This window comes from Acaryochloris sp. IP29b_bin.148 (assembly GCF_028285565.1).
Lineage (GTDB): Bacteria > Cyanobacteriota > Cyanobacteriia > Thermosynechococcales > Thermosynechococcaceae > Acaryochloris.
Map to the genome: position 1 here is coordinate 1 of NZ_JANQOY010000047.1, position 56289 is coordinate 56289.

Annotated in this window: 39 protein-coding genes and 1 tRNA gene; 16 read left to right on the plus strand and 24 right to left on the minus strand. The window is 49.3% G+C overall.

Going from position 1 to position 56289, the window contains the following annotated elements; genetic code table 11:
- Positions 1-524 precede the first annotated feature (524 nt).
- The 3 genes from Q0986_RS05050 to Q0986_RS05060 all read left to right on the plus strand — a co-directional run bounded on the left by Q0986_RS05050 (position 525) and on the right by Q0986_RS05060 (position 6529).
- Positions 525-2864 carry a substrate-binding domain-containing protein gene (locus tag Q0986_RS05050; protein ID WP_299405126.1) on the plus strand — a complete coding sequence of 780 codons (2340 nt, stop codon included), beginning with the start codon at positions 525-527 and terminating at the stop codon, positions 2862-2864.
- Between the two features lie 473 nt (positions 2865-3337).
- Positions 3338-4954 carry a DUF3747 domain-containing protein gene (locus Q0986_RS05055; RefSeq protein WP_299405129.1) on the plus strand — a complete coding sequence of 539 codons (1617 nt, stop codon included), beginning with the start codon at positions 3338-3340 and terminating at the stop codon, positions 4952-4954.
- Between the two features lie 21 nt (positions 4955-4975).
- Positions 4976-6529 carry a pitrilysin family protein gene (locus tag Q0986_RS05060; protein ID WP_366918519.1) on the plus strand — a complete coding sequence of 518 codons (1554 nt, stop codon included), beginning with the start codon at positions 4976-4978 and terminating at the stop codon, positions 6527-6529.
- A 24-nt stretch (positions 6530-6553) separates the two neighbouring features.
- Here the strand turns inward: Q0986_RS05060 and Q0986_RS05065 are convergent, their stop codons facing one another.
- The 4 genes from Q0986_RS05065 to Q0986_RS05080 all read right to left on the minus strand — a co-directional run bounded on the left by Q0986_RS05065 (position 6554) and on the right by Q0986_RS05080 (position 11045).
- Positions 6554-6952: a tetratricopeptide repeat protein gene (locus Q0986_RS05065; RefSeq protein ID WP_299405133.1), complete on the minus strand. Its 399-nt coding sequence runs from the start codon at positions 6950-6952 to the stop codon at positions 6554-6556.
- Positions 6945-8477 carry a site-2 protease family protein gene (locus tag Q0986_RS05070; protein ID WP_299405138.1) on the minus strand — a complete coding sequence of 511 codons (1533 nt, stop codon included), beginning with the start codon at positions 8475-8477 and terminating at the stop codon, positions 6945-6947. Before Q0986_RS05070 ends, Q0986_RS05065 begins: the two co-directional genes overlap by 8 nt.
- Positions 8478-8495: 18 nt before the next feature.
- Positions 8496-9752, minus strand: a complete 1257-nt coding sequence (locus Q0986_RS05075) for a VWA domain-containing protein (protein ID WP_299405142.1) — start codon at positions 9750-9752, stop codon at positions 8496-8498.
- 279 nt (positions 9753-10031) lie between these two features.
- A complete protein-coding gene (locus tag Q0986_RS05080) occupies positions 10032-11045 on the minus strand; it encodes a GntR family transcriptional regulator (protein WP_299405146.1) in 1014 nt (337 codons plus the stop codon).
- Positions 11046-11225: 180 nt separating this feature from the next.
- On the opposite strand from Q0986_RS05080, the gene Q0986_RS05085 reads away from it, so the two are divergent.
- The gene (locus tag Q0986_RS05085; protein ID WP_299405149.1) at positions 11226-11960 is read left to right on the plus strand and encodes a dienelactone hydrolase family protein; all 735 of its coding nucleotides are present in this window, start codon (positions 11226-11228) and stop codon (positions 11958-11960) included.
- Between the two features lie 15 nt (positions 11961-11975).
- Here the strand turns inward: Q0986_RS05085 and Q0986_RS05090 are convergent, their stop codons facing one another.
- Both Q0986_RS05090 and cobS read right to left on the minus strand, forming a co-directional pair.
- On the minus strand, positions 11976-14012 hold the full coding sequence (locus Q0986_RS05090) for an Rne/Rng family ribonuclease (RefSeq protein ID WP_299405153.1): 2037 nt from the start codon (positions 14010-14012) through the stop codon (positions 11976-11978).
- Between the two features lie 483 nt (positions 14013-14495).
- On the minus strand, positions 14496-15248 hold the full coding sequence (cobS, locus tag Q0986_RS05095) for an adenosylcobinamide-GDP ribazoletransferase (protein WP_299405156.1): 753 nt from the start codon (positions 15246-15248) through the stop codon (positions 14496-14498).
- A gap of 321 nt (positions 15249-15569) precedes the next feature.
- On the opposite strand from cobS, the gene Q0986_RS05100 reads away from it, so the two are divergent.
- The gene (locus tag Q0986_RS05100) at positions 15570-17819 is read left to right on the plus strand and encodes a transglycosylase domain-containing protein (RefSeq protein WP_299405161.1); all 2250 of its coding nucleotides are present in this window, start codon (positions 15570-15572) and stop codon (positions 17817-17819) included.
- A gap of 156 nt (positions 17820-17975) precedes the next feature.
- Here Q0986_RS05100 and Q0986_RS05105 read toward each other — a convergent pair whose 3' ends face one another.
- From Q0986_RS05105 to Q0986_RS05135, 7 genes are all read right to left on the minus strand, one after another.
- Positions 17976-19388 carry a DEAD/DEAH box helicase gene (locus Q0986_RS05105; protein ID WP_299405165.1) on the minus strand — a complete coding sequence of 471 codons (1413 nt, stop codon included), beginning with the start codon at positions 19386-19388 and terminating at the stop codon, positions 17976-17978.
- A 357-nt stretch (positions 19389-19745) separates the two neighbouring features.
- Positions 19746-21074, minus strand: coding sequence for a 30S ribosomal protein S12 methylthiotransferase RimO (rimO, locus tag Q0986_RS05110; protein ID WP_299405169.1), 1329 nt, complete (start codon positions 21072-21074; stop codon positions 19746-19748).
- 58 nt (positions 21075-21132) lie between these two features.
- A complete protein-coding gene (locus tag Q0986_RS05115) occupies positions 21133-21693 on the minus strand; it encodes a hypothetical protein (RefSeq protein ID WP_299405173.1) in 561 nt (186 codons plus the stop codon).
- Between the two features lie 193 nt (positions 21694-21886).
- A complete protein-coding gene (gene lipA, locus Q0986_RS05120) occupies positions 21887-22762 on the minus strand; it encodes a lipoyl synthase (RefSeq protein ID WP_299405177.1) in 876 nt (291 codons plus the stop codon).
- Between the two features lie 86 nt (positions 22763-22848).
- The gene (locus Q0986_RS05125) at positions 22849-23505 is read right to left on the minus strand and encodes a CDP-alcohol phosphatidyltransferase family protein (protein ID WP_299405182.1); all 657 of its coding nucleotides are present in this window, start codon (positions 23503-23505) and stop codon (positions 22849-22851) included.
- 96 nt (positions 23506-23601) lie between these two features.
- Positions 23602-25812, minus strand: coding sequence for a hypothetical protein (locus Q0986_RS05130; RefSeq protein ID WP_299405187.1), 2211 nt, complete (start codon positions 25810-25812; stop codon positions 23602-23604).
- Between the two features lie 111 nt (positions 25813-25923).
- The gene (locus tag Q0986_RS05135) at positions 25924-27306 is read right to left on the minus strand and encodes a diacylglycerol kinase family protein (RefSeq protein WP_299405190.1); all 1383 of its coding nucleotides are present in this window, start codon (positions 27304-27306) and stop codon (positions 25924-25926) included.
- Positions 27307-27326: 20 nt separating this feature from the next.
- Between Q0986_RS05135 and Q0986_RS05140 the strand changes: the two genes are divergently transcribed.
- The 3 genes from Q0986_RS05140 to stpA all read left to right on the plus strand — a co-directional run bounded on the left by Q0986_RS05140 (position 27327) and on the right by stpA (position 31200).
- Complete coding sequence (locus tag Q0986_RS05140) at positions 27327-27878, plus strand: CDP-archaeol synthase (RefSeq protein ID WP_299405258.1); 552 nt, start codon at positions 27327-27329, stop codon at positions 27876-27878.
- Positions 27879-28027: 149 nt separating this feature from the next.
- Positions 28028-29632 carry a B12-binding domain-containing radical SAM protein gene (locus tag Q0986_RS05145; protein ID WP_299405192.1) on the plus strand — a complete coding sequence of 535 codons (1605 nt, stop codon included), beginning with the start codon at positions 28028-28030 and terminating at the stop codon, positions 29630-29632.
- 299 nt (positions 29633-29931) lie between these two features.
- Entirely contained in the window at positions 29932-31200 is a 1269-nt protein-coding gene (gene stpA, locus Q0986_RS05150; protein WP_299405195.1) for a glucosylglycerol 3-phosphatase, read from the plus strand.
- 10 nt (positions 31201-31210) lie between these two features.
- Here stpA and Q0986_RS05155 read toward each other — a convergent pair whose 3' ends face one another.
- The 9 genes from Q0986_RS05155 to gghA form a co-directional block, all read right to left on the minus strand.
- Entirely contained in the window at positions 31211-31480 is a 270-nt protein-coding gene (locus Q0986_RS05155; protein ID WP_299405198.1) for a hypothetical protein, read from the minus strand.
- 302 nt (positions 31481-31782) lie between these two features.
- A complete protein-coding gene (locus tag Q0986_RS05160) occupies positions 31783-32568 on the minus strand; it encodes a hypothetical protein (protein WP_299405201.1) in 786 nt (261 codons plus the stop codon).
- Positions 32569-32617: 49 nt separating this feature from the next.
- Positions 32618-33685 (minus strand): hypothetical protein, encoded by a 1068-nt coding sequence (locus Q0986_RS05165; RefSeq protein ID WP_299405204.1) that lies wholly within the window; start codon positions 33683-33685, stop codon positions 32618-32620.
- Positions 33682-35094, minus strand: a complete 1413-nt coding sequence (locus Q0986_RS05170; RefSeq protein ID WP_299405206.1) for a hypothetical protein — start codon at positions 35092-35094, stop codon at positions 33682-33684. Before Q0986_RS05170 ends, Q0986_RS05165 begins: the two co-directional genes overlap by 4 nt.
- A 112-nt stretch (positions 35095-35206) precedes the next feature.
- Positions 35207-37624 (minus strand): glycosyltransferase family 2 protein, encoded by a 2418-nt coding sequence (locus Q0986_RS05175; protein WP_299405208.1) that lies wholly within the window; start codon positions 37622-37624, stop codon positions 35207-35209.
- A 64-nt stretch (positions 37625-37688) separates the two neighbouring features.
- On the minus strand, positions 37689-39734 hold the full coding sequence (locus Q0986_RS05180; RefSeq protein ID WP_299405211.1) for a cellulose biosynthesis cyclic di-GMP-binding regulatory protein BcsB: 2046 nt from the start codon (positions 39732-39734) through the stop codon (positions 37689-37691).
- A 706-nt stretch (positions 39735-40440) separates the two neighbouring features.
- Positions 40441-40758 (minus strand): STAS domain-containing protein, encoded by a 318-nt coding sequence (locus Q0986_RS05185; RefSeq protein ID WP_299405213.1) that lies wholly within the window; start codon positions 40756-40758, stop codon positions 40441-40443.
- A 453-nt stretch (positions 40759-41211) separates the two neighbouring features.
- Entirely contained in the window at positions 41212-42723 is a 1512-nt protein-coding gene (gene glpK / locus Q0986_RS05190; protein ID WP_299405216.1) for a glycerol kinase GlpK, read from the minus strand.
- A 17-nt stretch (positions 42724-42740) separates the two neighbouring features.
- The gene (gene gghA, locus Q0986_RS05195; RefSeq protein ID WP_299405220.1) at positions 42741-45260 is read right to left on the minus strand and encodes a glucosylglycerol hydrolase; all 2520 of its coding nucleotides are present in this window, start codon (positions 45258-45260) and stop codon (positions 42741-42743) included.
- Positions 45261-45535: 275 nt separating this feature from the next.
- On the opposite strand from gghA, the gene ggpS reads away from it, so the two are divergent.
- A complete protein-coding gene (gene ggpS / locus Q0986_RS05200; protein WP_299405225.1) occupies positions 45536-47038 on the plus strand; it encodes a glucosylglycerol-phosphate synthase in 1503 nt (500 codons plus the stop codon).
- Between the two features lie 15 nt (positions 47039-47053).
- Here the strand turns inward: ggpS and Q0986_RS05205 are convergent, their stop codons facing one another.
- A complete protein-coding gene (locus Q0986_RS05205; RefSeq protein WP_299405230.1) occupies positions 47054-48655 on the minus strand; it encodes an SGNH/GDSL hydrolase family protein in 1602 nt (533 codons plus the stop codon).
- 439 nt (positions 48656-49094) lie between these two features.
- Here Q0986_RS05205 and Q0986_RS05210 point away from each other — a divergent pair, with 439 nt between their 5' ends.
- Positions 49095-49871, plus strand: coding sequence for a class I SAM-dependent methyltransferase (locus Q0986_RS05210; protein ID WP_299405235.1), 777 nt, complete (start codon positions 49095-49097; stop codon positions 49869-49871).
- 3 nt (positions 49872-49874) lie between these two features.
- Here the strand turns inward: Q0986_RS05210 and Q0986_RS05215 are convergent, their stop codons facing one another.
- Positions 49875-50873: a vitamin K epoxide reductase family protein gene (locus tag Q0986_RS05215; RefSeq protein ID WP_299405238.1), complete on the minus strand. Its 999-nt coding sequence runs from the start codon at positions 50871-50873 to the stop codon at positions 49875-49877.
- A 132-nt stretch (positions 50874-51005) separates the two neighbouring features.
- On the opposite strand from Q0986_RS05215, the gene Q0986_RS05220 reads away from it, so the two are divergent.
- From Q0986_RS05220 to Q0986_RS05245, 6 genes are all read left to right on the plus strand, one after another.
- Positions 51006-51455: an ABA4-like family protein gene (locus Q0986_RS05220; protein WP_299405263.1), complete on the plus strand. Its 450-nt coding sequence runs from the start codon at positions 51006-51008 to the stop codon at positions 51453-51455.
- Positions 51456-51457: 2 nt separating this feature from the next.
- Entirely contained in the window at positions 51458-51940 is a 483-nt protein-coding gene (locus tag Q0986_RS05225; RefSeq protein ID WP_366918520.1) for a GNAT family N-acetyltransferase, read from the plus strand.
- A gap of 4 nt (positions 51941-51944) precedes the next feature.
- Positions 51945-52982: an anthranilate phosphoribosyltransferase gene (trpD, locus tag Q0986_RS05230; RefSeq protein WP_299405241.1), complete on the plus strand. Its 1038-nt coding sequence runs from the start codon at positions 51945-51947 to the stop codon at positions 52980-52982.
- Positions 52983-53047: 65 nt separating this feature from the next.
- The gene (locus tag Q0986_RS05235) at positions 53048-54595 is read left to right on the plus strand and encodes a helicase C-terminal domain-containing protein (RefSeq protein ID WP_366918521.1); all 1548 of its coding nucleotides are present in this window, start codon (positions 53048-53050) and stop codon (positions 54593-54595) included.
- A 114-nt stretch (positions 54596-54709) separates the two neighbouring features.
- The gene (locus Q0986_RS05240) at positions 54710-54937 is read left to right on the plus strand and encodes a DUF2839 domain-containing protein (RefSeq protein ID WP_299405249.1); all 228 of its coding nucleotides are present in this window, start codon (positions 54710-54712) and stop codon (positions 54935-54937) included.
- 168 nt (positions 54938-55105) lie between these two features.
- A tRNA-Cys gene (locus tag Q0986_RS05245) sits at positions 55106-55176 on the plus strand.
- Positions 55177-56289 lie beyond the last annotated feature (1113 nt).

A 56289-nucleotide genomic window follows, 5' to 3' on the forward strand; every position in this document is an offset into this window, starting at 1 on the left:
CGCACTGGGCGTTACCCAGCAAGTCTGGTCTTTCGAGAGCCCGGACTTTCCTCAGGCTTGCGATCGCAAGCCCGCAACCACCTACTCCTACTCTTCCCTTTCTACACAGTCTACACAGATTGATGCGTTTCATCAGCAACCCACTCGCTTCCTCTACCGAATTGAACCGTAACGGGGTGAATCTTAAATTCTTGACAAGCAACTGGCATTCACTTGAGAAAACCTTAAAAATAACGGTGATTTCACAAGACTATGCATAAAGTTGTGATTAGCGGCATACGCCCATATCAGTCAGCCCAAGCTTTCCTTAAACCCATGTTTCTCGCGGCAGCCGCCACTTGATTTCTAGGGAGCAGCTTCTAGCCCACACCACTCATATTGGACTGCTACATGGCATTTTCGAATGTCCGAGCCTAAAATGTGCCTGCTGGTTGTTGTGAGAATAAAGCGTTTGCCCACACAGAGTAAGCCACTCCAAAGCAACCTATCAAAACCGTCTACTCATCGTGCAGGAGGCCAAGTGCATGCAACTCGAACGATCTACTCCAGTGTCCACTGTCGCGATGGTCGTCACTTTAGGCGTTTCCTCATCCTTCCTTTTAGTTGAATCTCAGTTCACTGTAGGTTTGGCCCAACAGTCCCCAGCTACCCAAACCATCAAGATTGACAACTTAACGCGCATGGCTCCTATCAATCAGGCGCTCAAGCAGCAATATGAAACCCAATCCTCTGATACAACCATTGAGATTAAGCCCCAACAGTCTGATTCAGGCCTGCAATCTCTTCAGAACAAACAGGCTGATTTAGCTGCAATTAGCCGTCTTTTGACGGACGACGAAAAATCACAAGGGCTAGTCCAAATCCCTGTCACCCGGGAAAAAATTGCCATTGTTATCGGCACAGACAATGCCTTTGCGAAAGGATTGACGATTGACCAGGTCGTTAAAATCTTTCGGGGGGAAATTACAGATTGGTCACAACTAGGGGGCAAACCTGGTCCCATTCGAGTGATTCATCGTCCCATTGCTAACAATCTCCAAGGGACACTGCAAACTTATGACTTGTTTCGGCAGGCGACCTTTGAAGCAGGTGGTAATACCACTCAATTGGATGAAGACAGTGTGCCAGCACTCACCGCTGAATTAGGTTCAGACGGGATTAGTTATGCCCTAGCTAGTCAAATCTTGGATGCTAAGGGTGTCCGTCCGGTTTCTATGTACAATACTCTGCCGGACGATCCAAAGTATCCCTTCTCTCAGCCCTTCACCTATGTTTATCAAGGGCAGCCCAGTCCCTCTACTGAATCGTTTCTGAACTATGTGGCCTCAGATCAAGGCCAACAAGCAATTACTGAAGCCAAAACTCAACCGGCTACATTCCGCACGCCAGATGCAAACAGTTCAGCCAACTCCTCGGCTGGTAATTCAGGTACAACGACTTCGCCGAGTTCGCAGTCTACAGATAATCCTGAGAACGATACATCTGGGCAAACTAGCTCTTCTAGCAACACCTCTGACACCAATACTTCGGCCCCAGATGCCTCAACGGATACTTCAGGTGACGCGTCCGATACTTCAGGTGACGCGCAAGGCGACAATGGCTTGGGATGGTTACCAATTGGATTGATGATTTTAGTGGCTGGGGGAATTGCTGGAGGAATTCTCAAGACAATGCTCTCAAAGCGCAAGCCCAAAGCGCCACCTAGACCTGCACCCAATTATGCTGAGAAAATTCGGCCCACCAGGATACAGGGGTCCTCAACTCAATTACAAGACCCTCCAGACAGCCCATCTTCCCCTTCTCTGCCCACAGCAGAACCAGGCAGCTCCCTTTCCCCGGAGAATATCGCGTTGGGAGCAGCGGCTGGCGCTGCCGCTGCCGGGGCAGCAGAAACTGCCTCTCAATTAGCGTCAGAAGAGGAATCGCAACCACTAGAAAGAGTGGATATCACGTCTCAAGAGCTACAAGCACAAACCCGCATTCAAAGCCCTAGAACTGAACTACAGGATACGCCCCCACTGGCACGAGAACCACAAACACCTTTACCAGACGCGGCTGTACCCCAATCTTCTGAAAGTATTGATGATCTTGAAAGTATTGATGATCTTGAAAGTATTGATGATCTTGAAAGTGCAACTGCAAGTACCACACAACTCCAAGGCCCAAGCACGACACAGTTACAAGCTCCCAACCCTACGCAAATCCAAGATCCCAACCCCACACAATTACAGGATCCGAGTGCAACTCAACTCCAAGAGCTAAGTACAACTCAACTTCAAGATCCCAACCCCACACAATTACAAGATCCGAGTACAACCCAACTTCAAGATCCAAAACAAACTTGGATTCAAGATCCAAACCCCACACAGTTACAAGATCCGAGTACAACCCAGCTTCAAGATCCAAACCCCACACAGTTACAAGATCCGAGTACAACCCAACTTCAAGATCCAAACCCCACACAGTTACAAGATCCAAGTACAACCCAACTTCAAGATCCAAAACAAACTTGGATTCAAGATCCGAAACAAACTTGGATTCAAGATCCAAACCCCACACAACTCCAAGATCCGAATACAACCCAACTTCAAGATCCAAAGCAGACTTGGATCCAAGATCCAAAACAAACTTGGATTCAAGATCCGAAACAAACTTGGATTCAAGGGAAGGAGTTTGATCAAGATATAGATCCGAGTACAACCCAACTTCAAGATCCAAACCCCACGCAACTCCAAGACTCAAGCCAGACTCAGATTCAAGATCCAAAACAAACTTGGATCCAAGAAGAAGACTTTCCCGAAGGGATGGATCCAAGCCAAACACAACTTCAAGACCCCAAGCAGACCTGGATTCAAGATGATTAAGGCGGGCATATCCCGAGGTTGGGGGAGTTGACTCTGCCCCTCCAAAGCCCTCACTCTCAACGGCTGAATACGCCCGATTAAGGCTTATGATTCAGAAATCGTTAATTTTTGCTTAGAAATAACCTGTTTAACAGAACGTCACTCTCTAGGAGGCCAGATAGGTTTTATCCCTCGCTGTTCTACCAGGAACTTTGTTCTTTGCTCCTTCGACAGAGAGGGAGTAGAACTCTTTTGAAGACTATCCTTTAACAACTGGTTCTGATACTCTATGCAGAGTTAGAAATCGGTCCATATCAGCAAATGTTCTGTTTTATAACTAGGAACGAGAAACTCTCTTTAAAATCCATCTGTTTGAGTTAATCTTGTAAAACTCAAGCTCTAAATGCAGGACTCAATAACACTCTATGCTTAGGTTTGGGCACAATACTCAAAAGAGCATTCATCGTCATCGATAGGGCGCTGGAGACAACCCCATGCATTACTTATCTCTTCATAAGTTGACAGCCTATGCCGCTGCTGCCATTCCTTTTGCCACTACATTGCCAGCCATAGCGGTAGGAGTACCTGAGAAAACGAACACCAATATTTCAGAAAGCAAAAGCATCCCTGCTAACACCTTTGCTGCAACTTTTGGCCAAAAACCTGTTTCCCAAAGTAAATTTGTGGCTGTGGCTGTTCCTCGTGATGGCGGATATTACAACCTGCTCGTACTAGAGCAAATTTCTAGTAGTAAACAATGCTGGAAAGAGCATGGGTCTAGCCCCACAGAAATAGAACCTTTACTGCTTAAATTCGACTTTACGGGAATTTGTGGACGCAGTACGGATAGCAATGGTTATTCGATTCGCCAGGCAGATAAAGACTTAGGGTTAGATTACCAGTTGACCTTGCGAAAGCAGGGGAATGAGCTAGTTTTATTTGGATCGCCTAACTCTCGGCGTGTTGGACCACCCATGGAAATTGGACGTTCGCAGGGGCTTGGTTCTGGCTTACTCAAAATTCACTTGAATTCTGGATGGCGGTTTGCCAAACGCACTTATAACGGCAAGACCTTGGGCCACATTTACTTCAGTACTAACCAAACTGATTTACCTGCTGTTGCAGGACGTCCTTTGTCGCCTCCTCGCCCTTTAGATGAAAGGCGTTCCACCCTTAGGACAGCCAAGGCAATTGATATACCAGTGCCGTCTCCAGGCGCCTCTCGTTCTGAATTTACCTATCGAGTCGTGGTGCAGCCACGTGACGCGGAAGAACAAGATCAGATCAAAGCGTTGGTACCAGATGCATTTCGTTCGTCTTATCAAGGACGCGCAGTGATGCAGGTGGGGCTATTCAACAGTCGCGCAAAAATGGATGGCGTCATCAAGCGACTGAAGCAAAATGATCTTAGACCAGAGGTGATTGAGGATAATCGCACTCAACTTTCCTCCGTTCCGCCCTCTGCGGTTGCCAGTCGGTCTGTTAATATTCCCGTTCCTTCACCCGATAGTGGGCGTCAGTTCCAAGCGGCTGCGCGCCGCTCCGAGAAGCTGTACCGAGTGGTGGTGCAACCGCGAAATTCTAAACAAAAATCTAAAATCAAGTCTCTTGTCCCTGATTCTTTTCGCTCCACCTATCAAGGCAGAGCAGTAATGCAGGTGGGATTATTTGACAATCGCTCTAAGGTGGAGCGCATGGTCAAGCTGATGAAGCGCAATGGCATGAAACCTGAAGTCATCGAAGATAGTCGTCGCCGTTTGAGTTTACGGACCATCCCGGCCAGCGTTGGCGTTTTACCGGTACCTGGATCTAGAATCCCAATGGGGCGCGCTGATGCGGGTTCCGATATCTATAATCTGAGAGCGGGGCTACCTCCAGCGCCTCCCCCCTCATCGGTTGCTTTGGGGTCTCGATATCGGGTGGTGGTGTCTACTTTTAATTCGCGTCAGCGGGCTAAGATCAAAGGCCTGGTTCCAGGTGCCTTTCGGTCCTCTTATCGTGGGCGATCCGTGATCCAAGTTGGTTCTTTTGCCTCTATGCGGGAAGCTCAAGATAGAATGCAACTGATCCGAAAACATGGGATGAACCCGATTTTGGACAAGACTCAATAATCTATCAGACGCTAAAGGAGTATGCGGTTGCCTAGACTCAAGAAAATCGTCCTATTGCTGTTGGTCTTCTGCACCAGCCTAGCCTTCATTAGTGCACCCGTTGGGGCAGAGACGCCAAAGTCTGCTGCTACTGAGGAAAGCCAGTCTATTCAACCCTATTTAGATCGCGTCAAAGAAAAAGTGACGACGTTTCAGTTGAAGAATGGGCTGAAATTTATTGTTCTGGAGCGACACCAAGCCCCCGTTATTGCCTTTCATACCTATGCGGATGTCGGTGGGGCCAATGAACCCGTAGGACAAACGGGCGTGGCCCATTATCTAGAGCATTTGGCTTTTAAAGGAACCCAACGCATTGGCACAACAGACTACAAGGCCGAACAACCTCTCTTGGAACAACAAGATCAGCTATTTGATCAGATTCAAGCGGCAAAAGCTAAAAAAGATGAGCAGACAGTTCAAGCCTTAACGAAAGAGCTGGCGGAAGTTACCCAAAAAGCGGATGCTTTGGTTACCCAAAATGAAATGGGGCAAATCATTGGTCAAGAAGGGGGCGTGGGGTTGAATGCGACTACCTCCTCTGATGCAACGCGATACTTCTATAGTCTGCCTGCTAATAAGCTGGAACTGTGGATGTCTTTAGAGTCGGAGCGCTTCTTGGAGCCTGTTTTTCGGGAGTACTATAAGGAGAAAGACGTCATTCTAGAAGAGCGGCGCTTGCGAACCGATAATTCTCCCATTGGCAAAATGGTCGAGGTCTTTTTGGGAGAAGCCTTTGATGTGCATCCCTATCTGCAACCGGTGATTGGCTATGAGAAGGATCTCCGAAATTTAACCCGTCAGAATGTTCAAGATTTCTTCGATACTTACTATGGACCTGGTAATTTAACCATTGCGATTGTGGGCGATGTTAACCCCAAAGAGGTGAAGCAGTTAGCAGAGACCTACTTTGGTCGCTTTAAGTCGCGATCGCAACCCCCTACCGTCACCCAAGTGGAGCCCCCACAACAAAAAACGAAATCGGTGACCTTAGAACTCAAATCCCAGCCCTGGTATTTAGAAGGCTATCATCGACCTGCCATCAGCGATCCAGACCATGTGATCTATGATTTGATTGCCAGCTTACTTAGTGACGGTCGCACCTCTCGACTCTATAAATCCTTGGTAGAGTCCCAAAAGATTGCCTTGAGTGCAGAGGGATTCAGCGGCTTTCCAGGCGATAAGTATCCGAACCTCATGCTGTTCTATTCCTTAACAGCTCCGGGGCATACGGTGGATGAAGTGGCCACGGCTCTCAAGACGGAGCTAGATCAGCTCAAAACCGAATTGGTGGATATTCAAGATTTAGATCGTTTGAAAACCCAGGCTCGGGCTGGCCTGTTGCGATCGCTCGATTCTAACAGCGGCATGGCCAGACTCTTAACGGAGTACGACGTCAAAACGGGAGATTGGCGGAATTTATTTAGTGAACTAGAAAAGATTGAAGCCGTTACCCCGGAGGATGTTCAACGGGTAGCCCAAGCGACCTTTACCCCCGAAAATCGCACCGTTGGTTATATCTTATCCAAGGGGAAGTAAAGACGAAATCGTAGCTTTGCCAGATTAGTGCAACATTTGCCAGAGTTTTTGGGCTTGGACAAAGCCAGGGGTGATGGCCAGCGCTGCGTTGACTGCTTGCAAGGCTGCGTTAGTCTCCCCCTGTCGCTTTAAAATAATCGCCAAATTATAGTGGGCTAAGGTGTGGATGCTAGCGGGCACTTCTGAACGGTCTGGTAAAGACAGAACTTGTTTGAAAACGATACTCGCTTCCGTTAACTGGTCGGATTCAATCAACGCCAATCCCATATTGGTATAGGGTGGGTCGTAGGTGGGATCAAGCTGAATGGCCTGTTGGTAGGTTTTGATCGCTGCCTCGAATTCCAATTTTAGGTGTAAATTCAACCCTAAATGGAAATAGGCTTCGGCGGACTGAGGTGAGTCTTGCACAATCTGACTAAGCACCAATACCAATACGGCTGGCCAAACTAGGGGATAAGGGCATCAAAATCGCCACCATAATAAACAAGGCGGCTAACCCTAAGGCGGCTCTGGTATCATCCGGTTCCGTTAGCTCATTCAAGCTGGGACGTTCTAAATCTCGCTGCAGCAGCAAGATAATGATGGCCCAATACAGTGCGATCGGGTTGGCTAAAGCAATAATTGCCAACACCACTAAGGTAATCCAGGTTGACACTCGGGCAATCTTGCGTCCATAGATAGATTGAATAATCCGTCCGCCATCTAGGCATCCCGCTGGCATTAAGTTAAGTGCGGTAATAACCAGGCCCATCCAGCCCACACCGACCAAGGGATGCACCAAAACAGTCGCCCCTTGCAACGTATTACCTAAAAAGAGACGGGCTAGCACCCCCACCAAGATCGACCCCTGGAGAAAAGAGATATCGAGCGATAGCACAGGATTTGCCGGGGACAACAGAAACCCTAGAATCAGTAATACCAGGGCAAATAGCCCGCCAACGGCAGGGCCAGCAAAGGCAATATCAAATAGGCTTTGGCGGTTGGGGAGCAGGGATTCAAAGCGATTAAAAACTCCAAAAGAGCCAATCTGCAAGGCCGGGAAGGGGAAGGGCCAGCTTAACTTTACCTGATAGCGCTGGGCCGTAAGGTGATGGCCAACTTCATGGGCCACTAAAACGCCCACTAAGCCTAAGCCGATAGGCAGCGCTTCCGATAAGCGCTCAGGCTGCTCAATTAAGTTGAAGGAGAGTAGAAAGGCCCCCGCAATCAGACAAGACCCAACCGTGGCCACACTGAGAATGGCAGCAAAGAGTTGTTGAGTCCACCCACCTACTTTCGGATCATTGCGTCTCGGCAATACAATCACCACAGGTTTCTCATCCGTGTTCTCGACCAGAAACAGTCGGTATTGTTCAGGGATTTTTGACTCTAACCGTTGGCTTAACTGGTGATGAACGGTGGCCGCATCTCCTTTCAGATAGCCCTGAATAATCACGCCATCCTGATACTTCAGGACTTGATTCGGATTGCAAGCAAAGGTCTCCGGACTAAAAATGCTTTGGACAAGCTGAAGATCCTGATCAGAAATGGGCGTAATGCCCTTTTGAGAAATATCAGGCGATGCAGAAGGCTGGCCGTTGGGTTCGGATGGTTCCACCGTATTGGAGGATGGATCGCCTTGGGAGACCTCGAGTGGGGAAACAGAGGGAGGAGAAGGGCGTGTTTCTTGACCTGCCAGATCTTGACTCGCTAGATAACGGAGCCGTCTGCCCAAGGCAATATAGACACCGATAGACACCACAACAATCACCAGAATGCTGGCCACATTCAACGTGATGCCAAAATTAAGCAGTCCAAACATCAGGAGCCATGGCCCCATCAGGGCAATGGACTGTAGCCAGGACAATAGGCCCAGTTTTCCCATCGATCGGGCGCGCTTAAAGCCCAATCCTAGAATCACAAAAGCGGCCAAAAACAGTAAGGCAGTTGTGGCGTCGTAGTTGGACATAGCTGGTAGTAAAGATTATCAGGGTGCCTGTAAGGTGGTTTTGGAGACAATGCGAGTCTTTTTGCGATCGCGTTCCGATAACGTTTCCCCCTTCTGTAATCGGGTGGCACTACCCTGCAAGATAGTCGCCGCATTTTCATCCCCCATTTGTAAGGCCGTATTCGCCGCCATTTGCAACATTGTCGCAGCCCCGGCGCGATCGCCTGCCTGCAATTTGGTTTCTGCAATTTGAGTCTGACGGTACTTGGCTAAGGCTAAGATATTTTGCTGTACTTCAGGATTCGTCGCGGGTTGGTATGTCTCAGTGACTTCGATTTCAATCGGCATTTTTTCAGATAGCACATCCCTTTGGCCTACCGCAGGATTATCATATCGGACTTGGATCGTAGCAATGGTTTGCCGACCCGGTGGCAGTTGATCAATATAGAGATTGGCCAAGACCGTCCGCTGCATTTTCGTCATCAGATCGCCCAGGCGAATCACCGCTAAATCGCCGTCTTGAGCAATTGGTAACTCCACCGTTTCTGGGGTGACCTGAGCCACCGGTTTTAGATTGGCTAACCGGACGCCCGGGCTGAGGGTGATGAGGAAATGGGCATTGGTCAAACTGACAGTCTCAATCCGAGTAAACAGCTGATTAAAGACCTCCACGGCATTATCCGGTTTCTCGATAAAAGACAGACTGCCCCCACCCGCATCGGCGATACCTTCCAGCACATCTTCATTCCAATGACTGCCAAACCCCAAGGTATTGAGCGTGATATTGTATCCGGCAGCCAATTCGGCAAATTGCTGGCAGCGCTGATTATTCCCATGCTCATTTTCACCATCGGTGAGCAAAAAAGCTTGGGAAATCGTGTCTTGCTTGCCCACCGCTAGCTCTTCAATCCCTAACTTCATGCCATCGTCAATGGCAGTGCCCCCTTTGGGTTCTAGCCGTTGAATCAAGGCTTTAATTTGTTCTGGATCCTCCACCAATTGATTGGGAATCAGCACCTTGGCATGGTGGTCAAAGGCGACAACGGAAATGCGATCGCCGGGATTGAGTCGATCGACGATGCTTTGAGCGGCTTCTTTTACCGTAATTAAAGGCCGTCCAGACATCGAGCCACTATGGTCCAAAATCAGACATAAGTTTAAGGGTGCATGCCGCCCTCCTGCGCCCAGCTCTGTCTCGTTAACCGCAGATACGGCAATAGATAACTGACGTTGTTGCGTTTCTTGGGATGCGTCTAGATGGTTATCATTGAGGGCCAGACTAAGGCTGACGTTCATAAATTTATGTCTCTTAATGCAATCGCGATTCTGGTCACTTCTGGAAGCTGAATTCAGTCTAACGATTTTCGTGAATACCCAGCAGCAGGAACCCTTTACTCCCTTATCCTAACCTCAAGCCCACTGCTGAGCCTCTTCTACGGCAAAATGATGGTTTCAGCCCACACCAGAATCAAGATTTCAGCTTACCCTGCCCTTCTGTGATCTTGGCGACTCTCAATGGAGTTTTAAGGGGGAACATAGCAGATCCCATATCCGTTAGCAGGTGAACAGAAACGGTTATGCCGAGGAATCTTCTAGCCCCAACTCTCGCTGAAGCAATTCAATGGACTGAGGATCGATGTAATTGCGACAGCAGACAATTTTGGGGAGTCGAATCAGATCGGGTTCAGCGGCCAGAACGGCGGCCTTTAAGGCGTCACAACTGGCTTGATCACTAATGATGGTCTGGGCATGGCGGATCACTGCATTTAATTTATAGGTGTCCTTGCATTCCGCACTCATCACATAAATATCTTCGCCTCGCAGGCTATAAATCATCACTTCAGCAACGCCTAAAGTACCCGGACTCAGGCTAACCAGCCCTAATCGACTTCCTTCGGGCAAAGCTTTAATCAGTTCGAGTTCCTCTGAATAATCATAAATATCGATGGGAATAATCCGAAAAACCTTCGGATCCTTGCGCTTGGCTTGCACAGCCTCCAAGATCTCTTCCGCTTGTGTGGCAAAGTAACGAACCGTTAATACCGTTGCCGCTTTGCGGGCCTTCAAATGGTTGGCTAAATCCTCTAAACCCACCAACTGAATGGGAATCGAGAGGGCTTGCTGGAGTTCTTGCACCATAATTTCGCCGGCGCCCCAATCGTGCTGAGGCACCGTGATAATGACACGAGTGCTGGCTCGGAGCCGCTCCGTAATGGCATTCAGAAACAGTTCTTCCACCTGTTTGAGGGTATAGCCTCGTTGCAAAAAACCGTCCAGACTTTGCTCGATCAGTTCAGGGACGGGGGTGGCGGTTTCTTCTTCGGTGATCGGTAAGGACTCTTGGCCCAAGGTCCGAACATAAATGCCTGATCCAACCTGAGCTTCCACAAACCCGGCTGTTTCTAGCCGTTCATACACCTTACTAATGGTGTTCCGGTGCAGCCCCGTTTGCATGGCAAGCTGTCGAGTACTGGGCAATCGATAGCCCGGTGGAAATTGCCGAGATGCGATCGCAAAACACACTTGATTAAATAACTGTGTTGAAGCCGGAATCTCACTATCAGGCTGAATCGTGAACTGGACCATCATAGGTCAAGAAGTAATGATAAAGCAGCAATCCCTCTATCATAGGAGCTGAAGAGAACCATTGACAGATGAAATTCAGTCAAGTCAGCACCAGGTCGTGAAGGGACAGGTTAAGCAGTCTGCCTCTTTCAAAAAAGCAGGCATTCCCGGACACTAGACATAACCTGATTGTGGGGAAGCGCTGTGATACCGATTCAAACCGACACTGTAACCATTGCCAATGGTGATTTACAAATTGAGGCCTATTTAGCTCAGCCGCAGGCTCAGGAAATCTGGCCCGGTATTATCGTTTTCCAGGAGGTCTTTGGCGTCAATGCCCATATTCGGACCGTAACCGAACGGATCGCCCAGCTCGGGTATGTTGCCATTGCGCCCGCCCTCTATCAGCGTCAGGCCCCTGGTTTTGCAGTGGGCTATACCTCTGCTGATTTAGACCAAGGCAGAACCTATAAGAACCAAACCACTGCCGCTGAACTCCTCAGTGACATTCGAGCCACACTGGCCTATCTCAAGCAGAAAAGCAATGTCAAAGCGGCCTTTGGCACCATTGGGTTTTGTTTTGGGGGGCATGTTGCCTATCTGGCTGCAACTTTACCCGAGATTCAAGCCACCGCATCACTGTATGGCGCTGGCATTGCAACCATGACGCCAGGCGGCGGTGCTGCCACCCTCAGTCTTACCCCTCAAATCCAGGGAGTTGTCTACGCCTTTTTCGGAACCCAGGATACTCTAATTCCACTGACAGAGGTCGAGCAAGTCAGAACAGCACTGTCAACTCACCAAATTCACCATCAGATCTTTACCTATCCCGCCGATCATGGTTTCTTTTGTGATCAGCGGGCAAGTTACCAACCCGAAGCAGCTGCACAAGCTTGGCAACAGATTCAACACCTCTTTCGTCAAACCTTAGTAGGCTAGGGGATCCGTCTTCTCTCAGGTCTCTTCTCCCGATTGTAAAGATAATTGTTTAGCCGATGACGCTGACGAACGACGACGGCGACGACGTGTCGAGGGGGTACGCTTCTTTTCAACAGCAGCTTGCTCAGCTTGCTCAGCCTCAGCAGAGGATTCTTGAGCCGCAGGAGGCGCTTCAGCCGCTGGTGTGGGAACCGGAATTTCCTCTTGAATGGGTTCAGGCAGTTTATCTACTGGGCTTTGAGCCTTAACTTTCGTCTTAACGGGTGTCTTAACGGGCGTTTTTGAGGGCTGCTCTCCGGGTGCCAGAATTTCAACAATGGCTGATTTAGGCTTCTTTACTTCTCCTGAGAATAAAACAGCAGGAGAAATCCCCATAAAAGCATAGATATCTTGCTCTTCTGGCGTCATTGTCACAGATATCACCTCTGGCGGTGCATCTTGACGCTGGCGAGAATTACTGGAACGGCTACGGGAACGCTCACTGACACCATTTTTCCCTGAACCATTGGTGTCACTCGTGGGTTTGACAGACTTCGCATCAGAGGACGGCGATCCCTGGCGAATGATGCGGGGACTTAAGGATTCGCGGGCAAGATTATCTCCCAAGCGCGAACGCCGCCGCCGCCGCCGATTGCCCCGTTCTTGGTAGCTGGGATGATTGGTTAAATCCAGTTCTTGCAAATCTTCGGTGGGATCTAAATGCAGCTTTCCACCCAATGTTGCTGATATTCCAGGCAGCGGCACGCCCGAGGTCCCTGCTGGCGTGGGTTTGCTGCTTTCAGACCATTCCAATTCACCCACCGTGGGCTTAGCTTCACCAGGTAGGTGGACCAAATGCCCTAAGCCGCCACAAGCCGGGCAAGGCGTACCAAATAACTCATAAATATTTTGTCCTTGACGTTTGCGAGTCAGTTCGACGAGACCTAATTCAGAGAGTTGGGCAATTTGAGGGCGCGCTTTATCTGCTTTCAGCGCTTTGTTGAAATGTTCTAAGACTTGCAGTTGATCACGGCGAGAATCCATATCAATGAAGTCAATGATAATGACACCGGCAATATTGCGTAGACGGAGTTGGCGAGCAATTTCGGCTGCGGCCTCACAATTAGTCCACAAAACGGTTTCCCGGGCTGTAGCGGAGCGAGTAAAGGAACCGGAGTTGACATCAACAACCGTCAGGGCCTCGGTTTTCTCAATAATGATGTACCCTCCCGACGGCAGATCAACCCTTGGTTTTAAGGCTTCCCGAATGGCAGCATTGACGCGAAAATACTCCAAGATTGAGGTTGAATCCCGATGTTGATCAACCAGGACCCCTTGCGGCAGTTTGTTGGTATTATTCCAATTCACTAAATGTTGCTTGACTCGTTTGAGGCCTGGGGCAGAGTCGACCACAATCCGATTGACATTGCTGCTATAAACATCCCGGAGCACCCTTTGAATAAAATCAGTGTCTCGATCCAAAAGTGCGGGGGCACGAGTAGAGGCGGCTTGTTGCTGCACACTTTCCCATTGCCGCTGCAGGAGTTCTAAATCTTCAATGATGGCCTCTTCCGCCACTCCTTCAGCTTCAGTGCGGACCAGCAATCCCATCCCAGAGGGTTTAATTAAAATGCCTAAGGCTCGCAGACGGCTGCGTTCATCTTCGGCGCGAATGCGGCGGGATAAATTGACTCCACGTCCTGAGGGCATCAATACCAAATAGCGTCCAGGTAAAGAAATATTGCCAGTGAGCCGCGGACCTTTGGTACCCGTGGGCTCTTTCATAATTTGGACGAGTACTTTTTGTTGAGGCGCTAATAACTCGGTGATTGCCCCAGAGTTGCGTTTTAAGCGAACCGGTCCTAGGTCGCTGACATGGATAAATCCATTGCGCTCTGCATCTCCAATATTGACAAAGGCTGCATCAATTCCAGGTAATACATTTTCGACTATACCTAGATAAATATCTCCGACTTGATGGCTACCAGTGGCAACGATGAGTTCTTGGATTTGATCTTCTGAAAAAACGGCAGCAATCCGATGCTGCTCGGCAATAACGATTTGCTTGGGCATTCAAATTCCTCAAAAAAATTGAGCCCGCAGACCACAGGTTGCAGGTCTGGGCTTAACTCGTAATAACAAAAGCGATGTTGGGTCTTGGCGGTTCAAGAGTGTAGTAGGGAAACGGGATTGATATTGGAAACTAATCGTAGATTTGTTACCAGAAAATGGAAAGATTTTTTGAGAAGATTTTAGATCTCCCCACCAGAAGAGTGAATTCTTGGTGTTTCTAGAGATAAAAGTAGCGAGAATCTTTACAAAGGATTGGGCAAGACCGACAGGATCACACCTTGGTTTGGTGGTCATGCCCCCAGCCAATCCTCAACCAGCAACAGGGTTAACGCTTGCTAAATTCCTATGCTCTTCCTGAAGGAAGTTCAAATTCAGAAATCTATGGGCGCAACACTGTTAGAAAGCTTCTATTGAGAAGCATTATAGCGTGGAGTCTCGGTTATGCTCACACTTAACCTATGCAATTTTGACAAGGAGGGCTAGTTACACTAGCGTCAAACAACACAGGATTAATGCTTCAGTCCATTCTACGATGGCACCGTAGACATCGCCAGTCATCCCTCGAAATTGTCGATAAAACCAGTAACTGATGCCGACGGCGAAGGCACTTCCACTTAGGATACCCCATAGCAGGGCTGGCCAAACGCTGGGTTGCCAATAATAGGGGTAGAGTCCTGTCGCTAGCAGACAGAGGCCACTCGGCCATAAATCTCCCATCCCTTGGAAGGAAGCGGTATGGAAAGCCCCTTTCCCCTCTGGTTTGAGGTAAGGATAGGTGGCAATCGCAATTACCTGAGCGATACGTCCCCACACCATTGCTGTGATCAGAGCAGGTAAATGCGGGGTGGATAGATCGGTGAGCGCACACACTTTAAGCAGAATGACGAGACTCCCTGCCATGACGCCGAAGGCTCCGGTGCGGCTATCGGCCATGACCGATAACCGCTGATCGCGATCCATTACGGCTAAACCATCGGCAGTATCCAACACGCCGTCTAGATGCAGTCCACCCGTCAAACCAATCCAGAGGGCCACCACTAAGACACTACGAGTAAGGGCAGGCATATGTCCCCAAGTCAGCCCTAAATCCAGGGCCCCCAGGCTAAATCCTAAGAGCAGTCCAATCAGCGGCGACCACCGAGCAATACGATTCAATTCTAAGGTCCATGCGGAAGGCAGGGGAATGCAGGTATAAAATGCGATCGCACCCCCAATTTGCTTGAGCATTTGTTTCATAGAATTCCACTCCATTAGCAAGAAAGGCAGCGATCGGCAGTGTAAGGAACCGTTAGCCCTATCGACGCTAGACTCCCTGTTGGCAAGACATACGAGGGCTGTAGCCAAACGTTGAGAGCTCAGCATTGTTGGGATAAATGCCAAAAAACTTGGCCAGATTGTTGATGTTTTTGGAGGAGGTCTCAAAAATGGCTGAGATTGAACTTTTATCCAGAATGTAGATTATTTGGTGACATTGCGTTAAATTAGGTCCCAAGTTGGCAGGGTCTAGTGATCGTGAAGCTGATCCAAGCATTACTTCTAGCGTAAGAGGGGCATGACGTGGTTAAACAAATTTCAGAAACTCGTTCTGCCCATGCCACAACGACCGCTTCGCCGTCGAAGGCTCCGCCCTCTAGAGGCAAGTCTAGCAAAACCCAGCAGCAGTCACGGGTCCATCTAGAGCCGGTTCCAGAGTCTACGGCCAGTCTCCGTAAAAAGTTAAAGGACAAACACCGTCACCTTAAACAGCAAGAAAAGCAAAAAAAACAAGCCCAACGCCACAAAGCCAAACAGAAATCACGTCGGCCTACCTCTAAGCGATCGCATCAGCTTGCAGAGGCAAAAGTTGCGATTACCCGCACATCCACTCCCCCAGGACAACGGGTAAAACGCTCACTACGTTTTCTCCGACGATTGGGAATGGCTGCAGGTATCACCGGAGTTGCCTGTGGAGGCGGATGGGTTGCCCTAGAAATGAGCCTCCCGGATACGACCCACTTAGTAGCGGAGACCCGTCAACAAGGCGGAACGCTGACCTTAAAATCTGCCGATGGCAGTGTTTTATTCCAAAGTGGACCTGCTAGTCGTCAAACAGTCAGCATTCAGCAGATCCCTCAACAGCTGCAGGATGCCTTTATTGCCACGGAGGATCGGCGTTTTTTTGAGCATGATGGCATTGATAGCCAGGGAATTTTGCGGGCCATGGCCACCAATCTTTTGTCAGGAGAAGTGGTGGAAGGCGGGAGTACGATCACCCAACAACTGGCCCGCACCACTTATTTAAATCAAGAGCGTTCAATTCTCCGCAAGTTAAAGGAAGCCCGCTTATCGCAAAAAATTGAAGCTCAGTTATCCAAAGCAGAAATCTTAGAAAGATACCTGAACCAGGTGTATCTCGGCAGCGGTGCCTATGGGATAGCAGATGCGGCTTGGGTCTATTTCGGCAAGTCGCTCGATCAGCTTAATTTACAGGAAAGTGCCACCTTGGCCGGCTTGCCTGCAGCCCCCAGCCTGTATTCGCCGTTGCAGAATCCGCAAGTGGCTCGCGAGCGGCGGAATCTGGTGTTAGAGCGGATGCTTCGAACTCAGGCCATTACTGCTGAAGCCGCTGAAGCCGCAAAACAGGCCCCCATGGTATTGAACGCTCAGCTGGCTCCCAATGCTGAAGATCAAAGTCCTTACTTTTCGGCCTATGTGCAACATCAATTGCAGCAGATTTTACCCAAGCACGTTGTGGCCCAAGGTGGGCTAACCATTGACACCACCTTAAACCTGAAATGGCAAAAGTCAGCGGCCAAGACCATTAAAAATGTGGTGTATCACGAGGGCTATACGCAGCGATTTGATCAGGCGGCTTTGGTGTCTCTTGATCCCCGCAATGGCGAAATCAAGACGATGGTCGGGGGCAGCGAGTTTGAACAGTCTCAATTTAACCGAGTAACACAGGCCCAGCGCCAGCCTGGATCAACCTTTAAGGTGTTTGTGTATGCAGCTGCGATCGCATCCGGTCTCTCCCCCCATGATGGGTTTCGGGATGTCCCCTTTATTGTCGATGGCTATCAGCCCAAAAATTATCAGCATACCTATAAGGGCTGGATGTCCATGACCCAAGCGCTGAGTAAATCAGCCAATGTCCCCGCCGTCAGAGCTTTGATTGACGTGGGCTATGAACCCACCATTCACTTAGCCCGTGAATTAGGGATTCAATCTCCCCTCCAGTCCTACTACTCAACGGCTTTAGGGGCCAATGAAGTTTCTTTAATGGAGTTAACCCGCGCCTATGGGGCGATTGCGGCCCAAGGGTATCGCACCCAACCCCACGGCATTCGTACCGTTACCAATCGGCAAGGAGAGGTGCTCTATCAGTTTCAGCCCCAGAAACAGCGGGCATTGGATTCCAACTCCGCTGCCATTATGACTTGGATGCTGGAGCAGGTGGTGACCTCCGGTACGGGTAAACCGGCCCAAATCGGTCGTCCCGTCGCTGGCAAAACGGGCACCTCCGAAAACAACCGCGATTTATGGTTTGTCGGCTATATTCCCCAACTCGTAACCGGCGTTTGGCTAGGAAATGATGACAACTATCCCACAGTGGGGACAAGTGCCACCGCAGCCTATACCTGGGGACAATTTATGAAGCAGGTGGCGACCGATGTTCCCCTGCAGCGCTTTCCCAAATTGCCGCGCTTAACCAATCGCAAAGGCAGCATTAAAGCTAAGCCAATTCGCCCTCAGCGTCTGCGTAATTTGCCCATGCCCAGCCAGGAGCCAGCCCCCACGGCTAACGCCGAGGAGACTGAATCTGAATAGGGAACGATAACTGCGATAGCCCAAAACACTTCGTTGGCGTATCGCCAGCTCGGATGCAGCTCGTTTTTAAACGGTCTGTACAAACGCAGGCAGGTCTCAAACTCTGACAACATCAAAGCTTTAGCCTAGTCGAGCGAATGGGATATCGGCTTGAGGTTAGGTCGAAGCAGAGATTTCCGAACGGCTAGGATTGTTACGCTTATTCAGCACTGGCTTCGATTTCGATTTGCGAGACCGACCCGAACTTTTGGCCGACCAATCGTCGAGATTGGCCGTAATGGCAGGATAGCGATCAAAGGCCATCTGGAGTGCAGCGGCGGCAATCGTCTGAGTGTCGTAGTCTTCACTCAGTTGAGAAACCGTGGGCAAGAAGGAGGCCAACCGCTCTCCCGTTAAGACACTATGAAGTTCTGTTTGCAACTTCTCTAACCGTCGTCCTTCAATAGCCGATCTCGTTGGGGTGGGGTTGGTGGGAATTTCCTGGCGGATATGCTTCTCAATTTCATGAAGTTTCCAGCGATCTAAGGCATGGACCAGAGAAATAGCCGTTCCTTCGTTCCCAGCTCGGCCCGTTCGACCAATGCGGTGAACATAGCTCTCTACACTATCCGGGGGCTCATAGTTGATCACATGGGAGAGATCATCCACATGCAACCCACGGGCGGCAATATCGGTGGCCACCACCCAGCGAATCCGACGTTGTCGGAATCGATCCAGCAGTCGCTCTCGTTGACTTTGACTCAAATCGCCGTGATATTCATCGGCGCTATAGCCAGCGGTCTGTAGTTGTTGGGTGAGGGTGGCGGCTTCACGCCGAGTCCGCACAAAAATAAGCGCAGATTCAGGATCTTCTAGCTCCAGAACGGCCTGCAGCACGGTGGAACGAGCCCATACCCGAGGCACTCGATAGGCAATTTGATTGATTCGAGTCGGGGCAGCTTTAGGCTGTTCGACGGTGACCGTTACCGGGTCGTTCAAAAACTGCTTAGACAGCTTATAAATTTCAGGTGCCATCGTCGCGGAGAAAAATGCTGTTTTCCGGTGTTCAGGAACCTGACCGAGAATCTTGCGAACATCGGGAATAAATCCCATATTCAGCATCTCGTCCGCTTCATCTAGCACAAACCAGCTCAGTTGATCGAGGATAATTTCTCCCCGGCTGAGCAGATCCAACACCCGACCTGGGGTGCCGACGATAATGTGGGCTCCCCGACGGAGTTGGGAGATTTGTCGGTCAATCGATTGGCCACCGTAGATGGCAACGACTCTCAATGCTCCATTCGCCTTGAACTGGTAGACGGATTCACTGACCTGAACCGCCAGCTCACGGGTGGGCGTCAAAATTAAAGCCTGTGGTGTTTTAATACTGGGATCCAGCTGCTCTAGGATCGGTAGCGAAAAGGCAGCGGTTTTTCCAGTTCCGGTCTGGGCTTGCCCAATAATGTCTCGACCGGCTAACAGATGGGGAATAGCTTCAGCTTGAATTTGAGTGGGGGTTTTAAAACCAAGTGTTTCTAAACAATCAATACGAGTTTGTGAAAGACCAAGTTGACTAAACGAAAGGGTCATGAACTCTCCTAAAGGGTTTTTAAGGGGTACTGCCGCTCGTAAAGATACACACCTGACGAGCAAGGACTGCAGCATCTGAAATCATGACTATCAGTGTCTGCTCGTTCAAGGATGAAGTTAAGTGGTCTAACACCACTCCGTTAGAGTGGCTTCAGCATAGAGGGCAGTGGACAGCCAACAGGTACGAAGTTGGCGATTATACCTAGGATTATGGTTACCTAGTGTTTCTATTCTGCAACAAAGCGTTACAAAATGCACTATAAATCAAGTAATCATGACATTTGGATCGGTACTTCAAGGGATGAATCTGAGTCAAGTGGCGAACTTGAGCCACTTGACTCAATCGAAAAAAGGCAGCTAGATCAGCTCTCCCTGCAAATCATAGGCATCTGCCCCTGTAATTTGCACAGCGGTCATGGATCCTAATCGGGCGCTGGCACGATCGATAGAGGGAGTAATGTAAACCAATCCATCCACATCGGCAGAAAATCGGGCTGAGCGACCAATCAGTTGGCCGGAGCCAGGATGCTCTTGCTCAATTAAGACGGGCACGGTTTTACCCACTTCTTGTTGGTTCTGGTGCCAAGAGATCGGTTGTTGCAAGGCCATCAGGCGATCGCGCCTGGCATCCATCACCGCTTGGGGTACCTGATGGGGTAAATCGCAGGCGGGGGTGCCTTCTTCGGGGGAAAAGGTAAATACCCCCACATGATCAAATTGATGGCGCTGGACAAACTCGCAAAGATGCTCAAAGTGTTCGTCCGTTTCTCCGGGAAAGCCCACAATAAAAGTGGTACGGAGGACAGCCTCAGGCAGAGTGGTTTTGATAGTTTCAATAATCTGATCGTTCACTTGGCCTTGCCAAGGACGATTCATGGCCCGCAGCACTTCTGGATGGGAATGTTGCAGGGGCAAATCCAGATAAGGTAAGACGTTATCCGTTTCCTGAATCGCCGCCATGACCGCTGGGGTTAAACCCGTGGGATAGGCATAGTGCATGCGAATCCAGGGCACATCGACGTTACCTAAAGCCCTGAGCAACTGAGCAAGCTGGGGTTTGCCGTAGATATCAATACCGTAGTTGGTGGTAATTTGGGAAATTAAAATTAGCTCCTGCACCCCTTCGGCAGCCAACTGTTGGGCTTCCGCCACAATGGACTCAATGGAGCGCGATCGCTGTTTGCCTCGCAAATGGGGAATGATGCAAAAGGCGCAGCCATAGTCACAGCCTTCAGCGATCCGCACATAGGCGGTTCCTTCGGTGGTGGTGCGATACCGAGGCACCGTTTCATCGGCAATATAGGTGGGTTCTGGTGATACTTCCTTGACCCGCTCTCCCGCTTCAGCCCGTTGAATCACCTCCACAATCTTGTGATAGTCTCCGGTCCCCACTAGAGCCACGGCTTCGGGCAGTTCTTCTAGCAGCTCTTCTTGAAAATGCTGGGCCATACAGCCGGTAATCACAATTTTCTTATTGGCTTCGGCCAGTTCCACCAGAGTACGCACAGACTCTTCCCGAGCCGCCTGAATAAAGCTACAGGTATTGACAATTACATAGTCAGCGAAGGCTTCATCACTATCGACGGGATAGCCTGCTTCCACCAGCAGGCCCAACATATGTTCAGTATCAACGCGATTTTTTTCACAGCCGAGATGAGCAACGGCGACGGAGGGCGGGTTGGCCATGCAGAATCGATCTAGTTTGGACAAGAATACTTCGTGATCCTATCTTATGATTTGATATTCAGTCAGTCTGCATAAAGATGGCATCTGAGTCTTGCAGAATGGTTTCCACATCCGATAGGCCGACATTCTGGTAAATAGCCCGAATGGTGGCGTCCTGATCCGAGATAATTAAGACCCCGTTGGGTTGGGATGACTGCTGAAAGGCTTGGCCGCCCGTAGGGAAAAGACCGAAGGTCTGATCAGCGAACTTCAAATCTGAACCGCCATAGAAGTCGGCCCCTTTTATGTTCGCCAGGGGGCCAAAGGCACCACATTCTTCGTTGACGCAAATGGCAGGAAGGTCTGGATGGAAGAGGTGAATCAGATAGTTGCGATCGCTGGGTTTATTCCCCGTTTTTTGGCCAGACTCTGAGCGACCTGAATAGGCTGGCAAGGGTTTTCCGACGGAGAGTTTCCCCAGGGTGGCAACCGATTCAAAGGTGATTTGAGGCGGGTTGTCCTGAGGCGCACAACCACTGATCCAGACGGCGGTACTTAATATCAATCCGTACCCAATTTGGTTAACAAGCTTTGAGCCAGGATGATCAGTTAGCAATCGTTCACCCTTCGTTTGTAGCATTATCTTAATCCGTCCGCGATTGTAAACGGGCCAATTCAATCGAACAAAGCATTGTTTCAGATCCATTTTCTTTGACTGAGTCACCCCTATTGAGCCTTATATCGAATTGCGCAATGAGACTGATATCAGCAGACTTTAACCAGATCAGCATTCATTATCTACCATTTCATTTTTCTGGAAGAAGCTCAAGATTTTACTCTCCAGCATGGTACGAACTTCTGACTAAGGGGCCAGAGCGAACGTGGCTAAAGCCCAGGGACCGAGCTATGTCGCCCAGGCGCTCAAACTCCTCCGGGTGCCAGTATTTTTGAACAGGAAGATGGTGGAGAGAGGGGCGCATATATTGGCCAAGGGTGAGGCGATCGCACCCCACCTCTCTCAGATCCCGCAAGGTTTCGATAATTTCGGCCTCCGTTTCGCCCAACCCCAACATTAACCCAGATTTTGTGGCAATTTTAGGTGTGAATTTATTATTAGGTACAAGATCCTTAACAGTGGCTAAGACCTGTAGCGATCGCTCATACTTTGCCCCTCGCCGCACGGGTCCTTGAAGACGTCGAACCGTTTCCAAGTTGTGGTTATAGCAAACGGGCTGGGCTTGGACGACCGTGTTGATGAGGGTGCGATCGCCCCGAAAATCAGGCGTTAACACTTCAATATCGGTATGCGGGCTAACCGCTCGAATGGCGGCCATTGTAGCCGCAAACCATCCCGCGCCTTGATCGGGCAAGTCATCTCTGGCCACGGAGGTCAGGACCACATACTTTAGCCCCAGTAACCGCACCGACTCAGCCACTTTCTGGGGTTCTTGCGGATCCAAGGGTTGGGGCGCATGGCCTTTATCGACCCGGCAAAAGGAACAGGCTCGGGTACAGACTGGCCCCATCAACAAAAATGTGGCCGTCTTCTGGGCGTAGCATTCACCCCGATTGGGACATCGACCTTCTTCACAAATGGTGTGAATCTGATGACGTTTAACAATTTGCTGAACGGTGGATAGCTCACTTGCCTTGCCAATCGGGCGACGTAGCCATTCTGGCAAGCGTTCTCGTACTTCTGATTTCACCATTGAACGTGCGACGATCCCAATGTTCTGAGACCAAGATTTTTAGATCAGGTAATCACTATAGCAAGTTCGTTGACAGCCACAGCCCCTTATTCGGAAGAGGGGGTGGGGGAATCCTCGCCAGGAACCAGCGCGAACCAAAAACGGTGAATCGCAGCAATATTGGAAATAATGGCTAAGACCACCAGCAAAATAAACACCTGTTGAGTCAGCAATCCCAAAATAATTAAAACGATCCGAGTGGCTCGGCTGCCAATACTGGCGATTGAGCTTTTACCCGCCACCTCACTTCTGGCCCGGATATAGGGCACCATCGTGGTTCCCAATAGGGCGATTAGGCCGACTATCAGATGCTCATTCGGGTTCACTAAAATCAGCGCTGCAATCAAGAAAAAATCGACATAGCGATCCAAAACGCTATCTAAAATGCCGCCTTCTATCGAGGTAAGATTGCGCTCACGGGCAATGTCCCCATCCAGGCCATCCATCAGGCCGCTAATCACGACCAACGCAGTGGCTAGCCCATACTGTTGCTGAATAATCAGCCATCCAGTCAGGGGACCCCCGATACTGGCAGACAACCAGGTGACACGATTGGGGGTAATCCAGGTAAATCGAGCCAGAGACCTGGCTAATTTAATTGTGAAAAATTGCACAATCCGGTCTAGCAAAGATAGAGGAACGGTGATCTTCGTCTCCTCTGGCATCTCTGCTGCATCCTGAACAGATGGAGAATGTTTTGGCATCGCTACTTTCCGTGAACCCAAGCCACAGCGACCCTAACATACCCACTGACGTACAATCAAAATCTCTGTCTCGTTCAAAATAAGGATCGTCATTCCTTAGAAGGGAATCGAAACTCCTGCCCCGACCGTAATCTCGTTTTGATCTCTGACCCGAAGCTGATTCCAAGTGGATGAGCCGACCCGGTTGGTGACAAAAACCTCCACGTTAGGATTATTGCCTCCGTCGTTGTCCTTACCCAGGATGCTGGCTAGATTCCAGCGCACCGCCGCAGACCAGGGGATGCGATCCGCCAGAGTATCGCCAATAAAGGCATTGCCTTCGCCAAAGAAATTAGCCCCTAATTCCCCCACCAGACTAATATCTTTGATCACTTCCACCGAGCCACCAACATTAAAGCCTCCTAGTTCCACCCCATTGCGCTGGGCGAAACCGATCATAGGCGTCAACCAAAACGCCAACTTGTCATTGGCTTTATAGTGCAGGGGCAAAGATAGAGTGACGATAAAGCGTCTGCCTTCAGGACTGTCGGTTTGAAAGATCAGCGGAAAGTCCTTGGGTGTCCCGCCTCGAAAGCGGCCATTGCGGCTATTGTTATCGAAATTATCAAACAGATTGTTGGTAAGCCCAACGGTTGCCGCAGCACTTGCGGTTAGCGGGGATCCTTCATCTTGGTTCAGCAAGCGCAGTTTGACGCCAAAACCTTGTTCCGATTCGTCCACCTCGCCAAAGATATAGTCCAAATAGGTAGAGAGTTCAAAATCCTTGGTTATTCCATAGCGCAGTGCAGTCATAATGCCTTGTCCACCACCCTGTAAATGGAACAGGAAACGCTGGCTGGGAACGGTTCCCCCATCCAAGAAGGCCAACCCATCTGTGGTGATCGGGGAGTCTTGACCCTCCCGGTCCACGTTAAAACTGTCGGCAAAGCGGCGATTAGAGGCAAATAGGCTAGGGAGGGTAATCACCCTGACGCCAAAGGCAGTTAAATCTCGGTCTGCCGTTAACGCCAATGGCCCTTTGCTGCCAAAGGTATTCGATGCAAATAAATCTAAACCCAAACGAGGATTGAGGAAGTACCGCAACCCGGCATTGTAAGCAATCGCTTTCGCCGGTCGCCCGGTATCTCGATTGAAACTGTTGTTACCTGTAAACGGGACAAAGGCATCACCCCAGGCCGTCACCCGGGGATGAACTTGATAGGAAATCGCCCCGCTTAAACCCAAGGTCGTGCCGAAGGAACCTGGATTCGCCAAGGGGGGACGCGGAATAAAGACTGCATTGCTATCGGGGAAAAAAGCAATGGTGGGAGATAGGGTAAACTGCCAGCGATCGCTCACGGTTGCAGTCAAGGGAAATTGTAGGGCTGGAATCAAACTGCTGTTTTCTTGTTCAATTCTGCCGGGATTAAACTCAAAGGTGCGTTTAGTCAGGGGTAGCGCTAAGGAAAAGACCCCACTGAAAGCCAAGGTATCCTCCGCGTTGTCCCACAATTTTTGTTTAAGGGAGAGGGTTAAATCGCGGTTATTGACCCGTCTGACCCCAACAAAGGGTCCTAATCGATCGGGGGTGCCCGTATCAACCACCTGAAGCGTTAAATCCAGTTCTGTACTATCCGTAATACCCCAGGTGACGCCAAAGTTAGGGTAGGCGGCCGTACCACTAGCCGCTTCAGCCCCCGGCAAAAAGAACAGCCGGTTATATAGGCTGAGGGCCACTGCCCCTTTCGGCAAATGAATGGCGGTGGGTTGCTGAAATTGCTGATTGGCGATGGGGCTAAAGGATGTTGTTTTTTCTCCTTGGTCTTCTGTTTCGATGTCGTTGGTCTGGTCTTCTGTTTCGACAGCAGGGGCATCTGTATCAACCTGAGCTAAGTCTGCCGCACGGGTTGAAATGGGCTGGGGAGCAGCCTGTGGTGGAGCGACCTGAGCAATCAGTGCTGGCGGGACAGCGGCAGATGGAGGGCTTTTGGGTAAGCGCGGTGTTATCTCGGCTTCAGGGACTGAGTCCGTCTGAGCATCGATCAAACTGGCGGCAATGAGTTTAGCGGATTCCAACGGAATAGGTTGGCTACTGAATTGATAGGTACCCTTACCTAAGCTGGGATAATCAAAGGGGGTATGCGGTTGCTGCAGCTGAGCAATGGAATGGTTGGAAAAGCTGAATTCAGCAGCCTTTAGTCCAGCTGGACTATAGCATTGGTCGCATGACGCGGTGTTGAGGCGTGAATCGGTGATTTCGGCATGGGTAGGCGCATTCACACCCATAATGGCGACAATAGCTGCAGTCGATAGCGTGATGGACTTCATATTGAAAATAATGACCCCACTGAGCGTCTGATATCAATACAAGAGTAGTTTCAACCCGAGCTCAGCTCGGGCAATTGGGGACGAGTATACATCGGCTCGTCAACCCTCAGATTAACGGCAAAAAACTTGCGCGTGGTTTGCCAAAACATTCATTTCGATGGAGCAATACTTAATCTCTTCCCCATCAACGGCCAGTAGCCCCTGAGAGCTGAGCGGTTCTAGGTGAAGACAGCGAACCTTGTAGTATTCCATTTCTGGCAGCGACAGGTGATCTCCTGTCGCAATCTTCAGGAATGCAGTCAATAATCGCCAACGAGTAATTCCTTTACGAATAATTAAGACATCCATATAGCCATCCGCCAGCTGCGCATGTGGTGCTGCAAAAACACTATGGGTAGCCCAAGCCACATTCATTGCCCATAAAGCCACAAATTCCCCTTCAATAACTTGCCAGCCTGAGGAGGGAGACTTCTCTAGCGCTGGAGTGGGTTGGGACTGAGAGGGGTGATGTTGAGGTTTATCAGGTCTAGAGGTCCAGTCAGGTGCCGAGAGGAAGGAAATTCGACCTCGATAACTACGCAAAGCCAAAATGCTGAGAAAGGCATAGACATCACTGCGTAAAGACCCCAGGAATTTAAGGAAACGGAGTTTATTAGATCTGATATCGATATCGCTAATCAGAGCCCAGGCTAGAGAAAGGATACTGTAATATTGTTGGCCGTCTTGCTTGACAACCCCCAGGTTGATGGGTTGGCACTGACCTTTAGCAATGACGAAGGCGGCATTCCTAGGATCGTATGTTTCTTTAGATAACTCTAGAATCGTCTTTCCTAAGCCGTTACCTGTCCCGGCGGGAATAATACCGATGGGTTTTGCGATCGCAGCCTCCGCATCAGCATGAGTCATCAGGCCATTGATTAATTCATAGACGGTGCCATCCCCTCCCACGACCACAAATCCATCTATGGCCGAGAGATCAAACCCACGAACTGCCTCGATCGTGCGATCTCCTCCCTGAGTTTCCAAGATACTCATCTGACAATGGGCATCTTCCAAGATGGGCTGAATGGATTGAAAGACTTGTTTGGCTTGGCGTCGTCCCCCCTTGGGATTGATTAAGATTTGCAGATGACGGGGTTTGACGGCTTGCTGGGGTTGAATGGGGAGGCCCTGCAAGGCTTGGCGGATGGCGTTGATCCATTGCGATCTCATCTGTTCCGTGGGACAGACAAACTCATATTCCCTTAACTGTCGGCGTTGCGGTACAGTCCTAGGAGCGGGATAGGTACATAGAACAAATCCGACCAATCCTTGGGGATAGGTTTTGTGATTGGGCTTCACGCCAACCACATCATCGAAGGCCAAGGTTTTTCGGAGACCAGCCTGGAACCAGGACAAACTCTGGGTCGTCAACCACCCTTTAGCCCGAATATCGACAGCGATAGGGTCGGAGTCGCTGACGGAAAAAAGTTGTTCTTCGAAGACAATATCCAATTTAATCTGTTGTGAAAACAATGCTTTTTTGGACTCACTTCCCCCAAGATACTTTCAATATTTTATGGCTGGGAGTTGGACTATTCATCGCCGGAGTTTTAGAGGCGTTTCTCTGGAAAACGACACCATTTGAATGGGTCAACGTGCCCATTCAAACCCAGTGGTTTGGCGCTAATAAACGCTGGAGAGGATTGATCAGCTTACCATTAACCTGCGTCATCAGTACCTTTTTTCTGCAATTAATAGAACCTCACTTGTTCTCAAACGGAGGTCCTCAGATTCAGTTATCCAACTTTAACTTTATCGAATATGGTTTATTAGTTGGCTTCATCTTTAACCTATCAGAGTTACCCAATTCTTTCCTGAAGCGTCGCTTGCAGATTCCGCCAGGGGACGAGAACAATAAATTTTTCTATGTGATCGATCATATGGATTCAACTTATGGAGTATTAATCCTATGGTTTTTCTACTTTCACTTTCCGCTTCATTTGGTATTAACCGGAGGAATCGTGACCCCTGTGTTATTTATGGGAGCGACCTGGATTCGTAGACAGTTGGGTTTAAAGGCATAACCCTAGTTGACAAAAATGACAATGCACCCGATAAATTTGAGAAATCGAGATTAAATTGAGTCAATGTCCAAGGTTAAATCTACTCTCAGCAAGAAAAGCGAATTAGCGGTAAGATTTGAGGTATTTGGATTAGGAGACGTGGCTTCTCTATGCGAGTTTTACTGATTTACCCCCTCTTTCCAAAAAGTTTTTGGTCCTTTGAGAAAACCTTATCCTTAGTTGATAAGAAAGCGTTACTGCCACCTCTGGGGTTGGTTACAGTGGCTGCTATCCTGCCCCAAGAATGGGAGTTTCGACTGATTGATCGCAATATAGAGTCTGTCCCTGAGTCTGATTGGGAGTGGGCCGAGCTGGTCATTCTCTCCGGCATGATTGTCCAGAAAGAGGACATGCTCAACCTTGTCTACGAAGCTCACCGCCGGGGTAAAAAAGTGGCCGTCGGTGGCCCCTTTGCCACCTCTGTGCCTGAAGAAGTCCAAGTGAGTGGTGCAGACTACCTAATTTTGGATGAAGGGGAAATCACCCTGCCGATGTTTATTGAGGCCATTGAACGGGGTGAAGAGAGTGGTGTTTTCCGCGCCACCGAAAAACCGGCGGTAACGGAAACCCCTGTACCTCGATATGATTTGCTGAAATTTCCGGCCTACGACAATATGTCGGTGCAGTTTTCTCGCGGTTGTCCCTTTCAATGTGAATTCTGCGACATTATTGTGCTCTACGGTCGCAAACCTCGGACCAAGACCCCAACGCAATTGATTGGCGAGCTGGAAAGACTCTATGAGTTGGGATGGCGCGGCAATGTGTTTATGGTGGATGACAACTTCATTGGTAATAAACGCAATGTCAAGCTGCTGCTAGCAGAATTGCAGGGTTGGGTCGCCGAGAAAAATTATCCTTTTTCCTTTTCAACGGAGGCATCGGTCGACTTAGCCCAAGATCATGAGTTGATGGATATGATGATTGCCTGCAACTTCAATAGCGTGTTTCTGGGGATTGAAACACCGGATGAAGACAGTTTGAAGGTGACGAAGAAATTCCAAAATACCCGTGACTCCCTGAGCGACGCCATCGATACGATGTCAGAGAAGGGGTTGCGAATCATGGCTGGATTTATTATCGGTTTTGATGGCGAAAAGAGTGGGGCAGGCGATCGCATTACCCGCTTTGTCGAAAAGACCAATATCCCGATTGCGCTATTTAGTATGCTCCAAGCTTTACCCAATACAGCGCTGTGGCATCGGCTAGAAAAAGAAGGGCGTTTGATCCAGGGCAAAGCAGGGACAGGGAACCAAACCTCATTGATGAACTATATTCCGACGCGGCCCATTGAAGACATTGCCCAGGAATATATAGAAGCCTTCTGCAATATTTATGATCCTGAAAAATATTTGGATCGCACCTTCCGCCATTTTATGAGTATGAATATTCGTCCTAAGGAGGGTGGATCCGGTTCAAGCTCCTTAAAACTCAGCTGGGTTGATATTCGGGCGCTGAGCATTTTAGCGTGGCGACAAGGCATGGTCCGCAACACTCGCTGGAACTTCTGGATCTATCTGTTCCGTATTGCGATCAAAAATCCCCAGGTGCTGAAGCGATATGTCACTGCTACCGCTTTTATCGAGCATTTTGAGGAGTATCGGCAGATTGTCCGCGGCCAAATTGAGTCACAGCTGGCAGTCCACTTGCGGGAACATCCAACCGTTGTCAAGCGAGTAGAAGCGCCAGCAGAACAAGTCTCCGCCAAAACAGCCTAGTTTGTCTCGTCGTCTCCCTATGCTGATTGTTTGCGCTCTCTTCGGCCTGATGAATCAAGGGGAAGACGATGCCTATTAGTCACATTGCTTTGCCTAGCAACCACATTGGGCCATTTCAATGACTAAATTGGCTGCGGGCACGCCCGCTCAACGAATTGAGGTCAAATCCGTTGTAAGTTGTTAAGGTCCCCTTGGCTATCCATCTCATTCAAGTCGTTGAATAAGGCGAAAGATACTGGCCGCTCTTCCTCAGCCTCGATCTGCCAATGCTTGCGTTATGCAGAGTTGCAGCTTAAATAATGTCTAATCTCCCGTTGTTTGAACAAGCCTGGTCTCTAGATCACGATGCTTTGATTGATCATTGTGTTCGGCAAGAGAATCTCTTAATGATTCAGGATTTGGATGGCGTCTGTATGGGGTTGGTCAAAGACCCCTTAACCCGCACGATTGATCCAGCCTACGTCCACGCTGCTCAACAGCTAGACGGACATTTTTACGTCCTCACCAATGGTGAGCATATTGGTAACCGGGGCGTCAATCAGATTGTTGAGCAAGCGTTTGAACCAGGCACTGTTGCCAACGAAGGACTCTATTTACCGGGGCTGGCGGCAGGTGGCGTGCAATGGCAGGACCGCTGGGGTACGGTTTCTCATCCAGGTGTAAGCACCCAGGAGTTAGCCTTTCTCACGGCTGTTCCCCAACAGATTACTCAGCATTTACAGCAGCAGACCGCCGCCAAGAGCGACCCGCAAACTCAAACCTGTATCCAAGCGGCTGTCTTAGATAATCCTGTTTCGCCGACTGCGAACCTCAACGTTTTCTACGATCTGTTTGCAGACCAAATCGAACAGTATGGCCGCCTTCAGCAGCAGATGCAGGCGTTGATGACGGCATTGCTACAACAAGCTCAGACCCAAGGACTCGGCCAATCGTTCTTTGTTCACTACGCCCCCAACTTGGGAAAAGATCAACAAGGCAATGAAATCTTACAGCCTGCAACACCTGAAGATGCAGGGACGACCGATTTCCAATTTATGCTGCAAGGCGGTATCAAAGAAGCTGGCGTACTCGTGATCTTAAATCGCTATTATCATCAACGCACAGGGCAATACCCGCTTGGCAAAGACTTCAATGCCAGGCAGGCTCCCCAATCCCAAGCTGCCTTGATTGATTTAGTCAAAGAAAAGTTTGATCCAGCTGATATGCCCACTCTGATCGGTGTTGGGGATACGGTTACCAGCAAGGCCGTTGAGGAAAAGGGTGAACTGCGGTTTCAGCGAGGCGGCAGCGATCGCAATTTCTTACACCTAATTCAAGCACTGGGTCGAGAATTTAAGACCGGGAATGTGGTGGTATACGTTGATAGCAGTGGCGGCGAAGTCAAGAACCGCAAACCCTTACAGCTAGAACCAACACCGAATACAGCCCACTCATCTTATCGAGTGGTGGCTGGCCCTGGAGATGATCGCGATACCCACGATCCGTTAACGCTAAATGTGGTTTTCCCCCAGGGGCACCAGCAGTATATTCAGTGCTTTCGAGCAATTGCTCAGCGCCGCAGATTGTGAAATAAAGATGTTAAGTGACCTGCTGCGGACTCTCTAGCGATGGATGAGTCACTGTCTCTATCAAGCTATTACGCTTAGACGAAACAGGGATGGCAGGCTGACAAAAATACCCTTCTTGATTGAGCACAATTATGCCTTTACCACGCAGATTTTGACAGATCCAACTCACCGTCGCCGAATTTGAGTGGGTCAAGCCAATCAATGATTTAAGCGTCTGGGGTTTATCCGCTATACAGTCAAGAATTTGTACGGTCAGCTCTTCTTCTTGAGTTTTAGGCACCTGTATGTCTCTCTTCGTCGCGCACTCAACTGGTATCAGGCAGAATTCAAAATAATCCGGTCAGTCAAAATTTATCTTAGTAAGGGATTTCAAAGCGACTGAAACTTTCTGGAATGATGAAACCTGCTATATTCATCGTTCCCAAAGACTGCGATCAAATTAACTCTGTTGAGAGTATTTGATAATTATGAGACAAATATCAGTTTGGGGAATGGCTACTTAGATTGATTCCGAGCACTGACAACGATCAGGCTGAGATCTCTGTTTCTACGCCTAAAATATTCAAGGCTCACCCGATGGGCCTATGGATTAAACGAATGCCAGAGCTGAATTTCGATGCCACTGGCATCAGGACCCGTGATATTTTTGAATCCACCTAAGATTAACGTTGTCTTATCCAGCACTTTCCAACGCACTTGACCAATTAATTTGGCGATATTCGTCTCTTCTGGCCGAAAAACGAGATTATTCTGAAGTGTACGAACATAATCGACTTGAGCAGCCAGAGAAACGGGCTTAGCGATGGCCTGATTGACTTCAGCAAAGACTCGCAGTTCATCACTTTGCGCTCCAAAGTAATCCCGATACGCAATTTCCACTGTCCAATACCCATCTCGGTTGCCCAATTGGTAACTTTGGCTCAGGGGCAAGCGCAGCTCTACCCCAAAAACGTCTCTGCCCAGGGCCGGATTCGCATTCGGATCGTAGCCAGGGGGGATAATCACAGTCCCTTGGACCGACGCAGATAGGGAATCATTTTTAAAGTAGCGCCAGCGAGCCCCCAATTCTAGATCGGCGACCCCTTGGTTGGTAAGTCCGGCCTGCTCCAGCCATTGATAAGGCACTTTGAGAATGAGGGTTGTATCTTCTCTGAGGCCATACTCAAGGTAGCCTTGCAGCTCTAGCTTCTCAAAATCACCTGATTCAAAGGTGCGGAAGGTGACACTGGTAAACACTTCCCCTTTGGGTTGGGTGAATCCCCCTGCGATCGCACGCCCAGCCCCTCCGCAAACCAGCAACCCTCCCAAACCCACACTAAGGATGGTTCGGATAGTTTTGGGAAAGTAGGAAAATCGTTTCATCATCATCAACCCAATGAAATGGAGGAACAAAAATACCCAGCAATGACCACCAAGGCTAGCGAGTCAAGAGTTGCAAGGTCTGGGCCGCCGTTTGGGAAAAGTGAACATCTCCCTTCAGGAGGCCATAGTGCATAAGCGAAAATTTATCCAGGCCCAGACGGCGGACCGCTTGTAGCCAATCCGGCTGCATCATCCGCAAAAAATCATGCGTCACAATATCTGCGCGCCCGCCATGGGGATGGTTTTCCTTAATCGAGGGCTCATAGTGAGACACCATTAAGGAAGAGTGATATTGGGAAAAGACCTGGCAGCATTTGAGGATTTGAGCCGGATTCCCCAAGTCGGGGCGATTGAGCTGTGGGTTATGTTCACCAGTTAAAAACGGGCGCATGGATTGAAAGGCAATACCATCCATCTGGGCCATGGTGTCTGCAAAGGGGGGGATCATGCTTTGTCCTTGTCGCTGCGTAGGATCATCGAAGGTGACAATCCAACCGCCCCAACTCAACGCCACCCATGCTTGAGGGAGCTGGCGGCGAATCACCTGTCGTGCCCGCAACAGATTGGCCATCAAAGTCTGGTAGTAAGGTGCCGTGCTGGCATTGTAGGTATCAGCCGGCAACCGCCAGTAAGAAAACTCCGTCGCTAAGGTCCAGTAGGTGGGGCGCTGGTGAGGATTGGCCTGTCGAATATAGGTGGCAATCTCTTCTAAATCCTCCAAATACTGGCGGGAAAGATGATAGTCCCCCGTGGGTAATTGCCGATCGTCTTCCCAGGTAATCACTTGCAAGCCATAACCTTGCTCAAACCACTGGCTCAAGCGGCGGTCTTGATGCCAATGCCGCCAAAAGCTCAAATCGCCCCTTTGGTGGTCAAAGCTATTCAGCCAAGCCGTTAAAAATTGAGGAGACCAGGCTTGCATCAGCGCTTTAACAGCCGGATCGGTTTGGGTTTCTTGCAGCAGCCGGGCTGGATCTTCTCCCAGACCCAGTTGCCAAGGGGAAAAGGCTGCAGGTGTGCCTGACTGAGGTTTAGCTAGGGTCGATCGACCTTGCGCTAAACTGGCTAACACCGTCGTGGCAAAAGCCCCTTGTAAATAGCGACGACGAGAAAAGAGAGTCATAAGCGCTGCAAAACTTGATAGTTGGGAAAGTCAAAAACAGTCTTGAATCCCGGCAACGTTAAACCCTCCTGAGCTTCCGGATCAATATTCCTTTGTTGGGCCAAGGGACGACGGACGGCATCTTGCATTCGTAGGGGCGATTGCGCTCCTGCCACCACAATCAAATTGACCCACTGTTCAGGCTCTTCGAGCGCCACCTCAAACTCATATTGATGGGGAAGAATCAGCCCCTCCGTATGGTGGAGAAGATAAAGGATAGGGAAATGGAGCCTATCGTCCATCAAGATATGCTGCTGGGGCTGCCCCATTTGGAACAAATAGGTGGCAATGGTCCGTTGTTCTATCGTCATTTGGTGGTAGGCCTGAACCGGTTGAAGTTCAGGTAAGGCTTGATGCGTCAGTTGTCGCCAGAGCAGGATCTCATCGGGAATCACCTGATTGGTCTGCAAAACCCAGCCACTAGAAACCAAACTGAGCACAAGCCCTAGCGTAATCAACAGTTTCCGCCAGGACTGCCTTGAGGGGAGCTGTTCTAGCAATAGGGGCAAGAGCGCCAAATACACCCCAAATTGACTGAGATTAGGGGTATATAGCCCTTCCCACAGATTGATCAACAGCAGCACTATCGGCAAAGCTATGATCAACCCCACTTGCAGAGGAGCTTGAGTCCGCCCCATTAACCACAGCATGACCAAGAGATAAACAGGCGCAATTTGGAGCATCCAGCGCAGGATCTTAAGGATGCTCTCCCCTAGTCCCGCTTGTACTAGAAAAGAGTCTAAACCGGGTAAACGGATCCCACTGCCTGGCTGACTCAAGAAGGCCAGGGGATTCCCCGTTGCTAACCAATTGAGATAAACACAAGTGCCGATGGCAAAAAGACACATAGTGCCTACAATAAATAGAGCTGCGGCTCGATATTGCCAGGTCTCTTGCCACAATAAACACCAAAGAGTAATCAGGATAAACACGAGTCCCCACCAGGCTTCGAAGCGCAAAAGCATCAGTCCAGACGCGGAGAGTCCCACCAAAACAACGAGAAAATTCAGCGGCAAGTCTTGGGGGTAAAGGATCTGCCATAGAAGACGTGTAGTAATCAAGAGAAGTAGCGTTGTAGCTACCCATGTGGGGTCTCGTAATAGCATCAGACCCAAGGCAGGATGGAGGAGAAGCAGCGCCGACCACAGGATTTGCCAAAATCGAGCAACCTCTAACCTACCCATAGTGCGGACGATTGTCCCCACGAGCACAGCCCCACAGAGCACCTGTACGGTCACAGGCGATCGCACTAAGGCACTTCCGTATACCAATAAGGGCGGAAAGGCATAACCTGTGGCTACAAAACTGGGTTCTGGTCCTTGCACCGCCAGGAGTGCTTTACTCCCTAAAAATGCAGTGGGCTGAGCCATGTAACCTTGCCAATCCAATCCCATAATGAGGCTAGACAGTCCCAGGATCGTCAGCAGGCTCAATAACCAGAGTGCAGCCCCCTGGTTATTGCTCAGGAGAGGAGAAAGCGGACTACCCCGTTTGTTTTTTGACCTTACTGAGACCATGCTGGGTCTTCTCCCAATAAAAAGGTTTAGTAAACAGTTGCCAGAGCGCCATATAGGAGGCCATGGAATGGAGTTGCCAATAGATAGGATTGAGCAGGGCGTAGGGTAACAGTTGAAAATACTTGCGCCGAAACACCGCTGTTATATTGAGGTAGATGCCCAGGGCATTCCCCAGCAAGAGGCAAACGAGAGAGAGATATAGGGTCCAACTGGGAAAAAGATGGACTAGCCAGGTTTCGCGGGTCAATAACCAATAAAAGTAGATCAACCACAACAAGGGGCTGCTGAGAAAGGCCACAATGGTCCCACCAATAAAGAATTGATAGGCCAACCAGTTTTTAAAACCGAGTTTACGAATCGATTTCCAGGGGTTACGATTATGCACCAGCCACGTTTGCATATAACCCTTAATCCAGCGCGATCGCTGACGAATCCAATTCTTGGTCTGGCAATTCGCTTCTTCATAGGTGGTGGAATTAATCACACCCACGACATATCCGCGCTGGCTCGCCCGAATACCTAAATCAGCATCTTCTGTGACGTTAAATGGATCCCAGCCGCCTAGCTGACGCAAGAGATCGGTGCGAAAATGATTGCTGGTCCCCCCCAGAGGGATGGGAAATTGAAACGCTTCTAAACCAGGTAATAGGCAATCAAACCAATAGGAATATTCCAGCGTAAACATCCGCGTTAGGAAATTCTCATCTCGGTTGAAATAGTTTAGCGCTGCCTGCACGCAAGCTAGATTGGGTGGCCCATTCTTAAAGGCCCATACGGCTTTAAGCAGCTGATCGGGATCGGGGATATCTTCTGCATCATAAATGGTGAGATACTCTCCTCTGGCAAAGACCAATCCATAGTTACAGGCTTTGGGCTTAGTTTTAGGCTGGCTATCAGGAATTAAGATAAATCGCACAAATCCTGGTGGATTAGCGGCTCGGCTCGCTTCCAGAGTCACTTTATCTTTCTCTTCTAGCAGCAATAATACATCCAGTTTTTCTTGGGGATAGTCCAGCTGTCGTAGCGCCTCAATCAAGATGGGAATCACTTCCGGTTCGTTGTAGACCGGGACCAGAACGGTATAGATCGGTAAGGATTGGGGATTGAAATTGAGGGTTTCCCATTGGCCATGGGTGGGTTGGCGCACTTTGAGCCCTTGAACACTCAGAATCAACTTAAAGCCAATGGCTACCACAAAGAACAGGTTAAGCACCAACATGATGCTCGCTAGGGTTCCCCAAAAATGATAGAACAGGAGCCATACCCCTATGACCGATAGGCCATACAGTATCAGCAGTTGAGGAGCCGTAAAGACTCGGGCCGCTGATTCATGAGGTGCCCGTTTCAGCAGCCGATAGATAGCACGCTCAGAAAAATCCTTATGAAAATATTGGGCTAATAAGGATGTAATATCTCTTTCCGTCCCTAAGACCTTAATAACTTCTGTCTGAGGGAACTGCCGATGAATAATGGACTCCACCTCAGAATTATAGGGATTCCGAACCACCACCTGGAGAGAGTGCTGCCCGACCCAAGCTAAAGGGAAAAAATGGTGATCCATCATTTCTCTTGGCTTGAAGGTCTGAGAGAGTTGCACATCTACTTCCAACAGATCGGTCCCCACCAACATCGAAATAATGGGAAGTTTGGCAAACTGGTTGAGACGATCTTGATAATCCAGCTCAGAGAGGTATCCCAGGCGAGTCATAATATCTCCCAGTGGTGATCCGGTTCGTGCCTGCACCCCTTGAATTTCGCGCTGCTGAGCCGGGGTCAGTCGCTGCTCCATCTGCTGCCAGATTTGGCGATCTACTTGATCTTGATAGATCTGATTGGCAATATAACCGGAACGAGCCAGGGCCTTGACAAAGGGAGAATCAATACCTTGGAAGTCTTTGGTGAGCAAAGATTGACGCAACTGCTCGCAAAACTGAGGTAGCCGCCCCAGCCGATGACTCATCACCAGCGCTAGGAGCTGATTTTTGGTTATGGAGAGTTGATTGAGGGTAACCCCAGGCCACACCTGGTGGATGACCTGCGTGATTTCGGGATGGTCAAAATGGATGACTGCGATCGCAAGTGTGTTGTCTGCGGACAGAGTACAGGGGAAAAATTCTAGTTTAAGCAGTTGCTGAGTAGAAAACCGATGGGCTAAGCGCTGATCAATATTATGTCCAGGTATTTGTAGCCAGCCTGCAATAAAGCTTTGATGCAACCGTTTGGCAATTTCTCGCGAGAACTGGCTTTGTGAGGTGAGATCCAGCTGATCCAAGTTTTGCTGTAGCGTTTGCACCATGACATGTTGAACTAACTGCCAATGTTCGGGGGAAATATACCCCCGGGAGATCAGATAAAATCCCAGTTGTGTGAGTCTGTCACTCATGCGCTAGTGCCCTTTGGCTATCGTGCGATCGCAAATCGGCATTACGATCATTCTCGGAATTGGATTATGGATCCGCAGGTGGAGTACCGTTTTCAGAGGATGCTTGAGACTCCGTTGAAGAGCTATCGGTCGTTGCTTTGAATGACTCTGGTACTGAGGAATCAGACTGCGGTAAACGCCCTAACTTCTTGTAGAGATACCAACAGAGTCCGCCTCCCAAGCCAACACTTAGAAGGATAAACAGCCATCGATATCGACTTAGCCAAATTCGCCAATCGAGTGCTTCAGGGTAGTTAACCGTCAATGCTTTGCCACTCAGATCCCAAGAGCGGACCTCTTGAATCGCACCAGTAGAGGTCACAACATTGCCTCGTATTCTTTGTGCAAGACCTGTTTGCGGATCCGCCAAAAGAGACGCCAGTTGAGTGACCTTTTCAGCGTCTGTGCCCCACCAAGACAGTCCCAATGTCGGTCGATCCCGGTCATAAAAATATTGCAATAGTCCCAGAGAATCAGCCGGTTGTGTAGAGAGGATCACCTGTTGATTCAAGGGATTAACAATCTCAAAATTCTCCTGCAAGCGCACAGGAGCAGACGGAGGAAATTGCCCAGGGGCTACAGCAATAATCTGCCAAGTACTGTCATCCGTTTGGTTGATCAGCTGAGTCAGATCAGACGTTTCCCCTTTGACCAACTTGGGAAAGATGGGCCGAGGGCTGATTTGATTTATCATCCCGAGTAGATAAGCCGTTGATTGAATCAGCTCAGGCTGGCTATCATCTACAATCATCCGACCTGGGCCTAAGAACTTATAGGGCAGATCATTAAAGGTACCTTCTGGCTGCTGTTCACCACTCCAAGCTAAGTACGAGTCACCGGTCACTTGAAACGTCAGATCAGCCCCTGAAGCTTGACAACTGCCTTCGCTAGGATGATGCTCAAAGACCACATCTAAATCATTAGTTCGCCGCAAATTCTGAGTGGCTAAAAAAACCGTATCCTTCAGGGTAGCCGTCTGGGTTAGATCATAGGTTTTCACTAAGGTGTTGTTGAGATAAATCTGGCCATTCAGGCGATCACCTTTCTGAGCATTAACCGGTGTAAACAGGCTATTGAGCGATACTGCTAGTTCTTGAGGACGGGACTCAAACTGGGCCAAATCAAAATTAATCCGGAATCGTTGGGTGCCTGATCCACGCCTGGGGCTTGCATCAAAGCCTAATTGTTGAAATGAGATCCGCTGATTCTCACGACTGAGAGAGGGGACTGCCTCCGGATTGACGGCTGATATGGCGACTCCCTGACTGCTAAAGGGCACTTGCACACTGTTGACCGCCAAACTTTTGATGACCTTGGGGATGGCACGTACTGTCAGGGTTGACCCTTGGCGGTTAATATCTGGCCCCGTGGTCCCCATATCCAAGCGAACTTGAGCGCTATTGGCTGGAATCTTGGCCTGCGGCGTCTGCCAAAGCACAGGGATTTGGCGCTTGCCAAATTGACCGGCTAGCAAGCCATACAGCCATAGGGCTGACTCCAGTTGCGCGGCATCCAAATTATCAGGCACCCTGAGAACAACCTGGGGATAGGTCCCTGCAAAAAAACCATTAATACTTTGATCTTCAACCTTGGGCGTAACTTGGAAAAAACTATCATTCTCGACGGTTAAATAGAGATTGCCACTTTGGAGGGCATCACACACATCCTGCTGCGTAAACAAATAGGATGCCAAGGTGACCGAGATAAACGCTTCTCCTTTAGGTTGAGCCGGAATCGGAATCTTCAGCGTTGGCTGCTTTCGAAGTGCTGCAACAGATGTTGCGACAATCGGATCTTCATTCAGGAGAACCCGAATAGACGAATCCTTGTCCAAGAAGGGAGAGGGTTTAAGCCGAAGGTTGAGAAAACTGGTTTTATCATTTATGCCTCCTGGAGGCTGCGGAATACTGAATGTTAACTGGGGGTTGATCCCTTTCAGGACGATATCGCGACTGTATCCTAGCGATTTCAGAGATGTGACTTGGGAGGTTGCACCAACGGGTAAAGGACACAGCACCGAGAAAAGGGCAAAACCTGAACAAAGCAGCGTGTGAGATCGTTCGAAGCTCATTTAGATATCCAGGAGAAGATCAAGGATGACGATAGGCTGAGGAGTTTGGCACCAAAGGTTCTTCCTTCAGGTAAGATCTGCCTTCCATCAAATGAATACATTGATAAAGATCTTAAAAACAGCTAAAAATCTATTTTCAAAGGCTAGCCTACTCCTCTTTCCTTTAAACAAAGATTGAATCAATATAGGATCCTAAGTTTTAATCAGCAGACAACTTAATAGCTATATTATTTGCCTATCATAGTGTATTTTTATCATTTTGGGTCTAGGCTTTCGCTATCAATTAATCCTCCCAAAGAGAAATATACTAATCCTTATGAATTTAGGTATTTTTAGTGAGTTTATGATACTAACAAGATAAGAAGTTTCTGTAAATTACATCAGGCTAGAGTTTAGATCTGCACTCAATGGATGGAGAACAGCCCCCCGCTGCAATCTAGTATTTATACTTATCTCAGAAGACTTAAATTAGACTTGCTTTCAGATATCAAGCTTTTAGTTTTTAAATTAAAATATCTGCAAAGGTGAACTGCGCCCCTACTGGTAAAAAGCGTCACTAGAATTGTTAGAAGTCCTGCCAGCCAAAGCTTATAGTTCTAATATCCTCAGGATGGCAGACTGTGATACTCCTACAAAATCAATGGTCCCAGACTCAATTAATGGCACACTCTAGGACAGCTCAAGTAATACACCAAAGCAAATCAGTTTAGGCCAACACTAATGTTTGCTCAAATGCTTGGCAATCACTATAAGTTTTAAATAACTGATCTAAATTGGCTAACTCAATAATGCGTTGTGCTTGTGCATTTAAACCACATAGAATAATTTCTGAATGATGCCGTTGTGCCTGTTTTAAGATGGTTACCAAAATCCCAAGGGAAGAGCTATTCATAAACTCAATGTTGCGGCAATCGAGCAGGATTAGCTTAGTCCCTGCATCCAAGATATAGCTGATTTCAAGCCGTAACTGGTCAATACATTGAGGCTCTAATAAGCTAGTTGGCTGAACAATTGCATGTGTCATTGGAAATTATCCTCGTCGCGAAATAGTTCGGTATTCCTCACAACTATTTCATCCCCGCTATTGGGAGGTCACCATTACTACGACTATAGAAAATACGCTGATGGACTTAATACCGTCTTTTCGCGGATCAATGACGGCAACCCAGATGGATGGATGTTTAAGATGGCTCTATTGAACGTTGAGTATCTGAAATGTCATTAAAAATACGGAGTTTAGACATAGAAAACTAGAAAATTGGCTGGTGTATTCATCATGATCTCAGTATTTACACGTATTTTGACGCTCACCCAGACCGACAACACCTCTGGATGCGATGTCAAGACACATGCTCAAACGGATCTATTACCGATACAAACAGTCCAGTAGCCCAGCTGTATTAACGATGGGTCAATATGCACAGAACTGGAAAGTTCCCGCAGCAAGGACGATATCAGGCTGATAGGGCAGACCACTTTAATCGGTTACCCAATCTTTAGAACGCTCAACCGCTTTCTGCCAGACCTGGAAATTGGCTTGGGCAGAGGGGGCATTAGCACCTGGTTTGAACACCTGATCAATCTTGCGCGCCGCAACCAAGGCAGCATAATCTTGCCACACCCCAATGGCTAACCCTGCCCCAAAAGCCGCCCCTTGAGCGGTAGCATCTAGAACAGCAGGACGTTCGACCGGAATACCTAAGACATCCGCCTGATACTGCATTAAGAAATTGTTTTTACAGGCACCACCATCAACTTTCAGTTGTTGAATCGGGGTGCCACAATCTTGATTGACCGCATCAACTACTTCCTTGGTTTGATAGGCAATCGCTTCTAGAACAGCCCGTACCATATGCTCACGCTGGGCGCCACGGGTAATCCCCAGAAAGGCCCCTCGGGCGCTCATATCCCAATGGGGAGCGCCAAGGCCGCTTAAAGCTGGGACAAAGTACACACCACCGTTATCTTCGACCGCTTGGGCTAATCCTTCTGTCTCGGCGGCATTCGTGATCAGCTTCAAGCCATCCCGCAGCCACTGAATGCAGGCCCCAGAGGTAAACATACTGCCCTCGATGGCGTAGCCAGTTTGGGTTTGGCCCTGATCGGTTTTAGTCCAGGCCACCGTGGAAAGCAGACGATTCTGGGAGCGAGCAATCTCACTCCCGGTATGAGCCACTAAAAAGGAGCCGGTGCCATAGGTGCATTTAAGCGCACCAGGGCGATCGCAACCATGAGCGAACAAGGCAGCTTGCTGATCACCAAAGATAGCGGCAATGGGAATTTCCTGTCCCAAGAACTTGGCATCAATTTTGCCAAACACCCCTAAACTGGGCTGAATAGCGGGCATAAACGACTTGGGAATACCAAATAGATTGAGAAGATGGTCATCCCAGGTGCCTTGACTCAGATTCAGCAATAGGGTGCGGCTAGCATTGCTGTGATCGGTGGCGTGAACCTTGCCACCCGTCAGGTTCCACAAGGCCCAAGTATCGATGGTGCCTGCAATCACATTGTCTAAATTGAGATTAGGATTTTGCTTTTTAACCTCTGCGAGTAGCCACGCTAACTTACTCCCGGAAAAATAGGCATCCAGGACTAAACCGGTGCGATCGTAAATATCTTGGGTATGGCCTTGTTCTGCCAGCTGGTTACAGTAGGCTGCCGTGCGTCGATCTTGCCAAACAATGGCTTTATGCAAGGGTTGTCCCGTCGTTTTGTCCCAAAGCAGACAGGTTTCTCGCTGAACGGTAAGGCCAATGGCGGCAATCTGAGCGGGATCAATGTTAGCTTGGGCCACCACCGTTTCCATTGCCCAGCGCGTATCACGCCAAATTTCTAAGGCATCATGCTCTACCCAGCCCGGCTGAGGATAATATTGAGGAAGTTCTTTATAGGCTTGATCGACAATTTGGCCCTCCTGGTCGAAGAGAATGGCACGATTACCAGTGGTTCCCAGATCCAGGGCCATGATATAGGTGGCTGAAGTCATGATCTTCCTCGAAGGGTTTACACAATCTTCTCTAGGAGTAACCCTTGAGTGTCCCTTAATTCAAAAGATCTTAAGCTTTCGACATCATTGCCAATCTCTAGGCCAGGAGAGGTCAAGGCCACCCGCCATTCGCTTAATTCCAACTGTAACCAGTCGCCCAGGGTGACGGTCGCGGGTTCGCCCCCCATATGGCTGACCATGACGATGTCTTCGGGTTGTTCAATATCAGGGTCATGCTGAGTGCGGTGACCATAGAATAGCGTATAGGATTCTTCGGTGATGCGGTTAAAGCGATCGCGTTCCGTTAGATTCTCCTGTAGCCAAGGATGAGCGAATCGATACTGACGGACGGCTAGGTTAAAGGCGACTTGAGCAGGGTCTAAACTAGCTTCCCAATGCTTAACGTTGGAAAAATCGTAGCCATCTTCCATAAAGGCCCGCGCAAACCGTTTGAGTTTGGGCACGTCTAAATCATTAATAAACTCAGGGCGATCCAATTGTTTGAGCGATTCTAAGCTGACATTGGCACAAACGCCTGTTTCGCCCCCAAAACAACGCCGACAGGTCTCTGCCACCATCTCCAAGTCATAATCCGACTCCAGCATGGTGGCTTCTAGGGCTTTAGAAAACTGACGCAGCATTTCTAGTTCAGTGAATCCTAGATCTTTGAGTTGCTGAAAAACCTGAGGCTGATTGTACAAATCAGGCGTTAATTGCCAGTCCAGGAAACCAATCTCCTCCGACACCACTTTGACGCCATATAGCTCATCCGTATTCCGGAAAAATCCCCAAGCTCCCCGAAAATTGGCATTTAAAAACTCCATGGGTAAACCCGGACAAAACCCGAGTACCCATAACTTAATAGCCGGGTTATCGTAGGCGGTTTTAGTCACCTCGACAAGGGTCTCTCCTAAGTGCCAATTAATCGGGCCAGTGGGATCGATTTGATTGCCTCGGCGAACGGTATCGTGGTTGGCACAGCCCGTAATCCAGTGAGCGCCTTGGTGCATTACCTCACAGACGCGCTGCCATTTTTGATCCCAAAAATGCTGGAGTGCTGGCGTGTTATGGGCAAAAATCAGGGGTCCCCACTGGTAGGAATGGGGTTCAAGTTCAATCAGTTCTAAATAACGGGAGGATTCCTCCCAACCCTCTTGGGGCCAAGGACGGCCATCCTCAAAGATGGTGAACATCAGGCGTTCGTTGCCCTCTATTTCCTGGACAATATTGCCCATGGCGCGTAGATAGCCATCATCCTGTTCAACCAGGTTGGTGAGCGGATTAAAAAATCGAAAGTCCTGACCGCCATCCACACGAATGCCATCAACGCCCGTATTGTTTTTGCGCCGCTGCATTTCCAGTAAGATGGCTCGCACAGCAGGAAGTTGATGGTTCAAATCCTGGCCATACATATTCGGCCCTTTTAAGTACTGGCGGCTGATCAGTTTTTCACACTGGTTGTCAGCATGGCCGTACACCAGGTCATAGATGACTTGAATCGGTCCTTGGGAGAAATTATGAAGGGTGGCAATAAAGTCAATCGTTTCGTCCGGCCTTAGGGTTTCTAGAACGGCTGGGTTAGTGGCAGATGATCCGATAATGGGAACGTCATAGCCCCAATTTTGAGTGTTGGGTTTACGCAGCGTGATTTTGATAGTTTGCGTATCTTCATCCGTGAGACTTGTGGGTTCTGGAGGACGGGCAAAGAACTCATGATGGTGGTTGTCCTCATCCAGACGATACTCAATGGTGGGTTCCATGGGCAACAACTCAACCGCATCGTAACCCACATAGTTTTGCTCGGTGGGCGTTAGATCCTCTCCTGCAGCTAATTTATCCGAGATGCGCTGATAGATGCGTGTTAGCCCAGCCAAGGTGCCTTCGGGAGAGGCGGTATGGATATGGAGTTGCAGGATACACACGGGAGCTGGCAGTCGAGGGGGAGGATTTTTTAGATCCGAGGCGAGGAATCCTTTGCGAGATTTGGTCTGGGCCCCTGTAGTTTTGAAATAGTCTAAATCCGCTCGCTGGCGCTGGAGCCGATCGCTATCGTAGAGTTCGGCTGGAGCAAAGACACCGTAGGGCAGAGAATAGGCCAAGGGATCGCGAGTCGTTTTGACATGTCCTTGGTTATCGATATAGCGCAGCCAGTAGAAACTGCCCGCTTGCTCACGGGTGCCAGGCCGCAGTCCTTTAATCACACCCCAAATATATTCGCCCTGGAGGATGAGAGGAATGCGATCTCGTTGCCAGATCACCGCTTGTTCAGCCGCCTGGAAGTCGATCGGTTCTAGGGGCGTAAAGACTTCTAAATAAATACTGCGCTCTGACTGAATCACCTCGGAGGCCAACCCAGGCGTCCAGAATCCTATCTCCGTGAAGCCATCTGCTCGATAATGTGCCCCTAAGCGCGTGGCAAGGAGTTGCCCCGTTTGAAAATAGGTGGCATCGGATTGGTCGATATTGGCCGCCCAGTCTAATAAGACTTGCGTTTCTTGGTCATCCAGAATAGGTTCAGGAAAAGCAGAATCAACCACAATTTTTGCGACGTGAATGACAATTTTGCTGTTGTCCAGCCTAGCAGAAAGCAGCAGGAATTTAGCGAGTCTTAAGTTGCAGTGTGGGGCATGTTGGCATAGGGTAAGCTTGGGGCCATCTTAGATTGCACGGAATTTTAGAGACGAAATTGTATTGAGTCAAACTCAACTCCTTCGTTTTGGCAGCATTGAATCCAATATAGCGATGCTTAAAGCACTCAAACTGATACCATTCCTGTTGATCTAGATGACCGTGACAAATAGGAGGCCATCTGATGAAATCTTCCCTAGTGATTCTTTACCACCGTGAACCCTACGACGAGGTAATTGAGAACGGTAAAGTTCACTATCGGCCCAAAAAAAGCCCCAATGGCATTTTGCCCACTTTAAAGAGCTTTTTTGCCAGTGTAAATCAGGGGACTTGGATTGCGTGGAAACAGGTAACGGCCAAGCAACGGAGTAACTTCGAAACATTAGTCACGGTAGAAGGCGAGGGCAATTACAATGTCTGCCGCATTCCCCTCAGTGCCGATCAGGTCAAACATTTCTATCACATCACCTCCAAGGAAGCCTTTTGGCCCATTCTGCATTCGTTTCCCTACCACTTCACCTATGAATCTTCGGATTGGGAAAACTTTCATACCATCAATCGCATGTTTGCAGAAGCCGCCTGTGAGCAAGCTGCCGATGATGCCTTAATTTGGATTCATGACTATAACCTGTGGATGGCACCTCACTACATTCGGCAGCTTAAACCCAATGCCAAAATTGCCTTTTTCCACCATACGCCCTTCCCTTCCGTGGATGTGTTTAATATCTTGCCTTGGCGGGAAGAAATTGTAGATAGCCTGCTGTGCTGCGATATTGTAGGTTTCCATATTCCCCGCTACTCCGAGAATTTTGTGAATGTGGCGCGCAGCCTCCGGCCTGTAGAAGTAGTTGAAGAAGGCCCAATCCCTGAGCATATTACTCCTGTGGGGACGGCTTTGGCTGAACCGATGATGACCACCTATCTGCGCTATAAGGGGCAGCTCGTCAATATCGATGCCTTCCCCGTTGGCACCAATCCCAAACATATCTTGAGTGTCCTCAGTCAACCCTCTGCCCAGAAACGCATGGCAGAAATCAAGGAAGAACTGGGCGATCGCAAACTGATTATTGCGGCCGGCCGTGTGGACTATGTAAAGGGCAACCGGGAGAAGCTGCAAGCCTTTGGCCGCTTGCTGGAACGACGGCCTGATCTCCACGGCAAAATCAACTTTGTGATGACCTGTGTAACGCCAGCGACGGGCATGCGAGTCTATAAAAAGGCTCAAAGCGAAATTGAACAGCAGGTCGGTAAAATTAATGGTCGGTTTGCTCAGTTAGGCTGGACGCCGATTTTGCTCTATACCCAACCCCTCTCCCTGGAAGAACTACTGAGTTACTATCGCGTGGCCGATATCTGTTGGACAACCCCGCTTCGGGACGGTTTGAACCTGGTTGCCAAAGAATACATTATTGCTAAAGATAAGCAACCGGGCGTCTTGGTATTATCAGAGTTTGTAGGCGCAGCCGTAGAGTTACCAGAAGCCATTCTGACCAATCCTTACTCACGGGATCGGATGGATGACTCGATTGATAAAGCCTTGGCAATGCCCGCAGCGGAGAGCCAAAAGGCAATGGCCAAAATGTACGATACGGTTACCACTTACGACGTTGAGTATTGGGCCAATCACCTGTTGCAAAAATTCAAAGCCATTCAATCAGCCACCAACCACCAAGCACCCGTATCCTAGTGGCATGCCCTCTCTCTAGATTCCTCCTTCATCCATGATGAAGGGGAGGGCATTGACGGCCACTTGCCCATCTGTAAAGGCTAGAAATTCTATATCCTTGAGGGTGGTGGTTCCGTTGGCCCCCACTACCTGAAACTGTTCTGGATTACCTTGATAACTAAAATCCGCCAAAGACGCTTGATACTGCACAACATCAAGCCCCAGGCCGCCGAACCAGGTGTCGTCCCCTGGACCACCCACGAATAGATCATCCCCGCGGCCCCCTATCCCCCAGTCGTCTCCATTCCCGCCAATCAGTTTGTCTGCTCCTTTCCCACCGATTAAATAGTCATGGTCGTCGCCCCCATGCAGAATGTCATCCCCCGCATTGCCCCACAGCTGATCGTCACCCGTTCCTCCTAAAAGGTAGTCGTCGTCACCATTGCCCCACAGCCAGTCGTTGTCCCCATCGCCGATTAAAATATCTTCCCCCTGATTGCCAAAGAGCTTGTCTCGACCCGCGCTACCAAAGCCCAAGTCGTTCCCCGCTCCGCCCCAAACGATATCGTCGCCCTCGCCCCCATCAAGGATGTCGTCGCCGCTATTGCCAAATAACCCATCTCGCCCTTGCCAACCTTCTATGCGATCGCTCCCGGCTAAGCCAAACAGGAGGTCATTCCCCGCTAAGCCATCAAAGTTATCTGCTGCGGTTGTGCCGAAGTGCAAATCTGGGCGGTCGGTACCCAAAATATCATTGAAGATGGGTTGAGCGATCTCACCCGTTAAGGTCTTGAAAATAGCTTCGCCAAAGCGTTCATGGGCCTGGGTTGTGGGATGAAATTGGTCCCAGAAGAAGAATCCGGGTGTGTCGGGGAGGAATTGTTCCTCAATGACGGAGGTCAGCAGGGGGTCAGTGGTGTTTGTATACCCAAAACGGTCGGGCGCTTGGGCAATCGTTTCAGTAAAGCCATACAGATCAACTTCGACAATCTCCAGATCAGGATCGGGGGTCTCTAGTTCGAGATTGTCTAGAGACAAGGCTAGGCGGCTATTAAATGCGATCGCAATCGCCGTTGCTTCCCGTTGAAAGGTGGCGCTAGTGGGAAGCCGCCCTAAGTTCAGCATATTGGGGATAACGAACTGCCGGGCACCAGTCGCCATTAGGGTTTCTACACCTGCCCGTAAATTATCGACCCCTTGTTCCACCAATACAGCCGGATCATCCGTATTGCTGCCTGCTAGATTATCTAAATAATTATTGGGACCCGCCCAAATAAAGAACAGCCCCTGTGCATCAGCAATATCAGCTCGATCAAAGATATCAATCTGATCCAGTAGGCCCGGTAAGTCCAAGCCGGCATCATCACTACTGGAATTATTGCGGCCTGTCCCTGCTCCGGCAAGGGCAAAATTGTTTCCACCTAAGAAGGAGGGTGCTAGGGCAAGATTAAGTGCAGCATTGGCATTGTTGAGTTTGTTGACTAGAAACTCAACCGCTACAGGTCCATTCGAAAAACGTCCCTCAAAGTAGGGAGGCGAAGGAATTTCGTTTGAAGATAGCACTAGAGCATTGCCTGTGTCAGACAGACTATCTCCAAACACATAGATATTCGTTAAATCTTCGAAAGAAATTGCCATGGCAACCTCTAAAGGAGTACAAGTTAGAATACAAGAAAGCAATGCAGAGTAAAGACTTGGAGAATCTGCTGAGTTAAGTCACTGTAGATACAAGCGCAGGCGTTAATGAAATCGTCTTTGATTCTCTACTTCTAGTTAAAAATGAAATATTTAATACCGATTAAATGAAAATAGTTGTTAACAATTTTGAGCAATAAGGCCAAAAACTCAACTTTAGTGATTAACCGCATATATTGCGCTGTTTCAGAACTGATGTGCGTTAATATCAGCGGAATTACGTCAGAAAATCAACTTTGATTAAATTGAGTAGCCAGTCTGTGCCCGAATGATCACGTCTGTCTTAAATCTCTGTTGGGTTTATGCTTCACTCATCCCGATTCACTGACTCTGCTTGCCGCCAGTATGATTCTGATTGGAATGGGTTTATAAGGATAAAGCCATGGACATCCTCCAGCACAATCGACTTGCCTGGAATAAGCAATCTCGCCAAGGGAGTGAATGGTGTACCCCAGTGGATCGGGAAACCATTGCCCAAGCTAGATTAGGAGAATGGACAATCATCCTTACGCCTCTGAAACCTGTTCCCCGATCTTGGTTTGGCGACACAACCCATCAGTCCATTTTGTGTTTAGCATCAGGCGGGGGACAGCAGGCTCCTATCCTAGCTGCAACAGGGGCGCAGGTCACCAGCTTTGATCTGTCGGAAGAACAGCTCAATAAGGATCGCCTGGTGGGAGAGCGAGAGAACCTCCGGTTAGAGACGGTTCAAGGCGATATGGCTGATTTGTCCGTTTTTCAGGATGCCACCTTTGATCTTATTTTTCATCCTATCTCTAATGTTTTTGTGCCGGATGTCGAAGTGGTATGGCGAGAATGTCATCGAGTGCTCAAGACAGGTGGACGCCTTCTGGCTGGATTTATGAACCCTATGTTTTATCTCTTCGATCATGAAGAGGCTGAGAAAACGGGATATTTACAGGTCAAATATCGGTTGCCGTTCTCAGACATTGAACATTTGGCAGAGCCCCAAAAACAAAACATTATTGACCAGCAAATCGCTTGGGAATATAGCCATTCCCTAGACACCCAAATTGGGGGGCAGATTCAAGCGGGGTTTGCGATTACGGGATTTTATGAGGATTGGTGGACCGATGAGGCCACCTTACTTAATCGGTATGCGCCCTGTGCGATCGCAACCCAAGCCACCAAACTTTAAATCCTACTGGAGCGTATTCTTGAAATCCTTGGGACCTTTGTAGTTAGAGTATTCAGCCAAGTCTTGCAGAGATTGTTGTCCTGAGTAATATTGATCGCCTACTTTCCAGGTCGGAAACCCTGCATCACGCCCAATTTCAGGACGTAGCTTCTCAGTCGCCTTAGTTAATTCAGCCTGGCATAGCTGAACTTGAGCATCCTTCCCTTTGGGAGCACATTCAACATAAGGCATCTCAGCAATAGCCTCTATCCCAAACAGGCTTTTTTGATCTCGGCAATGAGGACACCAATAGGCACCAAACATCTGGGCACCTGTCTCCTTCAGATGCTTAGCTAATGCCAATTCGGCCTCACCCGAGGAATCGGTAATCAAAGCAACCTGGGCCGGGGTACCATCCGCTGCTTTAATTTGGTATGTTCCCGCGACTGGCCTGCCAATATGAGCGTAGACACCAAGACTGCCAATGATGGTCGCTAGCGCAATAATAATGCCGATAAAAAAGAGTTGACCGACATCTTCCCAGGCTTTACCGAGTACCGTAAAAATAAACATCAAGGTCGCAAAAACTGCCGACGCTATGCAGAAAATACAGATGGCTGCAGCCCCCTCAGGGATCACAAACTTGGCCACCATGATGTACATCAAATACCAGCTAAAAATCATCATGGCTGCAGATCCCATAAACAGGAGTAGCCAGGATGTATTATCCACCTTGGTCCTCAGATCCTTATCATCCGTACGGAAGGCTAAAGGGGCCAAGGCAAAAATAGCCATCACAATATAGGCAATCAGGCCAAACAGAGCGAGGGGTTGACCAAAGACTTCAGCGTAAGGACTTCCCAAGACTTTGGCACAGCCTTCTGTCGGACAAGCCGCTTCTCCCCCTGCCAATTTAGTGGCGGTCAAATAACCTGTATTGGTAGCCCCCAAAACAGCAACGGCACCAATCAGTGGTCGTGACCAGCGATGTAACCCAGAAGTCTTCGTACGACGGCGTGGCATAGGTGTTCCCTAAGTTGAATATTGATAGACGCAAGACTCATTTATCTTAGACCATAACCCTAAGAACTTCTTAAGCGAACGATCCCCAATCTATTGACAATAGGGGAAATAGTCCCAGTAACGGTTTTGATGATGACGATCTCTCAGTGGTTTACGATTGCCAACGTGTTTGTGCTGCCCTTCTGGGCACTTATGATTATTCTGCCCCAGTGGGATTGGACCCGTCGCCTGCTGACCTCTTATTTACCCTTCGTGGGCTTAGCGATTGTATACACGACCCTGTTTGCTTTGGCCCTCACACCTGAATCGGCAAAGGTCTTGGCCAATCCCACCCTTGCTGATATTGCCCAGCTGTTTGGTCAAGAGCAGATTGCGGCGGCGGCCTGGGTCCATTTTTTAGTGATGGATTTGTTTGTGGGGCGATGGATTTACTGGGAAGGTCAGCGAACGGGCATTTGGACCAGCCACTCCTTGGTGCTCTGTCTATTAGTCGGTCCCATTGGTCTGCTGTCCCATATTATGACGGCTGCAGTTTTTGAGCGTTTTCCCTCTGCTGAGACGGTAGCGACAACAGAGGATTAGGGATGTCTATTGCAACGATCCGCGCTGTCGAACGGGATGACGTCTCAGCGTTATTTGCATTAATTCTAGAACTCGCCCAGTACGAGCATTTAGAAGATGCGGTCACTGGCAGCCCCGAGGCGCTCAGACAACATCTGTTTGGAGACCCCTGCTATGTAGAAGCGCTGGTGGCTGAAATCGATCAGCAAATCGTGGGCTATGCCTTGTTCTTCACCAGCTACTCGACTTTTTTAACGCAGCCTGGGCTGTACTTGGAGGATTTGTATGTACAAGAGCGCCATCGGGGTCAAGGAGTAGGGAAGGCTTTGTTAAAACATGTAGCAAAATTAGTGGCGGAGCGGCATTATGGCCGCTTGGACTGGAGTGTGTTGGATTGGAATGAATCTGCGATCGCATTCTATGAAACACTAGGAGCAACCGTGCTCCCTGACTGGCGAATTTGCCGAATCACGGGGACTGCTCTCACCACTCTAGCCTCAGGATAGTGCTATGACTTTCGCAACCGATACCCTTGATGGGTCTCAACTTCTTCAACAACTCCTAGAGGGTCAGTCCTTGACCCAAGATCAAGCCTCCCAACTGATGCAGAGCTGGCTCCAGGATGTTGTTCCTCCCGTAGTGTCGGGAGCGATTTTAGCGGCATTGCAAGCCAAGGGCGTATCTGCAGAGGAGCTATCGGGGATGGCGACCGTCCTCTTGCAACAATCGGTGGAGTCAGCAGTGGCGATGCCCACCCCCCTCATTGATACCTGCGGAACCGGGGGAGATGGTGCGTCGACCTTTAATATTTCGACTGCTGTGGCCTTTACGGCTGCCGCTGCCGGGATTCCCGTTGCCAAACACGGCAATCGTTCGGCCTCTAGTCGAGTGGGTTCAGCGGACGTTTTAGAGGCCCTGGGCATTAATCTGGCAGCTCCCCCGGAGAAAATTCAGGCTGCCGTAGCGGAAGTGGGGATTACGTTTTTATTTGCTCCTGGCTGGCACCCCGCCATGAAAGCGGTCGTGCCACTGCGCAAAGCCCTGAAAGTGCGTACCATTTTTAATTTGCTGGGACCATTGGTCAATCCGCTGCGACCCACGGGTCAAGTGTTAGGCGTATACGATCCAGCGTTGCTCCATCCCCTAGCCACTGCTTTAAAGACCCTGGGGGTTCAGCGGGCTGTCGTTTTGCACGGGCGCGAAAAGCTGGATGAAGCTGGATTAGGCGATCTCACCGATATGGCTATTTTAAACGATCAGCAGGTGAGCCAAGATATTTTAGAGCCAGCCGAACTAGGACTGACTTCAGCCCCACTTACAGCTCTAAAAGGCGGCGGTGTGGACGAAAATGCCGCTATTTTACAAGCGGTGCTCCAAGGCCAAGGTACATCTGCCCAGACAGATGTTGTGGCCCTGAATACAGCATTAGCCCTATTTGTCGGTCATGCTGTAGAGACCTATGCTGAGGGAGTGACCCAAGCCAAAACGATTCTGGCGAGCGGTGCCGCTTGGCAAAAGTTGCAGCAGTTAGTGACTTTTTTACAGTAGACTGAGGCACTCGGCACATGCTGAGGACTGTGCCAGAATGAAGGTCATGCATTGTCTTTTTAGTTTTGATTGTGATTGAGGTCGAAGTCCATCGCCAACTCCATGCCTTCCTGCGGGATCAGGGTTCTGATCAATGGCCTCATCACCTCACCATTGCTCGCCTCGTTGCCCGCGCCTTTCGGCTCAAGCGCAGTGCCCTGATTCAAATTAGTGCATCGGCCAAACACCAAGGGCTGCATCGGCTCAGTTATTTAGCGCCTCTCATGATTTGGCGAGAGGCCGTTATCTTAGTGGCACCTCAGGCGGCCCAACAACAACTACTCCGGGCCGAGATGCCCCGTCTCCATGAATGGATGCAGATCAAAAAGTCAATTCTGGCCTCCGACTGTTGGCCCGGTAGTCACTTTAAAGGTGTACTGCTGGTGACTCCAGAGGTATGGCTGCAAGACTATCTCACCCAGTCCTATCAATTTCCCACAGATATCCCCACTCTAATTGATGATGCCGACCAGGTTGAAATCTGGGCTCGGCAACAGCTGACACTATCGTTATCGTCCCAAGACTGGGAGCAATTGATTGGGTGCTACCCAACACTCCTAGAGCTGATTCGTGAAACCCGCGTTAAGCTGACCCGAGCCCTCTTTCAGCATCCAGAAAACCCCTATGGTCACACCTTAATCGAGCAGAAGGAGCGCAATAGCCTGGCCCAGCTCCATCAGGCAGTTTTGGCCCATGACATATCCCTGAGTCCGCCCATCTGGCAGCAGTTTTGGCAAGCCTATCGGTCGAACCATCACCTACTCTGGAGTGGCCTGAATCGGGAGAATGGAGCCTTCGTCTTGCACTGTGCCCCGAACGAGGTCCATCGTGCGTTAAAAGGTCTATGGCCACGGCAACCCGTCGTGCTGATGGGCAGTAGTTTTGACCTTGAATCTGAGGCAAAGCTGTTTCGTCAACAACTGGGCCTGGACGAAATGACCTATGTGCAATTTGCAGCCAATCAGGAGGCGGAAGCCATCCAGCTTTATCTCCCGGATGGCTTACCCATGCCCAATACGCCCTCGTTTCAAGGTGCCCTGCTCAAACAGCTTCATCTGCTGATGTTGGCCAATGCCCAGCCCGGTGGCCCCACAGTCATTATTATTGAAGACACACCAATGCAACGCCAAATGGCTACGGCAATGGCCTCTGAGTTTGGATCTCGGGTACAGGTGGAAACACCAGACTTGGATGCAGAGGCGATTCTGATTACGGGCTGGGACTATTGGTTGCATCACCAAGCCACCTTGCCGATTCCCAAGGTGCTGGTTGTGGCCACCCTGCCGATTCCTTCCCCAGAAGATCCGCGAGTAGCCGGTCGAGTGGCCTACTACAAACAACATCGCCAAGACTGGTTCCGTCTCTACTTATTACCGACTGCTCTGCGAACGTTACAGACTGCGATCGCACCCATCAGGCGTCATCAAGGTGTCGTTGCCCTCTTGGATAATCGTGTCTTGCATCGTAGCTATGGCCAACAAGTCTTAATGGCGTTGAGTCCCTATTCTCGCATTAACTATCTAGATAACAGTTTATTTGCGACGACGTCCACGCCTGACCCGCAGCAGATGTAGACAATCGGTCCGTATCTTAAATCAGGATGATCTCTGCTGAATTCCACCCCACTTTGTCGATAAGATTTAACTATTACTGCTTGCTACTTTAGTTGTCTAGATTAGGGAAAAGAAATGGGTGAAGCAAAACGTCGTCAAGAAGCGTTGGGAGACGACTATGGTAAAGAATCTAAAATGACCTCTTGGTTTCCTCTGACCAAAAGCCAGCTTCAAAAAATCTATGACCTCGTGATGAAGGGAAGCTGGATCGGTGTGTTTATCGTCGTTGGTTCTTGGATAGTAGTGCGCTTTATTGGTCCATCCCTCGGATGGTGGGAACTGGTTCCCAAGGAAGGATTGTAAGTCGTTCTAAGACATCTATAGGCTGCTGGACTGAATTGTCTGAAGGCATGATTCAGGCAATGCCTATTGTCATGCAGCCATTATCTTCTAAACCATGTTAAAGTTGATGATCGCTGAGCTTTTATCCTCTTGCTACTCTAAAGGTTAGCGATGATTAAGCTCGCAAACGGCGGCATAGCCAAGTGGTAAGGCAGGGGCCTGCAAAGCCTTTATCCCCAGTTCGAATCTGGGTGCCGCCTTTATGACAAAATAACCGCTAGAAGCGAGTTACAGGACGATCTGGGATTGTTCCAGATGATGTCTGGTTGACTCAGTAATAGGTCAGGTTGACTCAGGATTTTAATGACACCTGACCTTAGATATCGCTCGTTCTTGCGGATTTTATGAAGTGAACGGCTCAATCCCGTAACACAACTGTATTCTGTAGCATGTAGAGTCCATGATCCCTCACTCTTGGTCATCATGAAAATTACCCATCCTAGGCGCAAAACCATTTGCCTTCCATTTCAGTATCCCGACGACAGTGGGTGCTGGCTGTTTTATAGGGGTGGATATTGTCGAGAGTGCTGAAACCCCAGACTTATTGAACGAGTATGGCACTTTTAGAAACGAAGTACTCAATCTCAATCCAGGCTATCAGCCTGAAACGGTCGCCTTGGAGGGCTGGGAGCAGGCTCATTGTGCCTGGAAGATCATCTTTTCAGGGGACAGATTGATGAATTATCAAGACCGTCTATTAAGGACGATGCAATACTTTCACGGTTATAAGGATGCTGCTCGATTGTACTTGAGATCCATGGCGTTGATTTGGAATTTTCATCCCTACGGAAAGAGAACGGCATCCAAAGATCCAAAGCGGTGTTCTCCATTCAAAGATCTCAATGGGTTTCAGTACCATGGCGACTGGCTACAGAATCTATTGATTGCTGGATCAATGAATGGTTACAGACAGTGACTTTCAGACCTTTCCACAAAAGCCGAAAGAACGAGGGACAGGTATTGTTGGGAGAATTATCTCCACTCAATTACATAAAAGTTGTTACCTCCTTTCACACTCGACTTGCTACATCGCACCCCTTCCATTATCCCTATTAGCTACAAAAGATTCTCCAAACGAGAAAGCTGAGCCAGCTTTCTTGCGACGACATAATTTACTACTTGTATGTCCACGATAGACTAGAAATTTGGTTAAATTTCCTGATAAGTGGGAATTTTTTGATTGATGGAGGTGCATCTTTCAACACCTCAATAAGACGGGGGTAAAGTTTTGAATCTAGCCAATCAATTTGGGACATCAAAAGCTCAACAATCACAAACCTGGCAACAAGCCATTCTAGATAGTGCCGACTTCA

Coding starts and splice junctions, on each gene's coding strand:
- Q0986_RS05050 (WP_299405126.1), top strand. CDS start 525: ATGCAACTCGAACGATCTACTCCAGTGTCCACTGTCGCGATGGTCGTC.
- Q0986_RS05055 (WP_299405129.1), top strand. CDS start 3,338: ATGCATTACTTATCTCTTCATAAGTTGACAGCCTATGCCGCTGCTGCC.
- Q0986_RS05060 (WP_366918519.1), top strand. CDS start 4,976: ATGCGGTTGCCTAGACTCAAGAAAATCGTCCTATTGCTGTTGGTCTTC.
- Q0986_RS05070 (WP_299405138.1), bottom strand. CDS start 8,477: ATGTCCAACTACGACGCCACAACTGCCTTACTGTTTTTGGCCGCTTTT.
- Q0986_RS05075 (WP_299405142.1), bottom strand. CDS start 9,752: ATGAACGTCAGCCTTAGTCTGGCCCTCAATGATAACCATCTAGACGCA.
- Q0986_RS05080 (WP_299405146.1), bottom strand. CDS start 11,045: ATGATGGTCCAGTTCACGATTCAGCCTGATAGTGAGATTCCGGCTTCA.
- Q0986_RS05090 (WP_299405153.1), bottom strand. CDS start 14,012: ATGCCCAAGCAAATCGTTATTGCCGAGCAGCATCGGATTGCTGCCGTT.
- cobS (WP_299405156.1), bottom strand. CDS start 15,248: ATGAAACAAATGCTCAAGCAAATTGGGGGTGCGATCGCATTTTATACC.
- Q0986_RS05105 (WP_299405165.1), bottom strand. CDS start 19,388: ATGACCCTTTCGTTTAGTCAACTTGGTCTTTCACAAACTCGTATTGAT.
- rimO (WP_299405169.1), bottom strand. CDS start 21,074: ATGGCCAACCCGCCCTCCGTCGCCGTTGCTCATCTCGGCTGTGAAAAA.
- Q0986_RS05115 (WP_299405173.1), bottom strand. CDS start 21,693: ATGCTACAAACGAAGGGTGAACGATTGCTAACTGATCATCCTGGCTCA.
- lipA (WP_299405177.1), bottom strand. CDS start 22,762: ATGGTGAAATCAGAAGTACGAGAACGCTTGCCAGAATGGCTACGTCGC.
- Q0986_RS05125 (WP_299405182.1), bottom strand. CDS start 23,505: ATGCCAAAACATTCTCCATCTGTTCAGGATGCAGCAGAGATGCCAGAG.
- Q0986_RS05130 (WP_299405187.1), bottom strand. CDS start 25,812: ATGAAGTCCATCACGCTATCGACTGCAGCTATTGTCGCCATTATGGGT.
- Q0986_RS05140 (WP_299405258.1), top strand. CDS start 27,327: ATGCTTTTTTGGACTCACTTCCCCCAAGATACTTTCAATATTTTATGG.
- Q0986_RS05145 (WP_299405192.1), top strand. CDS start 28,028: ATGCGAGTTTTACTGATTTACCCCCTCTTTCCAAAAAGTTTTTGGTCC.
- stpA (WP_299405195.1), top strand. CDS start 29,932: ATGTCTAATCTCCCGTTGTTTGAACAAGCCTGGTCTCTAGATCACGAT.
- Q0986_RS05160 (WP_299405201.1), bottom strand. CDS start 32,568: ATGATGATGAAACGATTTTCCTACTTTCCCAAAACTATCCGAACCATC.
- Q0986_RS05165 (WP_299405204.1), bottom strand. CDS start 33,685: ATGACTCTCTTTTCTCGTCGTCGCTATTTACAAGGGGCTTTTGCCACG.
- Q0986_RS05170 (WP_299405206.1), bottom strand. CDS start 35,094: ATGGCTCAGCCCACTGCATTTTTAGGGAGTAAAGCACTCCTGGCGGTG.
- Q0986_RS05175 (WP_299405208.1), bottom strand. CDS start 37,624: ATGAGTGACAGACTCACACAACTGGGATTTTATCTGATCTCCCGGGGG.
- Q0986_RS05180 (WP_299405211.1), bottom strand. CDS start 39,734: ATGAGCTTCGAACGATCTCACACGCTGCTTTGTTCAGGTTTTGCCCTT.
- Q0986_RS05185 (WP_299405213.1), bottom strand. CDS start 40,758: ATGACACATGCAATTGTTCAGCCAACTAGCTTATTAGAGCCTCAATGT.
- glpK (WP_299405216.1), bottom strand. CDS start 42,723: ATGACTTCAGCCACCTATATCATGGCCCTGGATCTGGGAACCACTGGT.
- ggpS (WP_299405225.1), top strand. CDS start 45,536: ATGAAATCTTCCCTAGTGATTCTTTACCACCGTGAACCCTACGACGAG.
- Q0986_RS05205 (WP_299405230.1), bottom strand. CDS start 48,655: ATGGCAATTTCTTTCGAAGATTTAACGAATATCTATGTGTTTGGAGAT.
- Q0986_RS05210 (WP_299405235.1), top strand. CDS start 49,095: ATGGACATCCTCCAGCACAATCGACTTGCCTGGAATAAGCAATCTCGC.
- Q0986_RS05215 (WP_299405238.1), bottom strand. CDS start 50,873: ATGCCACGCCGTCGTACGAAGACTTCTGGGTTACATCGCTGGTCACGA.
- Q0986_RS05220 (WP_299405263.1), top strand. CDS start 51,006: ATGACGATCTCTCAGTGGTTTACGATTGCCAACGTGTTTGTGCTGCCC.
- Q0986_RS05225 (WP_366918520.1), top strand. CDS start 51,458: ATGTCTATTGCAACGATCCGCGCTGTCGAACGGGATGACGTCTCAGCG.
- trpD (WP_299405241.1), top strand. CDS start 51,945: ATGACTTTCGCAACCGATACCCTTGATGGGTCTCAACTTCTTCAACAA.
- Q0986_RS05240 (WP_299405249.1), top strand. CDS start 54,710: ATGGGTGAAGCAAAACGTCGTCAAGAAGCGTTGGGAGACGACTATGGT.